This is a genomic window from Tsukamurella hominis (genome assembly GCF_965137015.1).
Taxonomy (GTDB): Bacteria; Actinomycetota; Actinomycetes; order Mycobacteriales; family Mycobacteriaceae; genus Tsukamurella; species Tsukamurella hominis.
Genome location: NZ_CBCRZG010000001.1, coordinates 55627 through 111374, shown reverse-complemented (window position 1 = coordinate 111374; position 55748 = coordinate 55627). Strand labels below are relative to the sequence as shown.

The window sequence follows — 55748 nt, the reverse complement described above, 5'->3', positions numbered from 1 at the left end:
CGGGGACGTGGGTCTCCTCGTTGCGCCCCATACCGACGAAGCCCACCTGGGACTCCGGCAGCATCGCGTGCGCCTGGTCGACCATGCCGAGCCCGGCGCGCAGGACGGGCACCAGCAGCGGAGGCTTCGCGAGCGCGGCGCCGTCGGTGTCCTCGAGCGGGGTGGTCACGGTCACGGGGGCGACGGCGGCATCGCGCATGGCCTCGTAGACCAGCATCTGGGTGAGCTCCTTGAGCGCTGCGCGGAAGGAGGCGTTGTCGGTGGCCTCCGCGCGGAGCGCGGTGAGGCGGACGGCGGCCAGGGGGTGGTCGACCACGGTGATCTGCATGCGGTCAGCGTATCGGGAACCTCGCGGGGGCCTGAGGCGTCCAATCAATGAGGGGGTATTGCGATGGAACCGTTTCTGATGACGACGAGCGCGGTGACGGCGGCGGGGAGCGAGCTGGGGTCGCTGGCCGCGTCGGTGGCGGGGGCCGCGGGAGCGGGCGCCGTCTCGGCCGCGGCGCTCACACCGGTCTTCGGGCTGGTCGGCGGCGACTATCTGGCCGAGCTGTTGGGCGCCGTCACCGCCGCCGATGCCGAGGTGACACGTCTGGCGGCGTTCTACACCTCGGCCTCCGCCGGGGCGGCGCGGACGGTGGCCTCCGCCGTCGCCACGGACGCGGGCGGCGCGGGGGCGCTGCTCGGGCTGCTGGGCGCGCCGTGAGCGGCATCGTCGCGGCGCTGGCGGCGCCGCTGCGGGCCCTGCTCGACACGTTCGGCACCGGCGACCTCTCCGTCGCGGGGGTCGACGCGGCGATCCGGGCGGTGGAGGCCGAGCTGGCCCGGGTCAGCGCGCAGACGGATTCGGCGACGGTCAGCGTCGGCAGCGCGTGGACGGGCGTCGATGCGACGACCGCGCAGCGCACGATCGGCACCGGCGGCACCGCCGCGGCGGCCCTGTCGCAGCACAGCGGATCGATCCGCGAGTCGGTCACGACCGCCGCCGGGGTGGTGAGCAGGGGCCGCGCGCGGCTGCAGGCCGTCCTCGACTCTTTCGTGAGCAAGGCCGAGGCCGCGAACCCGACGCTGCTCAACCCCACCGGGCTGATCGCGGTGCTCACGCTGGCCGCCGACCACCTGCAGCAGGCGCTCGACGTGCTGCGGTCCGTCCGCGACGAGCTCGACGGCGAGACCGGCACGGTGTCCGGGCTGGCGGAGAGCACCCCGACCGCGCCCGCCACCGTCGACGGCGGTGCGGCGACGACGCCCGCCTCGACGACGGCGACCGCGACCCCGTCGACCTCCTCCCCGACCGGCACCGGCTCGGGATCCGGAGGCGGCTCGGGCGGCGGAGCCTCCCCCGTCAGCGGGCTCACCTCCGCGCTCACGTCCGCGAACCGGAGCGGCTCGGGCTCGGGCCGTGGCTCCGGGGCGAAGACGGTGTCCGCCTCGCGCCGGTCCGGGGCGACGGTGACCGCCGACGGCAAGGGCGGCTACGACGTGCGGCTGCCCGACGGCACGGTGGTGAAGGCCCCGAACGCGAAGGCCGCCGCCGCGGTGCAGGCCGCGCTCACGCAGTTGGGCGTGCCCTACTCGTGGGGCGGGACGACGCCCGGAGTCGGGCTGGACTGCAGCGGATTCACGCAGTGGGCGTACCGGCAGGCCGGCATCGAACTGCCGCGCCTCGCCAACGAGCAGGGCGTGGGAGCGGCGGTGAGCGCCGGGCAGGTGCAGCCGGGCGATCTGGCCGTGTGGGAGGGGCACGTCGCGATGGTCATCGGCGACGGCCGCATGGTGGAGGCGGGCGATCCGGTGCAGATCTCCGCGATCCGCACGGACAACATCGGCCAGCAGTTCTACGGGTTCTTCCGCCCGACGGGCTGAGCCCCGTGCGGTCGGATCCTCCAGCCGACGCGCAGGCGGCCCGGTGCACTACGCTGGGCGCCATGGCGTCTGACATCGTCCCGATCGAACTCGGCCTCACCGACGGCCCGGTGTACACCCTGTGGGCACCGCGGTGGCGTGACGGGGAGGACGAATGGGAGGCCTTCCTGGGCCTCGACGAGGACCTGTACGGCTTCTCGTCGGTCGCCGAGCTGGTCGCCTTCGCCCGCAGCGGCAAGCCGAACGACCTGGACGACCACCCCGCCTGGGAGGCCCTGACCACCCTGCCCGCGGAGGCCTTCGTGCCCCGCGACGACCGCAGCTTCGACCTGATCTCGGTGCCGGAGCTCGCCGCCGAGGAGCCCACCCCCGAGGTGATCGCGGAGCTCGAGGACACCCTCGAGATCGTCGGCCTCATCGGCGAGGTGTGCGAACTGATCGACGTCACCAAGTTCTTCAACGGCAACCCGGTCCTCGGCACCGTGCGGATCGGTACCCGCAACTTCGAGGGCCGCGAGGGCGCGGAGATGTGGCACAAGGTCGGCCAGATCATCAGCCGCAAGTGGGACGACGTGATCGACGCGATCGAGGGCGTCGTCAGCACCCCGAAGGTGTCCGCCACGCTCACCGAGGCGGCCGAGCAGGAGCTCGCGGAGGCCGAGGAGAAGGCCGCCGCCCTGGCCGCCGATGCCGCGGACCTGGACGACGACCTCGACGACGACCTGGACGACGTGCCCGGTCTCGACACCGACGACCTCGATGAGGACGACGACGAGTACGAGGGCGACGAGGACGCCGACGACGGCGCGGCGCTCGCGAAGAGCGCCGAGGAGGACTTCGAGGACGAGGAGGAGGAGGACGACTCCTTCTGGGGTCAGGTCGGCATCGACCCGATCAAGATCATCACCTCCACCGGCGAGTACTACACGCTGCGCTGCTACCTCGACGACAACCCGGTCTTCCTGGGCCGTAAGGGCAAGATCTACGTCTTCGACTCCGAGGGCGCGCTGGCGCGGTACCTCGCGGACGACGACGACACCGACCTCTCGTCGGTCTCCACCTTCGACGAGGTGCGCGTGGCCGCGACCGACGGATCGCTGGAGATCGAGGTCTACGACGACAACGTCTACGTGCTCCCCGGAATCGGCGAGGACATCGCCGACGGTCCGCGGCGCATCGACCGCGATCAGCTGGACCTCGCGGTGGAACTGCTGCTGGACTCGGCCGACTTCGCGGACGACGCCTCGGTGCGCGATGCGCTGCGCCCCACCACTCCGCTGGGCTTCTTCGTCTCCTACGCGCTCGACCCGCAGCCGCGGAGGCTCGCACCGTCGGGCCCGTTCGACAACGAGGCCGAGGCGTGGCGAGCCCTCGAGCACGACTTCGAGGACCGGCTCACCTCCAAGTGACCGGACCCCGCGGCGTCGCCGCCGCGGGGCATGCCTGCGTCAACCGATCAGCACCGCGAAGCCGGGCTTGATCACGTCGTCGATGATCGCGAGTCGCTCGTCGAAGGGCAGGAACGCCGACTTCATCGCGTTGATCGTGAAGCGCTGCAGATCGGCCCAGCCGTAGCCGAAGGTCTCGACCAGCTTGAGCATCTCCGCGCTCATCGTGGTGTCACTCATGAGCCGGTTATCGGTGTTCACCGTGACCCGGAAGCGCAACTGCGCCAACAGGTTGAAGGGATGCTCCTCCATCGAGGCGACCGCGCCGGTCTGCACGTTGGAGCTGGGGCACAGCTCCAACGGGATGCGCGCGTCCCGCACCCGTGCCGCGACCCGGCCGAGGACCGCGTCGGAGAAGTCGGTGGATCCCGGCTCGACGCCCGCGATGTCGTCGACGATGCGCACCCCGTGGCCCAGGCGATCGCAACCGCAGAAGGCCAGCGCCTCATGGATCGACGGCAGCCCGAACGCCTCTCCGGCGTGAATGGTGAAGGGCGCGGAGTGATCCCGCATGTACTCGAACGCGTCGAGGTGGCGGCTGGGCGGGAAGCCCGCCTCCGCGCCGGCGATGTCGAATCCGACGGCGCCGCGGTCGCGCCAGCGCACCGTCAGCTCGGCGATCTCGCGCGAGCGGGCCGCGTGCCGCATCGCGGTCACGAGGCAGCGCACCACGATCGGGCGGCCCGCGGTGCGCGCCGCGGACTCGCCCGAGGCGAAGCCCGCGAGCACGGCCTCCATGACCTCGTCGAGCGACAGGCCGCCCTCGAGGTGCTGCTCGGGCGCGAACCGCACCTCGGCGTAGACCACGCCGTCGGCCGCCAGGTCCTCCGCGCACTCGCGCGCCACGCGGGCGAGCGCCTCGGGCGTCTGCATCACGCCGACGGTGTGCTCGAACGTCTCCAGGTACTTCACCAGCGAGCCGGAGTCGGCGGCGTCCCGGAACCACGCGGCCAGCTCGGGCTCGGTGGTGGCGGGGAGGTTCGCGTAGCCGGTCTCGGCGGCGAGCTCGAGGACGGTGGCGGGCCGCAGCCCGCCGTCGAGATGGTCGTGGAGCAGCACCTTGGGCGCGCGGCGCAGTGCCTGCAGGTCGATAGGAGTGGGGCCAACGGGATTCGCCATAGGGTCAAGGTACCGGCTACCGGCGCGTAACACGGTCGGCGCGGCTATCGCTCCGTGAGATAGGTGAGGATGGCACGGACGCGGCGGTTCCCCTCCTCCGGGGGCAGGTCCAGCTTCGCGAAGATGTTCGCCACGTGCTTGGCGACCGCCGCGTCCGAGACCACCAGCGCTGCAGCGATATCGGCGTTGCTGCGGCCCTCCGCCATGAGGGCGAGCACCTCGCCCTCGCGGGGCGTGAGCCGGTCGAGCACCGTCGGGGTGAACATCTTCGAGATCACCTCGGGGTCCACCACCACTCCCCCGTTCGCCACGGTGTCGAGGGCGCGGAGGAAATCGTCCACGCGCCCGACCCGCTCCTTGAGCAGGTAGCCCACGCCGCCGCCGGAGTCCAGCAGCCGCCGCGCGTACGCGGCGGCGACGTACTGGGAGAGCACCAGCACCGGCAGGCCGGCGCGGCCGGCCCGCAGGTCCAGCGCCGCCCGGAGTCCGTCGTCACCGTGGCCGGGCGGCATCCGGACGTCGGTCAGCACCAGGTCGACGGTGCCTGGATCGATCGCCCGGAGCGCGTCGGCATCGCCGAGCAGGCCGGCCACCTCGTGGCCGGCCCGTTCGACGATCCGCTGCAGCCCCTCGGCCAACAGCACGGAATCCTCGGCTATTGCAATGCGCATCGCGCGCAGCCTACGACATCGCCTTCGCCCAGTAGAGCGTCGTGGGCCCTCCGGGCGGGCTCAGCACCGTCAGGGTCGCGCCGATCGACTCGGCCCGCTCGATCAGCCCGGCGAGGCCCGTGCCGCCGGCCGGGTCCGCCCCGCCCGTACCGTCGTCCATCACCGTCATCGACACCCCGAGCGCGCCCGCGGCGAACGTGATCCGCACCGTGCTCGCGCCGCCGTGCTTGATCGCGTTGGTGACGGCCTCGCTGGCGGTGTAGTACATGGCCTGCTCGATCTCGGCGGGCAGGCGGCCGCCGGGCGTCCAGCCCTCTCCCGCGCTCACGTCGACCCGGATCGCGCCGCCGAGCTCGGCGCACGCGGCCTCGACGCCGGCGTCGTCGAGCACCTGCGGGTGCACGCCGCGGACGGTGTCCCGCAGGCCCGCCATCGCGCGCTCGAGGCGGGCCTGCGCCTCGGACACCTGACCGCGCAGGGCCTCGTCGGCAGTGTCCGGCAGGCTCTGCTGCAGCTCGCCGAGCTGCAGCGACAGGCTCGCGAGGTCCTGCTGCGGGCCGTCGTGCAGGTTGCGCTCGATGCGGCGGCGCTCCCCCTCGAAGGAGTGCACCAGCACGCCGCGGGAGGCCTCGAGCGTCGTGACGCGCCGCTGCAACTCCTCCTCGGTGGGGCCGAGCAGCAGGCGCGCGGTGGCGGCCTGCGCCACGGACACGGCGTAGGTGATGTACAGCCCCACGGCGCAGATCACGGCGCCGATCGCGCCCCAGACCGCGCGGCCGACGACACCGTCGACCGCCGTGCCCATGACGTTGACCTCGTCGGAGAGGAGCGGGCCGACCAGGAGCCCGCCGCCGACGGTCCAGCCGATCACCGCGCCCAGGAACACGATCGGGGTGAGCACGGCGAGCAGCAACGAGTAGGCGACCTCACGCCAGGTGGCCCGCTCACCGAGCCGCGCGCCCGCGCGGGCGGACAGGTTCCCGGCGACGGGCGGGTGCGGATCGCCGATCGCCGTCTCCCCCAGCCACGTGACCCGCAGGCGCTCCAGCTTCGCCAGGCCGAACGACCACGCCGGCGCGAAGGGCAGCAGCACCACGACGACGTACAGGAAGAAGAGCACCCACCCGACGATCATCGATCCGGCGAAGTAGGCCAGGCCGCGCCAGGGCGCGGAGGTGGTGAGGAAGCGCATCGGCTCACGCAGCGGCGCGGCGAGCGCGCCGCGGACGGGCTCGCGCTGCACCGGGGGCGGGGTCATGGAGAAGATCATGCCGTAGACGCTAGGTCCGCCGCGGCCGAGAGTCCCTGGCCCCAGCGGGAGAATCCGGGGTGGTGCCAGCACTACCCCGGGCGGCTAGCGTGGCGGTATGCGCATCGCGATCCTCGACGACTACCAGGACGTCTCCCGCGAGTACGGCGATTTCTCCGGGCTCGACGTCACCGTCTTCACCGAGCCACTCACCGACGTCCCCGCCCAGCTGGCCGGGTTCGACGGGGTGGTCGCCATGCGGGAGCGCACCCGGTTCCCCGCCGAGGTGCTGCGGTCCCTCCCCGACCTGCGGCTCCTCGTATCGACGGGCCGCCGCAACGCCGCGATCGACCTCGCCGCGGCCTCGGAACTCGGGATCACCGTGTGCCACACCGGGTACCGCCCCGCCGCGGCCGCCGAGCACACCTGGGCGCTGATCCTCGCGGCCCTGCGCCACGTGCCGACCGAGGACGCGAACGTCCGGGCCGGACGGTGGCAGAGCACCGTCGGGAAGGAAGTGCACGAGAGCACGTTCGGCATCGTCGGCCTCGGCGGGCTCGGGCGCCGCGTCGCGCGGGTGGCGAACGCCTTCGGGGCGGACGTGATCGCCTGGTCGACGAACATCGACGGCGAGAAGGCCGCCGAGGTCGGGGCGGCGGCCGTGAGCAAGGAGGAGCTGTTCGAGCGCGCCGACGTGGTCACGATCCACTACGTGCTCTCCGAGCGCTCGCGCGGCATCGTCGGCGCCACCGACATCGCCCGGATGAAACCGGGCGCACTGCTGGTCAACACCTCTCGGGCGGGCGTGCTCGACACCCCGGCCGCCGCGGCCGCGGCGCGACGCGGCGACATCCGCCTCGCCCTCGACGTCTTCGACGCGGAGCCGCTGCCCGCCGACGACCCGATCCGCGACCTGCCGAACTCCGTCCTCACCGGGCACGTCGGCTACGTCACCGAGCAGCAGTACAGGACCTTCTACGCCGACGCGGCCGAGGACGTCCGCGCCTTTCTGGCGGGCGCCCCCGTCCGCGTCATGAATCCCTAGACGGTCACCCGGTCCAGCACGAGCGAGCCGCGCGGCGCGGCGGCGTCGCCGATGACGGCCGCGCCGTCCAGGGCGGCGACGGCACCGTCGAACTTCTCCGGGGTGTCGGTGTGCAGGGTGAACAGCGGCTCGCCCTCGACGACCCGGTCTCCGACGGTCGCGTGCCAGGTGACGCCGGCCCCGGCCTGCACGGGCTCGCCCTGCCGCTCGCGGCCCGCGCCGAGGCGCCAGGCGGCGATGCCGACGCCCATCGCGTCGAGCTCGGTGAGGACGCCCGAGGCGGGCGCGGCGACGGTGCGCGTGTGCTGGGCGACCGGCAGCGGCGCGTCGGGGTCGCCCCCCTGCGCCGCGATCATCGCCTTCCAGCTGTCCATCGCCCGCCCGTTGGCGAGGTGATCGGCGGGATCGGCGTCGACGCCGGCGAGCGCGAGCATCTCCCGGGCGAGGGCGAGGGTCAGTTCCACCACGTCCGACGGTCCGCCGCCGGCCAGGACCTCGAGCGACTCCGCGACCTCGAGGCCGTTGCCGGCGGTGCGGCCGAGCGGGGTGGACATGTCGGTGAGCAGAGCGACGGTGTTCACGCCCGAGTCGTGGCCGAGCGCGACCATGGTCTCGGCGAGCTCGCGCGCCTGCTCCGCGGTCTTCATGAAGGCGCCCTTGCCGACCTTGACGTCGAGCACGAGCGACGCGGTGCCCTCGGCGATCTTCTTGCTCATGATCGAACTGGCGATGAGCGGGATGGCCTCGACGGTGCTGGTGACGTCGCGCAGGGCGTAGAGCTTCTTGTCGGCCGGCGCGAGGCCGGAGCCGGCGGCGCAGATCACGCCGCCGACCTTCTCGAGCTGGTCGAACATCTGCTCGTTGGTCAGGTCGGCGCGCCAGCCGGGGATCGCCTCCAGCTTGTCGAGGGTGCCGCCGGTGTGGCCGAGGCCGCGGCCCGAGAGCTGCGGCACGGCGACGCCGTAGGACGCGACGAGCGGAGTGAGCGGCAGGGTGATCTTGTCGCCGACGCCGCCGGTGGAGTGCTTGTCCGTGGTCGCCAGCGGGCGGCCGTCGCGGCGCAGCCCGGAGAAGTCCATGCGCTCGCCGCTGGCGATCATGGCCGCGGTCCAGCGGGCGATCTCGCGGCGGTCCATGCCGTTGAGGAAGATCGCCATCGCCAGCGCCGACATCTGGTAGTCGGCGACCTCGCCGGTGGTGAACCTGTCGATCACCCAGTCGATCTGGCCATCGGTCAGGGCCTTGCCGTCGCGCTTGGCGGCGATGACGGAGACGGCGTCGAACACTTCGGTCATCGGATTACCTCATCCATGTCGTCGGGCCCGAAGGCGTCGGGCAGCAGCCGGTTCAGGGGCACCGGGCCGGCGCGGTGGTCGATCAGGAGCTCACCGCCGCCGTGTTCGTACAGGAGCTGGCGGCACCGCCCGCAGGGCAGCAGGACGTCGCCGTTGGCGTTGGTGCACGTGAAGGCGAGCAGTCGCCCGCCGCCCGTGGAATGGAGCGCGCCCACGAGCCCGCACTCCGCGCAGAGGGTCAGTCCGTATGAGACATTCTCCACATTGCATCCGGACACCACGCGACCGTCGTCCGTCAGCGCGGCGGCCCCGACGGGGTACTTCGAATAGGGCGCGTAGGCGCGCCCCATGGCGTCGACGGCGGTGCGCCGCAATGCCTCCCAGTCGATGTCGGGCACAGCCGATCACTCCCTTCCGGAGGCTTGTTGATTCCGGGTCAATTTCGGTCAGGCATACCTAACTAAATCTGTTCGGCCCCAACACATCGGGACCGTGGTTTCGATTCCACATTCCGGTGGGTTTAAGGTCAAGGCGTGGGTTCAGGTATACGTCGCGAACGGCGCCGGCGCGAGGGCTCAGTCCTTCCGTCGACCGAGGTCCGGCCGTATCCAAGAAACGATGTCGAAGGCAGGACTCGATGAGCAGTAGTACCGAGGTGGCGGCCGCCGAGGAGCCGCGCCGCGTCTCCCTCTACAAGGGCGATCCGGGGATGTTGAACTGGGTGCTGCACCGCATCAGCGGCGTCACCATCTTCTTCTTCCTGTTCGTTCACGTCCTCGACACCGCGGTCATCCGCATCGATCCCGAGGCGTACGACGCGATCATCAAGACGTACAAGACGCCGATCATCGGTCTGCTCGAGATCGGCCTCGTCATGGCCATCCTGTTCCACGCCCTCAACGGCGTCCGCGTGATCCTCGTGGACTTCTGGAGCAAGGGCGTGCAGTACCAGAAGGCGATGTCCATCGCCGTCTGGACGGTCTTCCTCATCACCGGCGCCGGAATGGCCGCGCGTCTCCTCTACATCATGATCTCGCACGCCTAGGGGGACGCAGAGATATGACTACCGCGAACGAACCCAAGCTCGCCAAGACGCTGCTCAAGCAGTACGACCGCCCCGCGTCGCTCGACAACCCGCGCTCGCCGCACCGTCCGGCGTCCGGCAACTTCGAGAAGTACGCGTGGCTGTTCATGCGCTTCTCGGGCATCGCGCTGCTCGTGCTCGTCTTCGGGCACGTCTTCATCATGCTCGCGCTGGACAGCCAGGGCGTGCACCGGATCAGCGCCGCCTTCGTCGCGCAGCGCTGGGCCAGCCCCTTCTGGCAGATCTGGGACATCACGATGCTGTGGCTCGCCCAGCTGCACGGCGGCAACGGCCTGCGCGTGATCATCGACGACTACGCCCGCAAGGACCGCACGCGGTTCTGGCTCAAGACCCTGCTCGTGCTGTCGATGATCCTGGTGGTCGGCCTCGGCTCGTACGCGCTCCTCTCGTTCGAACCGGCCTCCGTGCCCACCGCCCAGTAACGGCCAGGAAGGACTGACCCGCATCATGCAGGAACATCGTTACGACGTGGTGATCATCGGTGCCGGCGGCGCCGGTATGCGCGCGGCCATCGAGGCCGGGCCGCGCGCCCGCACCGCGGTGCTCACCAAGCTCTACCCCACCCGCTCCCACACCGGCGCGGCGCAGGGCGGCATGTGCGCCTCCCTCGCCAACGTCGAGGAGGACAACTGGGAGTGGCACACCTTCGACACGGTCAAGGGCGGCGACTACATCGTCGACCAGGACGCCGCGGAGATCATGGCCAAGGAGGCCATCGACGCGGTGCTCGACCTGGAGAAGATGGGCCTGCCCTTCAACCGCACCCCCGAGGGCAAGATCGACCAGCGCCGCTTCGGCGGCCACACCCGCGACCACGGCAAGGCCCCCGTCCGCCGCGCCTGTTACGCCGCGGACCGCACCGGCCACATGATCCTGCAGACGCTGTACCAGAACTGCGTCAAGCACGACGTGGAGTTCTTCAACGAGTTCTACGTCCTCGACATCGCGCTCACGGAGACCGAGGACGGGCCCGTCGCCACCGGCGCCGTCGCCTACGAGCTCGCGACCGGCGAGATCCACGTCTTCCACGCCAAGGCGATCATCTTCGCCACCGGCGGCTCGGGCCGCATGTACAAGACCACCTCCAACGCCCACACCCTCACCGGTGACGGCATGGGCATCGTCTTCCGCAAGGGCCTGCCCCTGGAGGACATGGAGTTCCACCAGTTCCACCCGACGGGCCTCGCGGGCCTGGGCATCCTCATCACCGAGGGCGTCCGCGGCGAGGGCGGCATCCTCCGCAACGTCGACGGCGAGCGCTTCATGGAGCGCTACGCCCCCACCATCAAGGACCTCGCGCCGCGCGACATCGTCGCCCGCTCGATGGTGCTCGAGGTGCTCGAGGGCCGCGGCGCCGGCCCGAACAAGGACTACGTGCTCCTGGATGTCACGCACATCCCGGAGGAGACCCTGATGGCCAAGCTGCCGGACATCATGGAGTTCTCGCGCACCTACCTCGGCGTCGACCCGGTCACCGAGCTCGTGCCCGTGTACCCCACCTGCCACTACGTCATGGGCGGCATCCCCACCAACATCCACGGTGAGGTGCTGCGCGACAACACGAACGTCGTCCCCGGCCTGTACGCCGCCGGCGAGTGCGCCTGCGTCTCCGTGCACGGCGCCAACCGCCTCGGCACCAACTCGCTGCTCGACATCAACGTCTTCGGCCGCCGCTCCGGCATCGCCGCCGCGGAGTACGCCAAGACGCACGACTTCGTGCCGCTGCCCGAGAACCCGGCCGAGATGGTCGAGAACTGGGTCGCCGCGATGCTCAGCGATCACGGCAACGAGAACGTCATGGCGATCCGCACCGAGCTGCAGCAGACGATGGACAACAACGCCGCCGTCTTCCGCACCGAGAAGACCCTGACGCAGGCCCTCGAGGACGTCCGAGCGCTGAAGAAGCGGTACGAGCACGTCACCGTCACCGATAAGGGCACGCGGTTCAACAGCGACCTGCTCGAGGCCATCGAACTGGGCTTCCTGCTCGAGCTGGCCGAGGTCACCGTCGTCGGCGCCCTCAACCGCAAGGAGACCCGCGGCGGCCACGCCCGCGAGGACTACCCGAACCGCGACGACGAGAACTTCATGGTGCACACCATGGCGTACAAGGAGGGCGAGGGCCTGGAGTCCGGGATCCGTCTCGACACCAAGCCCGTCGTGCAGACCCGCTACGAGCCGATGGAGCGTAAGTACTGATGACCGCCGCAGTTGACACCCCCGCGTCCGTGCAGCCTCCCGTTCCGCCCGGCTCCACGATGGTCACGATCAAGGTCTACCGGTTCAACCCGGAGGACCCCGACGCGGCCGGCTGGCAGAGCTACCGGGTCCCCGCGCTCCCCTCGGACCGCTTCCTGAACCTGCTCCTGTACATCAAGGGCTACCTCGACGGCACCCTGACGTTCCGCCGCTCCTGCGCCCACGGCGTGTGCGGCTCGGACGCCATGCGGATCAACGGCGTCAACCGCCTCGCCTGCAAGATGCTGATGAAGGACTTCCTCCAGGAGGGCAAGGACATCACCATCACGGTGGAGCCGATCCGCGGCCTGCCGGTGGAGAAGGACCTCGTCGTCGACATGGAGCCCTTCTTCGACGCCTTCCGCGCCGTGAAGCCCTTCCTGATGACTTCGGGCAACGAGCCGACGCGCGAGCGCATCCAGTCCCCCACGGACCGCGAGCGTTTCGACGACACCACCAAGTGCATCCTCTGCGCCTGCTGCACCACCAGTTGCCCGGTGTACTGGATGGACGGCTCGTACTTCGGTCCCGCGGCCATCGTGAACGCGCACCGCTTCATCTTCGACAGCCGCGACGAGGGCGCCGCCGAGCGCCTGGAGATCCTCAACGGCGTCGACGGTGTATGGCGCTGCCGCACCACCTTCAACTGCACCGACGCGTGCCCCCGTGGCATCCAGGTGACGAAGGCCATCCAGGAGGTCAAGCGCGCCCTCCTGTTCAGCCGCTAGAACCTTTACTGCAGCCCGGAAACGCCCCGGACCTCACTCGAGGTCCGGGGCGTTTCTCACTCCCGACGACAGGACCGCCCGTGGCCCCCAGCCTGATCCGCACCCCGATCGACGAGACCCTGCTGCGCGGGCACCTCGACCTCGAGCGGACGGCCCGCGGCCTCCTTCCGCACCGCCTCCCCGCCGAGGCCCGCCGCCGGATCCCCGACGCGCGGCTCGCCTCCGCGGAGGCGCAGCCCTCGGGCGTGCGCCTCGTCCTCCGGACCGCCGCCACCGTCATCGAGCTCGAGGCCCTGCCCACCAAGCGCGCGTACGCCGGCCTCCCGCCGCTGCCCGACGGTGTCTACGACCTCGTCGTGGACGGCCGCCTGGCCGCCCGGACGACGGTGCCGGGCGGGAACGTCGACACCGTCATCGACATGGTGACGCAGGAGGCCGAGTTCACCGAGGGCCCTTCCGGCACCGTGCGCTTCGCGGACCTGCCCGCGTGCGAGAAGGACGTCGAGATCTGGTTGCCCCATAACGAGATCACCGAGCTGATCGCGCTGCGCACGGACGCCGCGGTACTACCGCAGCCGCCCCTCGAACGCCTCTGGCTGCACCACGGCAGTTCGATCAGCCACGGCTCAGGCGCCACTCACCCGACCGGGACCTGGCCCGCGATCGCCGCGGCGGCCGCCGGCGTCGACCTGATCAACCTCGGCTTCGGCGGCAGCGCGCTCCTCGATCCGTTCGTCGCCCGCGCGATCCGCGACACCCCGGCCGACCTGATCAGCCTCAAGCTCGGCATCAACCTCGCCAACGCCGACGTGATGCGGCTGCGCGCCTTCACCCCCGCCGTGCACGGCTTCCTCGACACGATCCGCGACGGCCACCCGACAACGCCGCTGCTCGTGATCTCCCCCATCCTCTGCCCGATCCAGGAGCACACACCCGGCCCGGTGATGCCCGTGCCGTCGGCCGACGGCCTGCGCTTCGAGGCCACCGGCGATCCCGCCGAGGTCCGCGCAGGGAAGCTGACCCTGGCGGTCATCCGCGACGAGCTCGCCCGGATCGTCGCTGACCGCTCTGCGGAGGATCCGAACCTGCACCTCCTCGACGGCCGCGCCCTGTACGGCACAGAGGACTACGCCCGCCTGCCGCTCCCCGACGAACTGCACCCCGACGAGCCCACCCACTCCCTGATCGGCACCCGGTTCGGCGAGCTCGCCTTCGGCCCGGGCGGCGCCTTCACGCCATAGGACACCATCATGACACCATGATCCACCTGCTGATTCTCATGATTCTCGCCCATCACTGTTGACGTGACACCATGATGGTGTCATAGTTGACGCCATGGACATCACCCCCTTCGTCAGCGACCTCCAGCGTCAGCTCATCGCCGCCGCCGAACGCGACTTCACGGACGCCGGGGACAACGGCGTCGACGACGCCCGCGCCTCCGCGGAGCGCCTCGCCTCCGGCCTCGACGCCGCCACCCGGCTCGTCCTGCTGGACGCGCTGTCCGCCGCGGCCGGCGAGATCACCCGTGACCTGGTCCCCGGCTCCGTCGACCTGCGCCTGCGCGGCCGCGACGTCGAGTTCGTCGTCGCCGCCGCACGCCCGGAGCAGGACGAGGACACCACCACCGCGGCCGGCGTCGACTTCGACGACGCCAGCACCTCGCGCACCACCCTGCGTCTTCCCGACGCCCTCAAGTCGCAGGTCGACGAGGCGGCCGCGGCCGAGGGCGTCTCCGTGAACACCTGGCTGGTGCGGGCCGTCGCGGCCGCGCTCGCCCCGCGCAAGCGACGAACCGCGCAGCGCGCGCTCCGCACCGGCGACGACTTCGCCGGCTGGGCGCGCTGACGCCTCCCCCGCCCACCCCTCCTCCGAACACACCACAACCGCACAGCCCGACGAGAACTCCGCGCCCCCCGGGGTCGGCCGAGCGCACCCTTCGAAAGGTCCCACCATGCCCGTCTTCCCCACCCCCGAGCCCATCGACCTCGCTGTCAACCTGCAGGTCGGCGACATCGACGTGATCGCGAGCGACCGCACGGAAACCGTCGTGACCGTCTCCCCCAGCTCTCCCGACAAGGCGGCGGACCGGCGCGCCGCCGAGGTGACGCGCGTCGAGTTCGACGGTGCCCGGCTCACCGTGGTCGGCCCCAAGCCGAAGTTCAGCCTGTTCGGTCCGAGCGAGTCGGTGGACGTCACCGTCGAGCTTCCGGCCGGCTCCCGGTTCACCGCCGAGAGCGCCGTCGGCAGCGTCCGCACCGAGGGCCGTCTCGGCGCCACCCGGATCAAGGCGACCACCGGCATGGTCGAACTGGATGCGACGGGCGACCTGTGGCTGCGCGCCGGGCACGGGAACGCCACGGCCCGCGCGGTCGACGGCTCAGCGGAGATCACCGCCGACCACGGCCAGATCCGCATCGATTCCGTCGCCGCCGACGCCGTGCTCAAGGCCTCCCACGGCAGCATCCGCATCGGCGAGGCGCTGGGCGGCGTCGACGCCAACCTCTCCTACGGCGACCTCGACATCGACCGCTCCACCGGGTCCGTCACGGCGAAGACCGCCTACGGCGCCATCACCCTGCACGAGGTCTCCGACGGCGTCGTCGACGTGGAGAGCAGCTACGGCAAGCTCACCGTCGCTGTGGCAGAAGGCGTCCCCGCCTGGCTCGACCTGTCCTCCAAGGAGGGTCGCGTCCGCAATCACCTGGAGGAGAGCCTCCCCGATTCCACCACCGGCGACCACGTCGCGGTGCGCGCACGGGCCAAGTTCGGCGACATCGACATCCGGCGCGCCCGCTGAGCGCGCCTCCGAAGACCAGGAGAACATCATGACCATGACCACCACCGCGGCCATCGAGGTCCGCGGCATCGAGAAGTCCTACGGCGACCTGCCGGTGCTCCGCGGCGTCGACTTCGCCGTCGTCCCCGGCAGCATCTTCGCCCTCCTCGGCGCGAACGGCGCGGGCAAGACGACGCTGGTCCGCATCCTGTCGACGTTGCTGCGCCCCGATGCCGGCAGCGCCGTCGTGCACGGCTACGACGTGACCTCGGAGGCGCAGCAGGTACGCGAATCCATCAGCCTCACCGGCCAGTTCGCCGCGGTCGACGAGATCCTCACCGGACGCGAGAACCTCGTGCTCGTGGCGCGGCTGCGGCACCAGAGCGATCCCGGCGCCGTCGCCGACGAGTTGCTGAGCCGCTTCCGCCTCACCGACGCCGGAGGCCGGAAGGTCGGCACCTACTCGGGCGGCATGCGCCGGCGCCTCGACATCGCCATGAGCCTGATCGGCGATCCCGCGGTGATCTTCCTCGACGAGCCCACGACCGGCCTCGACCCGGAGGCCCGGATCGACGTGTGGGACATCGTGAAGGAGCTCGCCGACCGCGGGACGACGGTGCTGCTGACCACGCAGTACCTGGAGGAAGCCGAGCAGTTGGCCGACCGGATCGCCATCCTGCGCGACGGGAGGATCATCGCCGACGGCACCCTCGCCGAGCTCAAGCGGATGCTGCCGGCGGCGAAGGTCGAGTACGTCGAGAAGCAGCCCACGCTCGAGGAGATCTTCCTCGCCCTCACCGGAACCCGCACCGACACCCCCACCACGACCGAGGACCGATCATGACCAGCTACGCCGTCTCCGATACCAGTGCACTGCTGGGCCGTTCGCTCAAGCACATCACCCGCAGCGTCGACACCATCGTCACCACCGCGATCACGCCGATCGCGATGATGCTCCTGTTCGTCTACGTCTTCGGCGGGGCGATCAAGGGCAGCACCGGTGACGAGAACTACGTGAACTACCTGCTGCCCGGAATCCTGTTGATGGCCATCGCCTCCGGCATCGCCTACACCGCGCTGCGGCTGTTCAACGACATGCAGGGCGGGATTTTCGAGCGCTTCCAGTCGATGCCGATCGCTCGCTCGTCGGTGCTGTGGGCGCACGTGCTCACGTCGATGGTGGCCAACGCGATCACCGTGCTGATCATCATCGGGGTGGGGCTGATCATGGGCTTCCGCTCCTCGGCGGGCCCGCTCGCCTGGCTCGGCGTCGCCGGCATCCTGGCACTGTTCACCCTGGCGCTCACCTGGATCGCGGTGGCCGTCGGTCTCACGGCGAAGTCCGTCGACGGCGCGACCGGGTTCTCCTACCCGCTGATCTTCCTGCCGTTCATCAGCTCCGCGTTCGTGCCCACCGACACCATGCCCGGGCCGGTGCGCGCCTTCGCCGAGAACCAACCGGTGACCTCGATCGTGAACACCGTCTCGGCCCTGCTGGCCGAACGTCCCGTCGACACCGCCGACCTGGTCTCGGCCCTCGCCTGGTGCACCGGAATCCTGGTGGTCGCCTACGCCGCCGCGATGCTCGCCTACCGCCGCCGGATCAGCTGAGCCGCTCCATCAGCGCCACCGCCGGCCCCTCCCCAGGGGCCGGCGGTGAGCGTCGTCAGGCGTCGACGGACGCAGGAACCTTCTGATGCGTGGGCGTCGCGAAGAACTGCACCACGACGAAGGCGACGACGAGCGCCGCGGCGGGCAGGAGGATCGTCGAGCCCATGGCGTCGGCGAAGGGCCCCGCAGGAACTGCGGCAGCGCACCGGTGGCCATCGCGCCACCACCCTGCGCGTGCCCGGTCGCCGCGGCGATCTTGTCCTCGATCTCGTGCTGCATGAGCACTCCGACCGCCGCGCTACCGAGCACCGCGCCCACCTGCCGGGTCATGTTGTAGACACCCGAACCGGCGCCGGCGAGCGGCAGCGGCAGGTTCCGGTTGGCCGTGGCGGCGAGCGGTCCCCAGATGAAGGCGTTGCCCACACCCATGAGCGCGATCGGGGCCAGGATGCCGATCACCGGGGTGGTGTCGTGCGCGACGAAGGCCAGCCAGAACAGGGCCGCCGCGTTGGCCGCGAAGCCGAAACCGGTGAGGTACTTCGGGTGCACCTTGTCGGCGAGCTTGCCCGACGGGGCGGCCAGGGCCCCGGAGATCACGGCGAGCGGGATCAGCAGCAGCGCCGAGCGGGTGGGCGTGAGCCCCATGGACTTCTGCGCGAACAGCATGAGCGGAATCGACATGCCGGTGACGGAGAAGCCCATGCAGGCGATCGCCGCGTTGGCGAGCGAGAAGTTCCGGTCCTTGAACAGGGTCAGCGACATGAGCGGCTCGGCCGCCTTGGACTGCCACCACACGAAGACGACGAGCAGCGCGAGGCCGCCGGCGATCATCGTCCAGATCGTCGCGGACCAGTCCTCCTTCTGTCCCTCCTGCAGCCCGAAGGTCAGCAGGAACAGGCCGAGCGCGCTGAGCACGATGCCCGGGATGTCGAGCTTGTGCTTGTGCGTGGGCAGGTTCGGCACCAGGATCACGGCGGCGATGAAGGCCGCGATGCCCACGGGCACGTTGACGAAGAAGACCCACTCCCAGCCGAGGCGATCCACCAGCACGCCGCCGGCGAGCGGGCCGACGAGGATCGCGACGCCGGCGACGGAGCCCCACAGCGCCATGGCGGTGCCGCGCTTGGCGGCCGGGAAGGTGCGGGTGATGACCGCCATCGTCTGCGGCGTCATCAGCGCGGCGCCCAGGCCCTGCACGACGCGCGCGGCGATGAGCATCCCGATCGAGCCGGAAAGGCCGCACCACGCCGACGCCAGCGTGAAGACCACCAGGCCCGCCAGGTAGAGCCGCTTGGGCCCGTACATGTCGCCGAGGCGCCCGGCGAGCAGCAGCGGCACGACGTACGCCAGCAGGTAGCCGCTGGTCACCCAGATGACGCCGTTGAGGTCGGTGCCGTTGGTGAGGTCGATCCAGATCGCGTCCGTCGCGACCGAGACGATCGTCGAGTCCACGAGGATCATGAAGAAGCCCACGACCAGCGCCCACAGTGCGGGCCAGGGACGGTAGCCGGACGGCAGGCCGGGCAGCGCGCCGGGGTCGTACTGCTTCGCAGCGGTGGCGTCATTCGTCATGACAGGTCGCCTTCCATTCCAGGGTCTCGTCATCGAGTCGTGCGATGGTGCGCCGCAGCCAGTCGGCCTCGGCGGTGCGCATCGCGATCAGGTAGTCCAGGTCGAGCAGGTGCATCTCCGCGGCGTGCCCGAGCGCGCGCGCGTGGCCCGCCCGCATCGCCGCCACGTCGGCGTCGAGGCGCGAGAGCCTGGCCGTGAACAGCGCGCGCACCCGGTCGCGGTCCAGGTTGTGCGCCTCGGAGACCGCGAGCGGGAAGCTCGGGTACTCCTCGGCGGGCTCGGCGATCAGGTCCGCGACCGTGTCCTGCAGCCGCTCCCGGCCCGCCGCGGTGATCGCGTACGTGGTCCGCTCGGGTCGGTTGCCGTCGCGATCGGTGCCGATCTCGGTCACCAGCCCGTCGTCCGCCAGCCGGTTCACGGAGTGGTACAGGGATCCGGCGCGGAGCTTGACCACGAGGTCCTCGCGGCGCTCGGTCATCGTGGTGAACATCTCGTAGGGGTGCATGTCCCGCTCGGTGAGCAGGGCCAGCGCCGCGATCGCCAGCGGGGTCAGTGCCCGTTCCCGTGCCATGCCCCACCTCCGATCGTCGCGCTCGGCGGTCACGCTACCCGCCGATTACTCCACATGGAATATTCGGATCGGAGGAATACGCCCGAAACGGGACGAAACCCTCGCGTGACTCCGCTCACATCAGTGCAGCGTGAGCGTCACCAGCGGGATCGGACGGTCGACGGTCGCCTGGAAGGCCGCGAGGTCGGGGTTGTCCGCGAGCGCCCAGGCGGCGAACTCCGCGTACTCCTCCCCCTCGAGGACGCGGGCCGTCGCGGCGACGGTCCGCGCGCCGATCTCGACGGTGACCTCGGGGTTCTTCCGGGCGTTGTGCCACCACGCGGGGTAGGACTTCTCGATGAAGGAGCTGACGTACAGCTGCTCGCCGCGGTGCAGCGGGCCGAGCGGCACGGTGTGCGGCCGCCCCGATTTCGCGCCGGTCGTGGTGAGTAGGAGGAGCGCCCCGCCCTCGTAGGCGCCGCCGACGACGCCGTCGTTCGCCCGGAACTCGGTGATCACGTTCCGGTTCCAGTCGCCGATGGTCTCCTCGGTCAGCGTGTTCCACGGCATTTCGGGGTCGTCGTAGGAGCCCGGTTCCGGTGTCTTCTCAGTCATACCCACGAGTCTTGCGGGTATTGGTGTCAGTTTCCGTCCGCTATGAGCGCGGAAACGCGCCAGGCCCGCGCGGGCGAGGGCTTCTTCCCGCACGACATCATCCGCGGCGGCAGGTCCTCCGGGGTCACCGTCATCGTCCACGCGCGTCCGTCCGCGTGCCGGACGGTGACGGCGGCACCGTCGACCTCGGTGCGGAGGACGTCGGGCCCGACGGCACCGAGGAGCTCGCGGACCGCGACCTCGGCGGCCTGCTCGGCGGGCGGGATCGACGAGCGGCCGCGGAGCCCGGCGGTGGCGACGACGCCGGCGCGCGCGGCGTCGAGCGCCTCCTTCGCCTCCGCGCCGGTGACCCGGCCGTAGGTGTGGCCGGCGGGCAGCACGATGAGGACGGGCGCGAAGCGGTGCCCGCCGGTGTGCGAGCACTCCCACACCACGGGGTCGGCGTAGCAGCCCGCGAGCGACGCCGCGATCGGCCGCCCGAGCACCGCGCAGCAGACGTCGCGCTTGCCGTTGGTGCAGACGAGGGCGATCGGCCCCGCGGGCTCGCCCGCGCGCGGGTCGTCGAGGGGCAGCGCGGGGATCTCCGCGTAGTCGGCGACGGTGAACATCCGCAGCGCGGTCTCCCCGACCACCGAATTCGCCACGAAGACCCGCATCCGCCCGCGGAAGCCCCCGGCGCGCCCGGGGCGGCGGATCAGCAGCACCCGCAGGCCCCGGGACTCCGCGAACCGCTCGACGGCCTCGCCCACCTCCGGCGCGAAGGTCTCGCCCGAGAACGGATCACGGCCCCACCCGGACTCGTTCTCGATGCACAGCCAGCCGGTCTCGGTGGTCGCGGTACCCGGGAGCGGCTCGTCGGTGAAACTCGAACAACGCTCCGTCATTCCGCCACCGTAGCGGACTACGATGAGCGCGATGATCGCGCGCACTCTGACCACCGTGGGCCGTGTCCTCGCGACCGCGGGCCTGCTCGGCGCACTCGCCGCCCCGGCCGCCGCGACGCCCGGACCCGCACCGTCGCCCACGCCCGGCCCCGCGGCGAAGACGCTGGTGACCGATGCCTGCCCGCACAAGCAGGTCCCGCCGCCCGCCGTCGACGAGTCCGAGGTGCCCGAGCCCGGGCAGCCGAGCCCCACGCCGCTCGCCGTGCCGGACCCGCCCGTCGGAGGCGGGAAGCTCGGCGGGTGCGGCGTCGTCGTGCCCGACGGTGCGCCGCCGGTCCCGCCCGGCATCGATTCCGCCGGCTGGCTCATTGCGGACGTCAGCGACGGCACCGTCATCGCGGCGAAGGATCCGCACGGCCGGTACCGGCCGGCGAGCACGATCAAGGTGCTGCTCGCGCAGGTCGCGCTGCGCGATCTCGACCTCACGACGGTGGTCGAGGGCACCGCCGAGGACGCGGCGCAGGAGGGCAACGGCGCGGGCGTGAACGTCGGCGGCCGCTACACGGTCGAGCAGCTCCTCGAGGGCCTCCTCCTCGCCTCGGGCAACGACGCCGCGCACGCGCTCGCCCGGCAGCTGGGCGGCGTGGACGCGACGCTGCGGAAGATGAACGCGCTGGCGGCGTCGCTCGGCGCGCGCGATACGCGGACCGCGTCCCCGTCGGGGCTCGACGGCCCCGGCATGAGCTCGAGCCCGTACGACATGGCGCTCATCCTGCGTGCGGCCCTGCGGGACGACCGGTTCGTGCGCATCGCGTCGACGAAACAGGTCACCTTCCCCGGGCACCCACCCGTGCCGACCACCGCGCCGTCGACGCCGCCTCCTCCCGGGCAGAGCCCGCCGCCGGCGCCGACGTCCGTGGCGCCGTACCCGATCGTCAACGAGAACCGCCTGCTCACCGACTTCCCCGGCGCGGTGGCCGGCAAGAACGGCTACACCGACGACGCGAAGAAGACCTTCGTCGGCGCGGTCGACCGCGACGGCCACCGCTACGTCGTCGTGCAGATGTTCGGTCTCTCACAGACCGGCAACACGTACTGGGACCAGTACCGGCGGCTCCTCGACTACGGCGTCGCCCTGCGGGGGAAGTCCGTGGGCACGCTGGTCTCCCCCGACGGTGCCGCGAGCCGACCCGAGCGCGCCCACGAGGACCTGGTGGTGGAGAGCGGACCGTCGGGCATGGGCAACGGGACCCGGCTGCTGATCGGCCTCGGCGGGCTCGGCCTCATCGCCGTCCTGGTGGGCGCCGCGATGCGCACCAACCGGGGCAGCTGAGGTGGTGGCCGCGCCCGTCGGCGCCGCCTCGGTCCCGGACAAAGGGCTGCGCTCGAATTCGCTGGGCCTGCTGAGCAACATGGCCATCGGCCTCTCGTCGACGGCCCCGGCGTACAGCCTGGCGGCGACGCTCGGCGGGGTCGTCGGTCACGTGCAGGGCAAGGCGCCCGCGATGTTCGTGGTGGCCTTCCTGCCCATGCTCATGGTGGCCGTCGCGTACAAGGAGCTGGCCGCCGACACCCCCGACGCGGGGACCACGTTCACCTGGGGCAGTAGGGCGTTCGGGCCGTGGATCGGCTGGCTGGGCGGCTGGGGCCTCGCCGTCTCGGCGATCATCTGCCTGGCGAACGTCGCGGAGATCGCCGCCACCTACCTGCTGCGCTTCGTCGGACTGACCTCCCTCGCCGACGACCGCGTCGCGGTGGTGGGGTTCGGGTGCGCACTGATCGTCGCGATGACGTGGGTGTCCTACCGCGGGATCGTCGTCTCCGAGCGGATGCAGAACGTGCTCATGACGATCCAGTTCGCGGTGCTCGGCGTGGCCGCGGTCGCCGCGCTGTGGGCGGTGTACCGCGGCAGTGCGGGACCGCAGGCCGTGCGGCCGAGCTGGGACTGGTTGGACCCGACGGGGCTGAGCGCCTCGCAGATCGCGGCCGCCGTGATCCTGTGCATCTTCCTCTACTGGGGCTGGGACGCCTGCCTCGCCGTGGGCGAGGAGACGAAGGACTCCTCGTCGACGCCCGGCCGGGCAGCGGTGCTCGCGACGGTCGTGCTCATGGGCACGTACGTCCTGGTCGCCGTTGCCGTGCAGGCGTACTCGGGCTTCGGTGAGACGGGCCTCGGGCTGGGCAACTCCGACAACCACGACGACGTGCTCACAGTGCTCGGCCGGCCCGTCGGCGGCGCGGTGCTCGCGGGCCTGCTGGTCCTCACGGTCGCGCTGTCGGCGCTGTCGTCGACCCAGTCGACGGTGCTGCCCACGGCGCGCGGGACCCTTGCAATGGCGATCTACCGGGCGGTGCCGGAGCGCTTCGCGCGGGTGCAGCCGAAGTACCTCACCCCGTCGTTCGGCACCGTCGTGATGGGCGCATCCGCGCTGGCCTTCTACCTCACGCTCGCGCTGCTCAGCCGCAACACCCTGGAGGATTCGATCAGCTCGCTGGGGCTGGCGGTGGCCTTCTACTACGCGATCACGGCGTTCGCGTGCGCCTGGTACTTCCGGCGGACGCTGCGCCGGTCGATGCGGAACCTGGTGCTGCGCCTGATCTTCCCCGTGCTCGGCGGGATCGCCATGATCTGGGCCTTCGTGCAGAGCGCGGTCGACATGATCGCGCCCGACTACGGGCAGACGGTGATCGGCGGGATCGGCGGCGTCTTCGTGATCGGCATCGGCATGCTGGTCCTCGGCGTGCCGCTGATGATCGCGTGCGCCGTGACGCGCCCCGCCTTCTTCCGGGGCCGGACGCTCCCGCGGGCGACCGCGCCCGAGGACGCCTGAGCGGCGCGTCAGCGCTTACGACGCAGCAGCGAACCGAGGCCGAGCCCCGCGACCAGTCCCGCCGCGCCCGCGAGCGCGGTCCTGCCCGCGTCGGCCTCCGAGCGGATGACGGGCGAGATCACCACGGGTTCCGGCGCGGCCGGGATCACGTAGCGCTGGTTCCGCGGGTCCGTGGCCGCCCAGGCGGTGGCGAACAGCACGATCCGCGCGGTGAAGTAGATGAACAGCATGATGCCGAGGATCGGCCCGAACGTGGCGCCGGCGGGGCCCTTCATCGCGTTGCCGATGAGCAGGGTCGCGAGTTGCGTGAGGATCATGAAGGCCACCGCCGCCATGATGCCCGCGCGGGTGGCGTTGCGCCACGGGAACTGCACCCGGGGCAGGCGCGCGATGACGAACGTCCACAGGACCCACAGCGCGAGGAGCGTGACCAGGAGGGTCGCCCCGGAGATGACGAAGTGGAGGCCGGGGACGTCGCCCAGTCCGGCCTTGTCGAGGAGCTTGGCCGTGAGCGGGCTGCTCCCCGCGGCCATCAGCGCGATGCAGGCGACGATCGCGACGAACAGGCCCGCGAGCGCGCCGAGATCCGCCAGCTTGGTCTTGACGAAGTTCTCCTTCGGCACCTCGCTGTCCCACATCTCGGTGAGGCCGGCGCGGACGTTCGCCATCCAGCCGAGACCGGCCCAGAGGCCGCCCGCGAGACCCACGATGCCGACGGTGCTGCGGGACGCGATGGCCTGGTCCACCAGGTCACTGACGGACTTGCGCAGGCTCTCGTCGCTGATGACGGAGTTGATCTGGGTCTTGATCTCCGCGAGCAGCTCCGCGTCGTTGATGAGGATGTAGCCGCCGATGGCGAAGGCCACCATGATCAGTGGGAACAGGGCGAAGACGCTGAAATACGTGATGCCCGCGCCGAAGTAGTCGCCCTTCTTGTCCTGGTACCGCATGGCCGCCGCCATGATGTGGTCGAACCACGGCCATTTGTCGCGGTACTTCTGGAGCATGTCGAGACGTCCTCCTGCAGTTCGCTACTGCACACGGGCTAGGGCGCCAGGAACCCTACCCTGTCGTAGACGTCCGCGAGGGTCCGGGACGCGATCTCGCGCGCCCGCTCGCGGCCGGCGGCCAGCACCTTGTCCAGCTCGGCGCGGTCGTCGAGGTAGCCCTGCACCCGGCCCCGCAGGGGCGTGGCGAAGTCGACGAGGATGTCGGCCACCTGCGTCTTCAGGTCGCCGTAGCCCTTGTCCTCGTAGGCGCGCTCCAGCTCCGGGACCGGAGTGCCGGTGAGCGCCGACTCGATGGTCAGCAGGTTGGAGACGCCGGGCTTGTTCTCGCGGTCGAAGCGGATCTCCCGCTCGGCGTCGGTGACCGCGGACTTGACCCGCTTCGCGATGACCTTGGGATCGTCGAGGATGCTGATCAGTCCGGCGTCGGACTCCGCCGATTTGCTCATCTTGGCGGTGGGGTTCTGCAGGTCGTAGATCTTGGCGGTGTCGGAGACGATGTACGCCTCGGGCACCACGAAGGTCTTCTTGAACCGGGTGTTGAAGCGCTGCGCCAGGTTCCGGGTGAGCTCGAGGTGCTGGCGCTGGTCCTCGCCCACCGGCACGAGTTGCGGCCGGTAGAGCAGGATGTCGGCGGCCATGAGGATCGGGTACGTGAACAGGCCGACCGACGAGCTGTCGGTGCCGTTCTTCGCCGACTTGTCCTTGAACTGTGTCATCCTGCTGGCCTCGCCGAAGCCGGTGATGCAGCTGAGCACCCAGGTGAGTTCCGCGTGCTCGGGGATCTGCGACTGCACGAACATCGTCGAGCGGGCCGGGTCCACGCCGAGCGCCAGCAGCTGCGCCGCGGCGAAGACGGTGCGCTCGCGCAGCGCCTTCGGATCGTGCGGCGTGGTGATGCCGTGCATGTTGGGGATGAAGTAGAAGGTCTCGAACTCGTCCTGCAGCTGCACCCACTGCCGCACTGCGCCCAGGTAGTTGCCGAGGTGGAACGAGTCCGAGGTCGGCTGGATGCCCGACAGCGCGCGCTGCCGCTTCGCGGGGGTGGGGGCGGTTTCCGTCACGAGGAACGAGTCTATCGACCGCGGTTCCGCGGGTCTCCTCAGTATTCGGTCCGACGGTGCCGTCGGCCCGCGATCAGCCGTACTCGACCGTGACCGGGGCGTGGTCGGACCAGCGCAGGTTGTAGGCCTCGGCCCGCTCGACCCGGGCGGACACGGCCCGCTTCGCCAGCGCGTTGTTGGCGATCTGCAGGTCGATGCGCCAGCCGGAGTCGTTGTCGAAGGCCTTGCCCCGCCAGGACCACCAGGCGTACGGCCCGGGCTCGCCCGGGTGCAGCTCGCGCACGACGTCCTTGAAGGCGCGGCCCTCGCCGATGTACTCGCTCATCCAGGCCCGCTCCTCGGGCAGGAAGCCCGAGTTCTTGACGTTGCCCTTCCAGTTCTTGATGTCCAGCTCGGTGTGGCCGATGTTCCAGTCGCCGCACACCAGCACCTCGCGGCGCCGCCGGCCCAGCTTCGCCAGGTAGGCGCCGAACTCCGCGCGGAAGCGGTCCTTCTCGTCCTGCCGCTCGGTCCCCACGTCGCCCGACGGGAGGTACAGCGAGCCGACGGTCAGCCCGTCGAAGTCGGCCTCGAGGTACCGGCCGGTGTGGTCGAACTCCTCGCTGCCGAAGCCGACGCGCACCGCGTCCGCCTCGCGCCGCGACAGCACGGCGACGCCGTTGCGGCCCGCGGTCGAGGACTCCGCGGCCGCGAGGTGCCAGCCCTCCTCGAGGGCGGGCGCGAGCGCCGTGAGCGTCTGCTTGTGGGTGGCGCGCACCTCCTGCAGCGGCACCACCTCCGCCTTCGTCTCGCGGAGCCAGGGCAGCATGCCGAGGTTCTCCTCGGAGCGCTGCTTCACCGCGGCGCGGATGCCGTTGACGTTGATCGACGTGATGATCATGCGAGCGCCTCCACGGTCAGGCCGGCCGCGGCCCAGGCGGAGCGCACCCGCGGCACATCGGCACCGTCGGACACGGACAGCAGCACCTGCACCTCCCGGTCGGCGAGCACCGCGACGAACGTGGCCAGGGAGCCGGCCTCGTCGGCGAGCACCTGCTCGGCCTCGGCGACGCCGAGCACGACCGCCGCCGGACCGCCGAGCCAGTCGAGATCGCCCAAGCTGTCGGCGAGGGCATCCCAGTTGGCACCGAAGTCGAGCGGGAACTGCAGCGCGGCGGAGACCTCGTCGAGCAGCGCGGCCTTGGTGCGCATGCGGCTGCCGCGGGCGACCAGCACCCGTGGGCGCTCGCGGCGCTTGAGGGCGTCCAGGTCGGTGCCGGTCAGCGCGGCGCCGGCGCCGGAGGTGAGGAACTGCGGGAGGGTGCTCATCGGATCCTCGTGAAGGTCTCGTAGTGGTCCAGGGTGTACCAGGCGCCGCCGTCGGCCCCGGTGATGATGCGCTCGGCGTCGCGGCCGCGGCCGGACTTCTTCACGTTGACGTCCCACTCCGTGTACTTCGCGCGCTTGCCCTGCTTATCGGTCGCGGGGAGGCGCTTCTCGAAGTTGCCGAAGTTGCGGCCGCCCTGGGTGCCCGAGCCGTCCTTCGGCGGCCACGTGCCCGCGTCGATCCGGGCGAGCGTCGCGAGCACGCGCGCGGGCACCGCGGAGTTCGACGGTGCCGTGGCGCTCGCGGAGCCCTTCGTGGCGGCGGACGTGATCGCGGGTTTCGCCGTGGCGGACGGCTCGGCGGGCGACTTTCCGCACGCCGCGACCCCGAACACGGTGAGGAGCGCGATCGCGCACAGCGCGACAATCCTTCGCATAGCCCAAGACCCTACCGAGGGGCACCGACAGGTTCCGCGGTCCGCCGCGCGAGCAGCATCCCGATCCCGAAGACCACCAGCCCGGCCAGCGCCAGGGCGCTGCCCGCCAGCGCGGGCGCGGTGTACCCGCCGCCCGCCGCGATGACGGCGCCGCCGAGCAGGGCGCCGAGCGCGTTCGCGATGTTGAGGGCGGAGTGGTTGAGCGTCGCGGCCAGGGTCTGCGCCTCGCCCGCCACGTCCATCAGGCGGGTCTGCAGCGCGGGCACGAGTGCCGAGGCCGTGAGGCCGATGAGGAAGAAGAGCGTGACCGCGGCGAAGGGCTGCGGCGCGAAGACCGAGAAGAGCGCCTGCAGCACGGCGAGCGCGGCCAGTGCGACGGCGATCGACCGGGTCACCGAGCCGTCGGCGGCGCGCCCGCCCACGGCGTTGCCGATCACCATGCCGACGCCGTAGGCCGCCAGGACCGCCGGCACCGAGGCCGCGCTCAGGCCCGAGACAGAGGTCAAGGTGGTGGAGATGTAGGTGTACACGGCGAACATGCCGCCGAAGCCGACGACGCCGGTGAGCAGCGCGAACCACACCTGCGGACGCGCGAGCGCGCCCAGCTCGGTCAGCGGGTTGGTCACGGGGATCTGCACCGACGGCAGGAAGGCCAGTAGCGCCGCCACGGTGACGGCGCCGATCACCACCACGACGCCCATGGCGTACCGCCAGCTCAGGGCGGTGCCCAGCCAGGTCACCACCGGCACGCCGATCACGTTGGCGACCGAGAGCCCCATGAGTACCTGTCCGACGGCGCGACCGCGCTCCGCGGGGCCGGCGAGATGCGCCGCGACCAGCGCGGCCACGCCGAAGAACGCGCCGTGCGGGAGCCCGGCGACGAAGCGCGCCGCCATCAGCGTCCCGTAGGTCGGCGCGAAGACCGAGAGCGCGTTGCCCACGGCGAACGCGATCATCAGGCCGATGAGGAGCACCCGGCGCGGCACCCGCGCGAAGGCCGCCGCGATGAGGGGCGCGCCGACCACCACGCCCAGCGCGTACGCCGAGATCACGTGCCCTGCGACCGGCTCGGTGACCTCGAGATCGGCGGCGATGTCGGGCAGCAGCCCCATCGCGGCGAACTCGGTGGTGCCGATGCCGAAGCCGCCGAGCGCCATGGCGCCGACCGCCAGCCTGGTCCGGGTAGAAGATTCCACGGAACCCTGTAACGCCTCGCCGTCGTCCACGCTTCCCGGCCGCCGCTGTGACCTCGTTCACGGAAATCCGGTCCGTTATGCTGCGAAGAGGTCATGAGTGTCAGCGCGCAGCCCCGGCTTGCTGACCGGCAACCCTCCACCGCGGTGGGGTGCCCCGGGTGATGACCCGGTTTCCCGGCGGCCCCCGCCGGGTGGCAAGCGCGAGGAGAGGGTTCGGTGACCATCAGCACCCGCACAGGCCGGCCCACCGACAGCCTCCCGGGCGACTGGGCCCGGGTTCCCGACGGCGCGCTGCAGTCGGTCGCGCTCGGCCCCCTGGTCCTCGAGTCGGGTGAGGTCCTCGAGAACGTCACGATGACCTTCCAGCGCTGGGGCACCCCCAACGCGGCGCGCGACAACGTGCTCCTGACGCTCCACGCCCTGACGGGCGACTCCCACGTCACCGGCCCGGCGGACGACGACCACCGCTCGGCCGGCTGGTGGGACGGGCTGATCGGCCCCGGCGCCGCCGTCGACACGGACGAATGGTGCGTCGTCTCCGCGAACGTCCTGGGCGGATGCTCGGGTTCGACGGGGCCCGCGTCGATCGCGCCGGACGGTCGCCCGTACGGCTCCCGCTTCCCGGTGATCACGGTCCGCGACCAGGTGGAGGCCGAGGCGGCGCTGCTGCGCGCGTTGGACGTGCACGACATAGCGTCGGTCGTGGGCGGGTCGATGGGCGGCGCTCGGGCCCTCGAGTGGGCTCTGATGTACGGCGACTTCCTCCGCTCGGCGCTGGTCCTCGCCGTGGGCGCCCGCGCGACGGCCGACCAGATCGGCACGCAGACCACGCAGATCGCCGCGATCAAGGCGGATCCGGCCTGGCAGGGCGGCGACTACCACGCCAGCGGCAGGCATCCCGACGCCGGACTCGGCGTCGCGCGCCGGATCGCGCACCTGACCTATCGCACCGAGATCGAGCTGGACAGCCGGTTCGAGAACCTGCCACAGGGCGCCGAGGATCCCCGCGCGGGCGGGCGGTACGCCGTGACGTCCTACCTCGAGCATCAGGCCGAGAAGCTGGTGAACCGATTCGATGCGGGCAGCTACGCGGTGCTGACCGACGTGCTCAACCACCACGACGTGGGCCGCGGTCGCGGCGGCGTCGAGGCCGCCCTGCGCGGCTGCCGCGTCCCGATCGTGGTGGGTGGCATCGATTCCGACCGCCTCTATCCCCTGCGGCTGCAGCGCGAGCTCGCGGAACTGCTGCCCGGCAGCGGTGACCTGGTGGTCGTGCATTCCCGCGACGGGCACGACGGCTTCCTCACCGAGATGGACGCCGTGGCGGCGCTGCTCCGCCGCACTCTGGAGTTCGCCCGCCGCTGACCCTCCGAGCGGGGGTTCCCGTCAGGGAGCCGGCTCGGTGACCGTCGGCGGTGCGACGTCCGTCGACGGCACCGGCGCCACCTCCGCCGAGGACGGATCCGACTGCGCCGCTCCGGTGTTCACCGTATTCGAGCTGGATCCTCCCGCGCCCTGGGCGCCGCCGGCGCCGGTGGCGACGAGGCCGTTGCCCGGCGTGGGCAGCGAAGCGTCCGGGCTGGGCGGGTTCGTGCCCGCGCCCTCGGTCGGCTTTCCGGGCCCCGTGGTCCCGGAGGGGGTGCCGGTCGGGGTGTCGGTCGGGATGGTCGGCAGGATCGTGGTCGGCAGGGTGCCGGTCGGCGAGGTCGGGGGGACCGTCGGCGTCGTCGGGATCGGCGGCCGCGTCGTCGTGGGCACCACGGGCGGCGGCGCGAAGGTGGTCATCGTCGGGGTGACCGCATCGCCGGGGCCCGGCTCGGGCGGCACCGTCGTGGGGACGACCGGCCGCTCCGGCGGCAGTGACGACGTGACGCTGGTGATCCGCGCCTCGGTCGTGGACTCCTCCTCCCCGGAGGTCACCGAGTCCGAGGACGTGGGCACGACCTGCTCGGTGCTGCGAGCGGCCGGGCCGATGATCCCGGTCGCGTACCCCGTGGCCAGCACAGCACCCGTGAGCGCGGCGACCACGAGCAGCGGCAGGATCGCCGCGGTGAGGCGGACGCTGTGCCCGCCCAGGACGCCGATGCCGCTCTCGACCAGCGACGACGGCGCGGCGCCCGCAGCCCGGCGGTCGGCCGCGATCAGCGCGGCACCGGACGCCGTGATGGTCTCGGGCTCGTCGATGAGGAGCGGTTCAAGTCCGGATTCCCGAGCCATTCCGGCGATCGCTTCCCGCACAACGACGTTCATCGCGCCGGAGCCGACGAGCGCCAGGGCCTCGGGAACGGCGGAAGCGGCGGCCACTGCGGTACGCACGAGCGCGGCAACGTCGTCGGTCAGCGCTGCGCCGGCACCGTCGAGCACGACCGCGCGGGTCCGGCGCTCGGCGACGACGGCGCCGTCGCGCACGGTGTACAGGCGGGTCCCGTCGGAGCTGAGATCGACGACGAGCGCCGACTCGTAGCGGGCGATGGAGCCCCGTTCGCCGAGCCCCCGCAGGACGGCGTCGGCGTCGCGGACGATGCCGGCCGCGCGGACGCCGCCGCGCGCGCCCAGGCGAACGGAGAGCAGATCGCGCCGCGAACGGACGGTGACCGCGGACGCATCGACACCGCGCTCCGCGTGGCCGGCGAGGAGGTCGAAGCCCGAGGACAGCAGGTTGCCGCGGCGCCCGAGGCGGTACGGGCCGGGATCGATGGTGCGCGCCTCGCGGCCGACCACGTGGCCGTCCTCGATGTCGAGGAGCACGCAGTGCACGGGTCCGGAGCCGACGGAGGCACCGAAGGACGAGATCCGCATGGCACCTCCGATCGGATCGCTCGACGAACCGTTACCTGCGCACATCGTACCCGATGCCTAAACGTTACATACAAGAATGTAAATTCAGACTTTCGAGTATGTGGGTTGACTACGTACCGAGCGCCTTGATCCCGTACGAGGTGAACAGGATCGCCGCCGCCGCCAGCGCGAGCACCGTCACGTCGAACCACCTGCTCCGCACCCGGAGGAGGCCCTGCCTCCGCTCGGGCAGAGTGGCCCGGAGGATCGCGGCGAGACCCGTGCCCGCCCCGAAGAGGTACAGGCCGCGGCGCCAGTACTCCAGCCCGACCAGGACCATTCCCGCGGTCAGGACTCCGACCACGGCGACGTACCCCGCGTTCGCGATCACCGCGCGCACCACGCGGGCGCGCCGGTACTGCTCGACCGCGGGTTCGGCCACTAGGCCTCGTCCGAACGCGCGAGGTCACGCTCCGCGGCGTCGATCACGTTCCCCAGCAGGAAGGCCCGGGTGAGCGGGCCGACGCCACCGGGGTTCGGCGAGAGGTGACCGGCGACCTCGGCGACGTCGGGGGCGACGTCGCCGCGCAGGCCGTCCTCGGTGCGGCTGACGCCCACGTCGAGCACGGCGGCGCCGGGCTTGACCATGTCGGCGGTGATGAGGCCGGGCACGCCGGCGGCGGCGATCACGATGTCGGCGCGGCGCACCTCCGCGGCCAGATCCCGAGTGCCGGTGTGGCACAGCGTGACCGTGGCGTTCTCGGAGCGCCGGGTGAGCAGGAGGCCGATCGGCCGCCCGACCGTGACGCCGCGCCCGATGACCACGACGTTCGCGCCGTCGAGCGGGACGTCGTAGCGGCGCAGCAGGTGCACGATGCCGTGCGGCGTGCAGGGCAGCGGGCCGTCGGCGCCGAGCACGAGGCGGCCCAGGTTGGTCGGGTGCAGGCCGTCGGCGTCCTTCGCGGGGTCGATCCGCTCGAGGATCGAGTTCTCGTCGATGTGCTTCGGGAGCGGGAGCTGCACGATGTAGCCGGTGCACGCGGGATCCGCGTTGAGCTCGTCGATGACGGCCTCGAGCTCGGCCTGCGAGATCTCCGCCGGCAGATCGCGGCGGATCGACTCGATGCCGACCTTCGCGCAGTCGGCGTGCTTGCCCTTGACGTACGAGTGAGAGCCGGGATCGTCGCCGACCAGCACGGTCCCGAGCCCGGGGACCACCCCGCGGGCCCGCAGCGCGGTCACGCGCTCACGGAAGCTCTCGAAGAGTTCGTCGCGGGTCTTCTTACCGTCCAGTACAAGCGCCGTCACGGCCCACATCCTATCGCCCTGGGATCAGCGCGACGATTTCCACCGGTTCGAGTCGCTTTCGTTCGCGATCCAACAGATACTGAGGCCATGACTCATCAGAATCCCCTCCAGCAGGGCATCCAGCAGAGCGTCAAGTCGACGTGGCAGGCCATCCTCGCGCTGGGCGTGCTGTCCATCGTCCTGGGCGTCATCATCGCGGTGTGGCCCGGACCCACCACCCTGGTCGTGGGCATCCTGTTCGGTGTCTTCCTCCTCCTGACCGGCGCGTTCCAGGTGATCGCCGGCCTGCTCGGCGAGACGCAGCACCGCGTGCTGACCGTGATCAGCGGTGCGCTCGCGCTCGTCCTCGGCGTCTCCTGCTTCCGCGACGACGTCGTCAACTCGGTGGCGATCCTCGGCATCTGGATCGGCGTGAGCTGGATCTTCTCGGGCGTCACCTCGATCGTCATCGGCATCTCCGACAAGCAGCTCCCCAACCGCGTGTGGGTCGTGATCCTCGGCATCATCAGCCTCGCCGGCGGCGCCGTGCTGATCGCGTACCCGTTCTCCGTCGAGGTGCTCGTGCTGGTCGCCGGCATCTGGGCCGTCGCCATCGGCATCGTGCAGGTCATCTCGGCCTTCCAGCTGCGCAGCACCGCCAAGCAGGTGCAGCAGCGCGTCTCCGACCTGGTCGGCTGACGAACCCTCCTCCTCCGAGTGCGGAACACGGGTGACAGGATCGTCACCCGTGTTCCGCATTCTGTTCTTCGAGCCCCGGATCGCCCCCAACACGGGCAACGCGATCCGCATCGCCGCCGTCACCGGATGCGAGCTGCACCTGGTCGAGCCGCTCGGCTTCGATCTCTCCGAGCCCAAGCTGCGGCGCGCCGGGCTGGACTACCACGATCTGGCGCACGTGAGCGTGCACGCCGACCTGGACGCCGCCTGGGCGGCGCTGGAGCCCCGCACCGTCTACGCCTACACGGCGCACGCGACGCGGCACCACCACGAGGTCGCCTACGCCCCCGGCGACGTCCTCCTCTTCGGCCCCGAGCCGACGGGGCTCCCGCCCGAGGTGCTCGCCGACCCGCGCATCACCGAGGCGCTCCGCATCCCCATGCTGGCCGGCCGCCGCTCCCTCAACCTCGCCAACAGCGCCGCGATCGTCGCGTACGAGGCGTGGCGGCAGAACGGCTTCGACGGGGCGCTCTGACGGCGCCGGAACGCCGGCGCCGCACCGCGACTACCCGGTCGGTTCGTTGTAGCCGTTCTGGCTGTTGAGGATCGGGCGCAGCTTCGCGGTCTTCTCCGGCGTCCAGCCGGGCGGCTCCAGGATCGCGGCCCAGGAATCCGCGGCGGCCTTGACGTAACTGTGCCCGTGGCCGTCCGGGACGTTCACGGCCACGGCCATGTCGGCCGAGACCTGCAGGAAGGTCACGATCGGCACCCACGACACCGAGGACAGCACGTCGATCCCGCGCTTCTCGCGCAGCCAGTCCGGCTTGCTGAAGGCGAGGTCGGGCGTCCACCGGCCGATCGGGTCCGAGGCGTGCTGGAGGTAGACCACGCGCGGGCCGTTCCACGGGCCGGACGGCTTCGCGAGATCCTCGGCGCGGGCGGCGAACCGGACGTTGGCGCCCTCCTGGTAGACGGGCAGCCATTCCGGCGAACCCGCGTCGCGCTGCTCGGTCAGCCGCACCCACATCTCGTTGTTGAAGGTGGGCCCGGAGAAGAGGGCACCGTCGGTCCGGGCGAGCAGGTTGTTGAGCGAGAGGAACGGGGCCTCGCCGCCGAAGGAGCCGAGGCTCTCGCCGAAGACGACGAGCTTGGGCCGCTGCCCCTCGGGGAGCGCCTTGACCCGCTTGTCGACGGCCTCGAAGAGCGCCTGCCCGGCGTCGAGGGCGTTCTGCTTGTCGACGAGGAAGGACAGCCAGCTGGGCAGGTACGAGTACTGCATGCTGACGATCGCCGTGTCGCCGTTGTACATGTACTCGAGCGCGCCGGCCTCCGCCTCGTTCACCCAGCCGGTGCCGGTGGTCATCGCGACGGCGACGACCTTGCGCCGCAGGCCGCCGGTCCGCTCCAGCTCCTGCGCGGTCTTCTCCGCGATCGCCTGGTAGCGGTTGGGGTCGTCGGAGTCCACGGACCCGAGGCCAGCGTAGGTGCGGATCGGTTCGATGGCGGGGGCGCCGTTGAAGGCCGTCAGGTGCTCGACCGTCTGCGCGTTCGAGACGAAGACGCGTCCCTGCTTGCCGAGCGACGACCACTCGACGAGGGAGCCCGGGCCGCCCGAACGGAAGGCGCTCGTGGGCGCCGCGCGGTCGGTCCCGCCCTCGCGGTTGACCTTCGAGAAGGTGTTGTTCATCGCGTCCATCGCGCCGCGCACCACGACGCCGTTGATGACGCCGACCGACAGCAGCAGAACGAGGCCGACGGCGACGACCGCGGCGACGCGGGGCGGGCAGTAGCCGCCGAGCTTGCCGGCGATCCACCGCACCAGCGTGCGCACGCCCTTGCCGACCTCGACGAAGACGTAGAGCAGCACGATCGACAGCACGCCGATCTCCAGGTAGTCGACGAAGCGCAGGTACTCGACGTCCATCAGGTCGCGCAGGCGGGTCTGCCAGGAGTCGAAGAACAGGACCATGCCGATCGTCCCGACGACGCCGATGCCGAGGAGCACCCACCACGCCCTGCGGGGGGCGGGCGGCGTGGAGTCCTGGGACCGCATGAACCGGACGAGCCACACACCGAAGACGCCGAACATGTAGCCGAGCGCGCCGGAACCGCCGCTGACAAGGCTCTGGAACAGCGGGCCGCGCGGCAGCAGCGACGGGGTCAGGGAGAGCCAGAGGAACACTAGACCGACCGCGGTACCGGTGAAGGTGTAGCGGTGCGACCACCACTCGCGGATCCGGTCGAGCACTGCGGGTGCGCCGGACTCGCCCTCGCCGGGCTTCGCGACCTCGACGTCGCTCTTGGCGGCGACCTCCGCGCCGGTATCAGCGGTCTCGGTATCGGCCTCGGCAGCCGCGGGCTCGACCTCGTCGTTCATCCGACCTCCCCTGGGGATGCGTGTGTTGGGCGTAATCATGCCCTTTCCGCGTCGGATGCGCGTGCAAAGGTGTACGGAATCGGCTCGGCCCGGTTCTCATCCACCTCGATCGGCCTGCCGAGGTGTGGAAAGGCCCGCTGCGCGCACCGTGGGCGGTCGCATACCTTGCAGCCCGCCCCGATCGGGACGAAGGACTCCGGGTCGTCGAGGGCGAGGCCGCGCGAGTACACCAGCTTGTGGGCGTGCGCGAGGTCGCATCCGAGACCGACCGCGAAATCCCTCCCCTGCCCGAGGTATCCGGCGGCACCGCGGTCGGAGGTCGTGCGCGCCACCCACAGGTACGCGCGACCGTCCGGCATCTGCGCGACCTGGGTGCGGATCCGGCCGGGGGAGGTGAAGGCGTCGTGCACCACCCAGAGCGGGCAGCCCCCGCCGACGCGGGAGAAGTGGAACGCGGTGGCGGACTGTCGCTTCGAGATGTTGCCCGCGCGATCGGTGCGCACCAGGAAGAACGGCACGCCGCGGCGGCCGGGCCGCTGCAGCGTGGAGAGCCGATGGCACACGGTCTCGAAGCCGACCTCGAACCGCGCCCCCAGGAGGTCGACGTCGTACCGCAGCTCCTCGGCCGCGCGCAGGAATCGCTCGTAGGGCAGGACGAGCGCGCCCGCGAAGTAGTTCGCGAGTCCCACCCGCGCCAACTCCCGCGACCGGGTCGGCAGCGTCGTCGCCTCCCCGACGATCCGATCCATCGCCTCGCCCCGGGTGAGGAAGGCGATCTGCGTGGCGATCTGGAAGGCGCGCTGCCCGTGGTCGAGCCGGCGCGCGAGCGTGAGCACGCGGGACTCGGGGTCGTAGTGCCGACGGGGCCCGGACCGGTCCGGCTCACCGTCCCGGATCCGGACGGTGACCCCGTGCTCGTCGCGGAGCAGCCGCGCGAGCTGCAGATCGAGCCCGCCGACGGTGAGGCCCCGGCTCTCGAAGAGACCTTCCGCGGCGTCGTCGAGTTCGGCGATGTGATTGCGGCGGTCGTAGAAGAAGTCGCGCACGTCCTCGTACGGCGTGGCCACCGCACCGCCCGCTCCCGCCGCGACCCCCGAGGACAGCCGCTCGACCTGCTCCGTCGCCCCTCGGAGCCTCCGGTGCATCGCGACCACGGCCCGGGCGACCGCCGGTGACCGCGCCACCAGGTCCTCGACCTCGCCCGCCGTCGCCGCGGCCCCGTCGCCGCCCTCGGCCAGCGCGTCCTGGAGGTCCGCGACGAGGCGGGCGTCGGACTCCGCCGCGAAGAAGCCGACGTCGAGGTCGAACGTGGAGTTCAGTTTGAGCAGCACCGGCACCGAGAGCGGCCGCTGGTCGTTCTCGAGCTGGTTCACGTAGCTGACGGACAGCTTCAGCGCCTTCGCGAGAGCGGTCTGGGTCAAGCCGCGGTCATCCCGCAGCCGCTTGATGCGCGCACCCACGAACAGCTTCTGCATGTCGCGAATGCTACCCCGCGCGATTTCCACAACTTTCGCAGAACGCCGGACTGACCTTGGCACGATTCCACACGTGCAACACATTTCGCGGACCGGCGGCCGTGCATAGCGTGTGAATCACCGATCCCGGCAAGAAGGAGTCCCGACGTGCAGACGCACCCCGTGCGCACCCACCGCTCAGCTGAGAATTTCCCGCGCGAGGAGCACCTCGCCTGGAAGATCGCCCAGGTCGCCACCGACCCCGTCGCCGTGCCGGACGACACCGCCGAGATGGTGATCAACCGGATCATCGACAACGCCGCGGTGGCGGCCGCATCCGTCACGCGCCGTCCCGTCGCCAACGCCCGCGCGCAGGCCGTCTCGCACCCGCACTCCCCCGGCGCGACCGTGTTCGGCGTTCCCGGTCGCTACTCCCCAGAGTGGGCGGCGTGGGCCAACGGCACCGCGGTCCGCGAGTTGGACTTCCACGACACCTTCCTCGCCGCGGAGTACAGCCACCCCGGCGACAACATCCCCCCGATCCTCGCGGCTGCGCAGCACCGCGGCTCGACGGGTGCCGACCTCATCCGCGGCCTCGCCACGGGTTACGAGATCCAGATCGACCTGGTGCGCGCCATCTGCCTGCACGAGCACAAGATCGACCACGTCGCGCACCTCGGCCCCTCCGCCGCCGCCGGCATCGGCACCCTGCTCGGCCTTCCCACCGAGACGATCTACCAGGCGATCGGCCAGGCGCTGCACACCACGACCGCGACCCGGCAGTCGCGCAAGGGCGAGATCTCGAGCTGGAAGGCGTACGCACCGTCGTTCGCCGGCAAGATGGCCGTCGAGGCCGTCGACCGCGCGATGCGCGGCGAGGGCGCACCGTCGCCCATCTGGGAGGGCGAGGACGGCGTGATCGCCCGGCTCCTCGGCGGTCCCGAGGCGGGCTACGCCGTGCCGCTCCCCGGCCCCGGCGAGGCCAAGCGCGCGATCCTCGACTCCTACACCAAGGAGCACTCGGCGGAGTACCAGAGCCAGGCGCCGATCGACCTCGCGCGCCGGATGCGCGAGCGGGTCGGCGATCTCGAGCGGATCGAGAAGATCGTGCTGCACACCAGCCATCACACCCACTACGTGATCGGCACGGGCTCGAACGACCCCCAGAAGTTCGATCCGTACGCCTCCCGCGAGACGCTGGATCACTCGGTGATGTACATCTTCGCCGTCGCGCTGCAGGACGGCGGCTGGCACCACGAGCGGTCGTACGCCCCCGAGCGGGCGCAGCGGCCCGACACCGTCGAACTGTGGAAGAAGATCTCGACGGAGGAGGACCCGGAGTGGACCCGCCGCTACCACTCGACGGACCCTTCCGAGAAGGCCTTCGGCGCCCGCGCCGAGATCACCCTCGCCTCGGGCGAGGTGATCGTCGACGAGCTCGCCCTGGCCGACGCGCACCCGCTCGGCGCCCGGCCCTTCGCGCGCGAGCAGTACATCGAGAAGTTCCGGACCCTCGCCGACGGCGTCGTCGAGAAGGCCGAGCAGGACCGCTTCCTCGAGGCCGCGCAGCGGGCCGGATCGCTCGAGGCCGGCGAGCTCGACCGGCTCACCTTCGCCGCGTCCGACGAGGCGCTCGCCCGCACCCCGGAGCTCGCCCCGGGACTGTTCCGATGAACGGCGAGGAATCCGCCGTGAGCGGCCTGCTCGCGGCGCGGGCCTCGGCGAGCGACAAGCGCAAGGCCTTCCGCGCCGGGCTCTCCTCGGACCGGATCGTCCGGCTTCCCGGCGCTTTCAATCCACTGACGGCGAAGCTGATCCAGGAGATCGGCTTCGAGGGCGTCTACGTCTCGGGCGCCGTGGTGGCCGCCGACCTGGCCCTGCCGGACATCGGTCTCACCACCCTGACCGAGGTCGCGACCCGGGCACAGCAGATCGCCAGGGTCACCGACCTTCCCACGCTCGTGGACGCCGACACCGGTTTCGGCGAGCCGATGAGCGCGGCGCGCACCGTGACGATCCTCGAGGACGCGGGCCTCGCGGGCCTGCACCTGGAGGACCAGGTCAACCCGAAGCGGTGCGGGCATCTCGACGGCAAGGCCGTGGTTCCGGTCGACGAGGCCGTGCGCCGCCTGCGGGCCGCGGTGGCGGCGCGACGTGATCCCGACTTCGTCATCTGCGCCCGGACCGATGCCGCGGGGATCGAGGGCATCGACGTCGCGATCGACCGCGCGAAGGCGTACGCCGACGCAGGCGCCGACCTCGTCTTCACGGAGGCGCTCCACACCGCCGCCGACTTCGAGCGGTTCCGGGCGGCGGTGGACACGCCCCTGCTCGCGAACATGACGGAGTTCGGCAAGTCCGACCTGATCGATGCGGGCACGCTCGAGTCGATCGGCTACGACGCGGTGATCTACCCGGTCACCACACTGCGCCTGGCGATGTTCGCCGCGGAGGAGGGCCTGCGCGAGATCGCCGCGGAGGGCACCCAGTCCGGGCTACTGGACCGAATGCAGCCCCGCAGCCGCCTGTACGAGCTGCTGCAGTACGCGCGGTACAACGATTTCGATTCCGGCATCTTCGATTTCACCCTGTCCAGGAGCCAGTGATGACCAGTCCGACCATCCACAAGGGCCTCGCCGGCGTCGTCGTCGACACGACCGCCGTGTCGAAGGTCGTGCCCGAGACGAACTCCCTCACCTACCGCGGCTACGCCGTCCAGGACCTGGCGGCCCACTGCACCTTCGAGCAGGTCGCGTATCTGCTGTGGAACGGCGAGCTCCCGTCCCCCGAGGAGCGGGTCCGTTTCGAGACGTCGGAACGCGCCGCGCGGGTCGCGGACCGGTCGCTGCTCGAGCTGATCGCTCGGCTCCCCGTCACCTGCCACCCGATGGACGTCGTGCGCACGGCGATCAGCTTCCTCGGCGCGGACGACCCGGACGAATGGGACTGCTCGCCGGAGGCCCTGCAGGCCAAGGGATTGCGCATTCTGGCCGTCCTCCCCACGATCGTCGCGGCGGATCACCGGCGCCGCCACGGCCTCGCTCCGATACCGCCGGAGCCCCACCTCGGGTACGCCGAGAACTTCCTGCACATGTGCTTCGGCGCGACCCCCGAGCCGGAGCTCGTCGCCGCCTTCGAGGTCTCCCTGATCCTCTATGCGGAACACAGCTTCAACGCTTCGACCTTCGCCGCGAGAGTGGTCGCATCCACTCTGTCGGACATGTACAGCGCCGTGACCGCCGCGATCGGCGCTCTCAAGGGGCCGCTCCACGGCGGCGCCAACGAGGCCGTGATGCACGACATGGAGGAGATCGGTGATCCCGCGAACGCCGAGGCATGGATGCGCGGCAAGCTCGACCGTCGGGAGAAGGTGATGGGCTTCGGGCACCGCGTGTACAAGAGCGGGGACTCCCGGGTTCCGACCATGAAGCGGGCCTTCCTCGACATCGCGGCGCGTACCGACGGGGCGAAGTGGGTGCGGATGTACGAGGTCCTCGAGCGGACCATGGACGACGCCACCGGCATCAAGCCCAATCTGGACTTCCCCACCGGCCCCGCGTACCACCTTCTTGGGTTCGACACGGAGGTGTTCACGCCGATCTTCGTGATGTCTCGCATCACGGGCTGGACCGCCCACATCATCGAGCAGGCGTCGGCCAACGCCTTGATTCGTCCGCTGTCCGCGTACGTCGGGGTGCCCCAGCGGAGGCTCAACGTATAAAATATGCCTGACACAAGCCTGGTGGCGTCGGATTCCGCGCGCCCCGCGCGGCCTATGCAGCCCCTTTCGGAAGGCAATAGATCGGATGTTTAAGCCCCCCAACAACACGTCTAGGCGAGATTTTGCACATCCACTCGGCACAACGAGTTCTTCCGGATAGAATTGATCGGGTCTCTCGCTCGAACAGCGTGGGGCTGACGCTCACAGCACGCTGTCCCACCGACGAACCACATGCAACGACGGGAGCACTCCAGTGACAGGCATCGCCGCAGACCGGCCGACGGTCAAGATGTTCGACAAGGTCCTGGTGGCCAACCGCGGGGAGATCGCGATCCGGGGCCTGCGCGCCGCCGTCGAGAGCGGCTCGCGGACCGTCGCCGTCTACCCCTACGAGGACCGCAACTCACCCCACCGCCAGAAGGCGGACGAGGCGTACCAGATCGGCGCCGAGGGCCATCCGGTCCGCGCGTACCTGACCGTCGGGGAGATCATCCGGATCGCGGTCCAGGCCGGGGCGGACGCGGTGTACCCCGGGTACGGCTTCCTGTCGGAGAACCCCGACCTGGCTGCGGCGTGCGCGGCGAACGGCATCACCTTCGTCGGGCCGTCGGCGGACGTGCTGGAGCTGACGGGCAACAAGGCGCGGGCGATCGCGGCGGCGCGGGCCGCGGGTCTGCCGGTGCTCGATTCGTCGGCTCCGTCGTCGGACATCGACGAGCTCCTCGCGGCCGCGCAGGACATGCACTTCCCCGCCTTCGTCAAGGCCGTCGCGGGCGGCGGCGGGCGCGGCATGCGTCGCGTCACGGCGATCGAGGACCTGCGGGACGCGATCGAGATCGCCTCGCGGGAGGCGGAATCGGCGTTCGGCGATCCGACGGTGTTCCTCGAGGAGGCCGTGATCGACCCACGTCACATCGAGGTGCAGATCCTGGCGGACAAGGCCGGCAACGTGATCCACCTGTACGAACGCGACTGCTCGCTGCAGCGGCGACACCAGAAGGTCATCGAGATGGCCCCGGCGCCGAACATCTCCGACGAGCTGCGGGAGCGGCTCTGCACGGACGCGGTGAACTTCGCGAGGGAGATCGGCTACAGCTGCGCGGGCACAGTCGAGTTCCTGGTCAATCCCGAGGGCCGGCACGTCTTCATCGAGATGAACCCGCGGATCCAGGTGGAGCACACGGTGACCGAGGAGGTCACCGATGTGGACCTGGTCGCCGCGCAGCTGAAGATCGCCGCGGGGGCCACGCTGCCGGAGCTGGGCCTGACGCAGGACGCGATCCGGCTCAACGGCGCCGCCCTGCAGTGCCGCATCACCACGGAGGACCCCACCGACGGCTTCCGGCCCGACACCGGCCGGATCACCGCGTACCGGTCACCGGGCGGCGCGGGCATCCGCCTCGACGGCGGCACGTCGGTGGGCGCGGAGATCAGCCCCCACTTCGATTCGATGCTGGTCAAGCTGACCGCTCGTGGCCGCGATCGGGCGACGGCCATCGTCCGCGCCCGCCGTGCACTCGCGGAGTTCCGCATCCGCGGCGTGGCGACGAACATCCCCTACCTGCAGGCGGTCCTGTCCGATCCGGCGTTCGTCGCCGGCGACGTGACGACGTCGTTCATCGAGCAGCGCCCGGAGCTGCTCACCGCCCGCGGTTCCTCGGACACGGCGTCGAAGATCCTGCGGTACCTCGCGGACGTCACCGTCAACAAGCCGCACGGCGGGCGCCCGACCAAGATCTACGCGGTCGACAAGCTTCCCGCGGTGGACCTTTCGGCGCCCGCGCCGGAGGGATCGAAGCAGCGACTGGATCGGCTCGGCCCGGCCGGCTTCGCTTCGGACCTGCGCGCGCAGACCGCGCTCGCGGTGACCGACACCACCTTCCGCGACGCGCACCAGTCGCTGCTCGCCACCCGGGTGCGGACCTCGGCGCTGGCGACGATCGCGCCGTACGAGGCCCGGCTCACGCCGCAGCTGCTCTCGGTGGAGGCGTGGGGCGGCGCCACCTACGACGTGGCCCTGCGGTTCCTGCACGAGGACCCGTGGGAGCGCCTCGCCACCCTCCGTGAGGGGCTACCCAACATCTGCCTGCAGATGCTGCTGCGCGGCCGCAACACCGTCGGCTACACCCCGTACCCGCAGCAGGTGACCGATGCGTTCGTCGCCGAGGCCGCGGCGACCGGCGTGGACATCTTCCGGGTCTTCGATGCGCTCAACGACGTCGAGCAGATGCGGCCCGCGATCGAGGCCGTGCTCGCCACGAACACCGCGATCGCCGAGGGCGCGCTGTCGTACACCGGCGACCTGTCGAACCCCGGCGAGACCCTGTACACGCTCGACTACTACCTCGGCGTCGCGGAGAAGATCGTGACGGCCGGCGCCCACGTCCTGGCGATCAAGGACATGGCCGGGCTGCTGCGCCCCGCCGCGGCGACGACGCTGGTCACGGCGCTGCGGAAGGAGTTCGACCTGCCCGTGCACGTGCACACGCACGACACCCCCGGCGGGCAGCTCGCCACCTACCTCGCCGCGTGGACCGCCGGAGCGGACGCCGTCGACGGCGCCGCCGCGCCGCTGTCGGGCACCACCAGCCAGCCCTCGCTGTCGTCGATCGTCGCCGCCACCGCGCACACCGAGCGCGACACCGGGATCGACCTCGACGCCGTCTGCGCGCTCGAGCCCTACTGGGAGGCCGTGCGCGGGGCCTACGCGCCGTTCGAGTCCGGCCTCAAGGCCCCGACGGGGCGGGTCTACCACCACGAGATCCCCGGCGGCCAGCTGTCGAACCTGCGGCAGCAGGCCGGCGCGCTCGGCCTGGCCGAGCGGTTCGAGGACATCGAGAACTCCTACGCCGCGGCCGATCGCATGCTCGGCCGCCTGGTCAAGGTCACGCCGTCGTCGAAGGTGGTCGGCGACCTCGCGCTCGCGCTCGTAGGCACCGGCGTCAGCCCGGACGAGTTCGCCGCCGACCCCGGCAAGTACGACATCCCCGACTCGGTGATCGGCTTCCTGCGCGGCGAGCTCGGCACCCCGCCGGGAGGCTGGCCCGAGCCGCTACGGACCCGCGCACTCGAGGGTCGCGCGGGAGCGACGCCCGTGACCGAGGTTCCCGCCGACGAGGCCGCCGAACTGGCCGGCACGAGCGAGCAGCGACGGGCCGCGTTGAGCCGCCTGCTGTTCCCCGGGCCGATGCGCGAGTTCACCGAGCACCGCGCGGAGTTCGGCGACGTATCGAAGCTCTCGACCAACCAGTTCCTCTACGGGCTGCGCCAGGGCGAGGAGCACCGCGTGCAGCTCGCCACCGGCGTCGAGCTGCTCATCAAGCTCGACGGCGTCGGCGAGCCCGACGAGCACGGCAACCGCACGCTGGTGTGCACCCTCAACGGCCAGCTCCGCACCGTCGCCGTCCGCGACAACTCGGTCAAGGCCGACGTCCCGGCCGCGGAACGGGCGGACAAGACGAACCCGGGCCACGTCGCCGCGCCGTTCGCCGGCATGGTCACCCCCACGGTCCACGCCGGTTCCACGGTCGAGGCCGGCGACCAGATCGCCACGATCGAGGCGATGAAGATGGAGGCGGCGATCACCGCGCCCGTCGCCGGCACCGTCACCCGCGTCGCCCTGGCCGGGGCCACCCAGGTCGACGGTGGCGACCTCGTGGCCGTCATCGAGGGCTGATCCGGGGACGAACGACCGGAAGGGGCCGAACGCGAACCGCGCTCGGCCCCTTCTTGTTCACTAGAGCGTGGCGCGCACGGCCTTCGCCGCTGCGACCAGGTTCCGCAGGGCGGCCACCGTCTCCTGCTGACCGCGGGTCTTCAGGCCGCAGTCCGGGTTCACCCACAGCCGCTGCGCGGGCACGGCGTCCAGGGCCGCACGCAGCGACGACTCGATCTCCTCCTGCGCCGGGACCCGGGGCGAGTGGATGTCGTAGACGCCGGGGCCCACCTGGTTGGCGAAGCCCGCCCGGTCGAGGTCGCCCAGGATCTCCATCCGCGAGCGCGCGGCCTCGATCGAGGTCACGTCCGCGTCGAGATCCGCGATGGCGCCGATGACGTCGCCGAACTCCGAATAGCAGAGGTGCGTGTGGATCTGGGTGCCGTCGGCCACGCCCGAGGTCGACAGCCGGAACGCTCCCGTGGCCCAGGCGAGGTAGGCGGAGCGGTCCGCCGCCCGCAGCGGCAGCAGCTCACGCAGCGCGGGCTCGTCGACCTGGATGATCTGCACACCCGCCCGCTCGAGGTCCACCGTCTCGTCGCGGATCGCGAGCGCCACCTGGTCGGCCGTCTCGGCGAGCGACTGGTCGTCGCGGACGAACGACCAGGCGAGGATCGTGACCGGCCCGGTGAGCATGCCCTTGACCGGCCGCTCCGTGAGCGTCTGCGCGTAGGTGATCCACGAGACGGTCATCGGATCGGCGCGGTGCACGTCGCCGTACAGGATCGGCGGCCGCACGCACCGCGTGCCGTAGGACTGCACCCACCCGTTCTCGGTGGCGAGGAAGCCGTCGAGGCGCTCCGCGAAGTACTGCACCATGTCGTTGCGCTCGGGCTCGCCGTGGACGAGGACGTCGATGCCGAGCTCCTCCTGCAGCGCGACCACGTCGGCGATCTCGGACTGCATGCGCCGCACGTACTCGGCCTCGTCGATCCTCCCTGCGCGCAGGTCCGCGCGGGCGATCCGGATCGCGCCGGTCTGCGGGTACGAGCCGATGGTCGTGGTCGGTAACAACGGGAGATCGAGCCGGTCCCGCTGGACCACGGCGCGATCAGCGGCCGCTGTTCGGCCGGTCCCGGTGGCACGCAGGGCGGTGAGGCGGTCGCGCACCGTCGCATCGTTCAGGCGAGGATCCGCGCTGCGGGCCGCACGGACCGCGGCGCTCCGCCCGAACTCCGCGGCGACCACGGGCCGCCCCTCGGTGAGGGCGCGCGCGAGGACGACGACCTCGTCGATCTTCTCCTCGGCGAAGGCCAGCCAAGCGCGAACCCCCTCGGCGCCTGCGGGTTCGGGCGCCGTCTCCGCGCCGACCGTGTACGGCACGTGCAGCAGCGAACAGGACGTGCTCACCGCCAGCGCGCCCGCCGAACCGGACAGCGTGCCCAGGGTCGCCGACGCCGATGCCAGGTCGGTGCGCCAGACGTTGCGCCCGTCGACGACGCCCGCGAGCAGCAGCTTGTCCTGCAGGGCCGGCACGGCGGCGACCGCGTCGACGGCAGCGAGGTCGGTCACCAGGTCGACGGCGACGGCCTCGATCGCGGTGCCGGCCAAGGCCTCCAGCGACGGTCCCGGCGAGCCGAAGTACGTCGCCACGAGGATCGACGGCCGGTCCGCCGCCGAGGAGAGCTCGCCGTACACCCGCGCCGCGTCGCCGGCGAGCGACAGGCCGGCCTCCGTCACCAGCACCGGCTCGTCGATCTGCACCCACTGCGCACCGCGGGCCGCCAGCCGCGCCAGGAGATCCCGGTACAGCGGCAGGATCTCGTCCAGGCGGGAGAGCGGCTCACCGGCACCGTCGACCGGCTTGGCGAGTGCGAGGAAGGTGAGCGGTCCGACGATGACCGGGCGCGCCGGGACTCCCTGCGTCGTCGCCTCCTCCAGATCGCCGAGCACCTTCTCGGGGTGCAGTGCGAAGGCGGTCTCCGGCCCGATCTCGGGCACCAGGTAGTGGTAGTTCGTGTCGAACCACTTGGTCATCTCGAGCGGAGCGACCTCGGCGGTACCGCGCGCCGCGGCGAAGTACCGGTCGAGCGGATCCTCGATCCCAGCGACGCGGGGCGGCAGGGCGCCGAGCAGTTCCGCGGTGTCGAGCATCTGGTCGTAGTAGCTGAAGGTGTTGGTGGGGACGGAATCCAACCCGGCGGAGACCAGCCGGTCCCACTCGTCGCGCCGGAGGCCGGCGGCGGTGGATGCGAGCTCGGCCCGGGTGATCGAGCCCTTCCAATAGCCCTCGATCGCGCGCTTGAGCTCACGACGGGGGCCGATGCGGGGGACACCGAGGACGGTGCGGGTGAAATTCGGTGCGGTCACGTGAAGGACCGTTCCTTTCGTGCGTAGCCAGGGCGGGCCACCCGTCCGGACGCACGTACGCACGACGCGCGGACCGTCGACGTGCGACGTCCGTTCGTCCTGTGCGGTCGCACGCCCGGTCCGCGAGGCGGCACACCACCGGACGCGGCGCGTCCGGTACAGCGGGCAGGTATTCGGACTCGCAGGCGCGCCCTGGGGCTCCTACCGGTCACTGCTTCCCAGGCTCTGCGGCCCAGTGCATTCGTCGCGACTTTCGTTCCTGCTCACCGCTGCGGGACAGTCCCGGATTCCCACCGGGTTCCCTCTCGGTCCGCGGTTCCCCACGGCACCGAGTTGTCGCGGCCCGAGGCTTCGGCGCGACATACCAGCTGCACCGACCAGCATGCCACGCCGCTCCGTGACGGCGGGCGTCACCTCAGTCCTCGACGGCGAACCGCTTGAGCCGGCTGGTCTGCCCCGCGATCAGCCGCACGCGGGACTTCGGCACACCGAGGTGGGAGGCGAGCAACTCGACGGCGGCCTTGTTCGCCTTGCCCTCGGTGGCCGGCTCGCGCACGAACAGGGTGAGCGCGCCGGCATCGTCGACCTCCACGACGGGGCCCTTGCGACTCCCCGGCTTGATCGTGCAGGTCACGGTGCGCGGGCTCATCGCTCCATGATCGCAGGTTCACCACTGAGTACAGTGGATTCATGGGGTTGAGGAAGGCCGGGCTCGTCGTCGCCGCGGTGGTCGCCGCGCTGGTAGTGCTCGCGGGCGGCGTCGTGTGGCTCTCCAGCGTGCATCGGACGCCGCTCACGAAGCACCTCCCCGCCGAACTGAAGCCGCGCGTCTACCCGGCCGTCTCGACCGCGGGACTGACTCCCGAGCGCGTGCGGATCCTGGAGAACGTGCGCCGCGAGTTCGATGCGAACCGGCCCGGCAGCTACTTCTCGGAGGGCGTCGACGAACCCTGGTGCGCCGACTTCGTCTCGACGGTGCTCCACGATTCCGGCCTGCCGCTGCACAACCCGAACTCCGGGACCTGGCGCATCCCCGGCGTGTACACGCTCACCGAGTACTTCCAGAAGGCCGGGAAGCTGGAGTCGGCCACCGCGTACCGGCCACAGCCGGGCGATGTGGTGCTGTACACGCCGGAGCACCCGGTGATGCGCCAGCACACCAACTTCGTCGTCGCGGTGTCGGGCGACAGCGTCACCACCGTCGGCGGCAACCAGGAGGGCGGTATCAGTGCCTGGACGTACCGCCTGACGGACACCTTCGGCCTCGCCGGGTACGGGGTGCCGGCCCGATGACGGTGCTCGAGGCGCTGCGAGCGCGGCTCGCCTCCGGAAGCCTTCCGGGAGAGCGCTCCGACGGGCTGCGGATCGCCGTGTGCATCGAGGGCGGCGGCTCGCGCTCCGCGTACTCCGCGGGCATGGCGATCGCGGTCGACGAGCTCGGCCTGCTGCCCGCCGTCGACGCGGTCTACGGCACCTCGGGCGGCGGCCTCAACGCGGCGTGGCTGGTCTCCGGCGAGGGGCGCCGGTGGCTGCCGTCGTGGGGCTGGGAGGAGGTGCTGGCCGAGCGGGTGGTGCACCCGCGGCGGGCGCTGCGCGGCGGCGTCGTGGTGGACACGCAACACCTGGTGGACCGGGTCTACTCCGACGTCACGCCGATGAACTTCGCCGCCATCCTCGCCAGCCCGATCACCCTGCACCCCTTGGCCGTCGACGCGCACACCCGCCGGGTCGCCGACCTCGCGCCCTACGTCACCGACGCCGCGACACTGCGCACCGCGCTGCGCGCGACGACCGCCCTGCCCCTGCTCGCCGGCCCGCCCGTGCGGCTCGCCGGGCGGGAGTTCCTCGACGGCGGCCTCGCGGAGAAGGTGCCGCTGGCCACCCCGATCGACCAGGGTGCCACGCACCTGCTGGTGCTGCGCACCACGTCGGAGGACGCGGCGCCCCGGTCCTCGCGCGCCGAGCAGTGGGTGCTGGACGCCTACTTCACCGCCCGGCGGGCCGCCCCCGCGCCGGCACCGGCCGCACCCGGAGCCGCCGAGGTGCTGCAGGTCTGGGTCCCGTCCGGGAGCCCGGCTGTCGGCAGACTCTCCGGCGACGGTCCGCTGATCTCCCGCGCCGTCCAGATCGGCCGGGACGCCGCTCTCACCGCGCTGTCGTCGTGAGAAATCGGCCGATCTTCGGTCGGCCCTGCGCAGAGCGATCGCGACTCAAAGATCCGCCGATTCTTCGACCGCGGTGCCCTGATGGAACATCACCGTCCACCGGTTCTCGCGGCGCCGCCAGACGGTGAGCCGCCGGGTGCTGCGCTCCCCCTGCACCAGCGTGTACGTGAGCAGGTAGACGGAGCCACCCAGCGCGCGCACCTGGAACTCGCTGGCCTCCCAGTCCGATTCGTCCTGCGGCACCGCCATCCGCTCGGCGAGCACCGCGCGGACGTGCTCGCGGCTGTACCGTCGCCCCGAGGCGCCGACCTCCCAGAAGTCCTGCGCGACCGCGTCGTCGAAGTCCTGCAATGATCGCCAGCAGGGGCCGTGGAAGACGGGTTCGCGGCGGCGGAGGTCCGCGAGCACCTCGCGCAACTCCGGCGCGGTCGTCCGGTCCGGTTCGCCTGCCTCCTCCATCACTTGCCTAAGGCTACCCTCACTGCCAATCGCGAGATCGGGAGGGCACCGACAGGTCCATGCGCTGCAGCCGATCGGCGACGACGGTCACCGCGCCCTCCGCGTTCTGCAGCTTCCCCCGTACCAGGAGCGCGGGCGCCGACTGCGCGAGCCGCCGGTACCGCGCCCACAACCCCTGGCTGCACACCACGTTCACCATGCCGGTCTCGTCCTCGAGGTTGATGAAGGTGACGCCGCCGGCGGTGGCGGGCCGCTGGCGGTGCGTGACGGCCCCGCCCACCAGGACGCGGTCACCGTCGGGCAGCGAGAGCAGGCGGTCGGCGCGGACGACGCCGAGCCGGTCGAGGGTGTGCCGCAGGAACTCCGTGGGGTACTTGCCGACGGTGACCGACGTGGCCCACACGTCGGCCGCCGCGAGCTCCGTCTCGCTCATCCCGGGCAGGGTGGGCGGGGCGCCCGCGGTGGCCGTGCCCGGCAGCCGGTCCGGGCGCTCGCGGGCGGCGGCGCCGGCCTCCCACAGCGCTTGCCGGCGGTCCCGGCCGAAGCAGTCCAGCGCGCCGGAGGTGGCGAGCGCCTCCGACTGCGCGACCGTGAGCTCGACGCGGGCGGTGAGATCGGTGAGGCCGGCGTAGGCGCCGTGCGCCTCCCGCTCGCCGACGATGCGCTCGGCGAGGTCGTCGCCGATGGTGCGGATCGCGGCCAGCCCGAGCCGGACCTCCGCGCCCGCGTTCTCCAGGTCCGCCCACGGCAGGCTGCGGTTCACGCACGGCCCGTGCACCGTGACGCCGTGCCGCCGCGCGTCGGCGACGAGTGACTGCGGCGAGTAGAAGCCCATCGGCTGGGCCCGCAGCAGCGCGGCGCAGAAGGCCGCGGGATGGTAGAGCTTGAACCACGAGGAGTAGAAGACCAGCGACGCGAACGACTGCGAATGACTCTCGGGGAAGCCGAAGTTGGCGAATGCGGCGAGCTTCTCGAAGATCCGGTCGGCCACCTCTCCCTCGATGCCGTGCCGGTGCCGGGCCCCGTCGTAGAAGCGCTGCCGCAGCTGCTCCATCTTCTCGGTGGAGCGCTTGGAGCCCATAGCGCGGCGCAGCTGGTCGGCCTCCGACGGACTGAAGCCGGCGACGTCGGTGGCGAGCTGCATGAGCTGCTCCTGGAAGAGCGGCACTCCCAGCGTGCGTTCGAGCGCCTTCCACATCGACGGGTGCTCGACCGCCGGCTTCTCGAGCCCGTTGCGGCGCCGGATGTACGGGTGTACCGAGCCGCCCTGGATGGGGCCGGGCCGGATGAGGGCGACCTCCACCACGAGGTCGTAGAAGGTCCGTGGTTTCAGGCGCGGCAGCGTGGCCATCTGTGCGCGGGACTCCACCTGGAAGACGCCCACGGAGTCGGCGCGGCAGAGCATCTCGTAGACGTTCTCGTCGGTGAGGTCGAGCTGCGCGAAGTCCACATCGATGCCCTTGTGCTCGGCGAGGAGGTCCTTCGCGTAGTGCAGCGCGCTGAGCATGCCGAGGCCCAGCAGGTCGAACTTCACCAGGCCCGCGGCGGCGCAGTCGTCCTTGTCCCACTGCAGCACGCTGCGGTTCTCCATGCGGGCCCACTCGGTGGGGCAGACGTCGGCGATCGGCCGGTCGCAGATCACCATGCCGCCGGAGTGGATGCCCAGGTGCCGCGGCAGGTCCGCGATCTGCGTGGCGAGCTCGACCACCCGCTCCGGGATCCCCTCGGGTACCGGATCCTTCCGCCACCCCCAGCTGGAGATCTGCTTGCTCCAGGCGTCCTGCTGCCCCTGCGAGTAGCCGAGCGCGCGGGCGGTGTCGCGCACCGCGGACCGTCCGCGGTAGGTGATGACGTTCGCGACCTGCGCGGCGTACTCGCGGCCGTACTTCCGGTAGACGAACTGGATCGCCTCCTCGCGGCGGTCGGACTCGATGTCCACGTCGATGTCGGGCGGGCCGTCGCGCTCGGGGGCGAGGAAGCGCTCGAAGAGCAGCTGGTTGCGCACCGGGTCCACCGCGGTGATGCCGAGCGCGAAGCAGACGGCCGAGTTGGCGGCGCTGCCGCGGCCCTGGCACAGGATGTCGCTGTCCCGGCAGAAGGTCACGATGCTGTGCACGATGAGGAAGTAGCCGGGGAAGGTGAGCGTCTCGATCACGTTGAGCTCGTGCTCGATCTGCCGGTACGCCTGTGGATTCCGTTCCGGCGGGCCGTACCGCTCCAGCGCCCCGCGCCGGGTCAGCTCGCGCAGCCAGGTGGCCTCCGTGTGGCCCGACGGGACGTCGAAGGGCGGCAGGTTCGGCGCGATCAGCTTCAAGCTGAAGGCGCATTCGGCGCCGAGCTCGGCGGCGGCCGCGATGGCGCCGGGATGCTCGGGCAGCAGCAGCGCCATCTCATCACCCGAGCGCAGGTGCGCGCCGCCCGCGGCGGGGAGCCAGCCGTCCAGCTCGTCGAGGCTGCGGCGGGCGCGGATCGCCGCCAGCGTCGACGCCAGGTGGCGCTGGCCGGGCCGGGCGAAGTGCGCCCCCGTGGTGGCGACGGTACCCACTCCCATTCGCGCCGCGACGCCGGCGAGGAGGTGGTTGCGCTCGTCGTCCTCGGGGACGCCGTGGACGGTGAGCTCCATGCTCACCCGCCCCTCGCCGAACCGGTCGACGAGCTGTGCGAGGGCGGCGGCGGCACCGTCGGGCCCCCGGGCGGCGAGGCCGCGCCGGACCGTGCCCTTGCGGCACCCGGTGAGGATGTGCCAGTGGCCGCCGGACCACTCGGCCAGGCGGTCCGGGTGGAAGCGCAACAGCCCCTTCTCCCCCGCCTCCATGTGCGCCTCCGCCATGGCGCGGGAGAGGCGGCGGTACCCCTCCTGCCCGCGGGCGAGGACGAGCAGGTGCTCGCCCGACGGGTCCTCGGCGCCGGTGCGTTCGGTGTCGTGCTCCAGGGAGAGCTCCGCCCCGAAGACCGTGGGGACGCCGAGCTCCAGGGCGGCCTCGGCGAACCGGACCACCCCGTAGAAGCCGTTGTGGTCGGTGACCGCGAGGGCCTTCAGGCCGAGCGCGTGAGCCTGCTCGACCATCTCCTCCGGTTGCGCGGCACCGTCGAGGAAGCTGAACGCGGTGTGCGCGTGCAACTCCGCGTAGGGCACGCGGGAGACCCCGGGGCCGTCGCCGAGCGGAACGTAGGGCTCCCGCTTGCGGGACCAGGCCGGGGAGTCGCCACCGTCGCCCGGCGGCTCCTCCGCCCGGCGCACCGGGGCCCGGCCGGAGAGCACCCGCTCCATCTCCGACCAGCTCGGCCCGTTACTCCATCCCACTCTTCCACCATACGCTCACACATTCGATACTACTGTCACCATCGAACAGGCGCACTTGTCTACTACTTTTGTAGTTGACGCTTGGATCGTCGATTGCTAGCGTCTCCCCACGTGACCTCAGCCCGCCTGCGCGACCGCCAAAACACCGGTCGCGCAACATGTCTTGCCGCCACCCCCGCCTGCATCCTCGCCGTCGCAGCGGGAACGTTCGCCGCCGCACCCCAGGCCGTGGCCGCTCCGACCCCGATGAAGGACACTCAGATCTCGCGGACGACCAAGGACGGCTGGAAGGTCCGCATCCAGCTGCAGGGCGTCGAGGTCAACCCCGTCTCCAACCTGGCCGGCACGCCCACGAGTCGCGAGGCGTTCTTCAAGGCGACCGCCGTCGGGAGCGTCGACGGAGCCGGCTCGAGCCCGATCGAGGGCGCCTCGATGGCCCTCATCGTCCAGATCGGCTGCGCCGTCGACGTGGCCTCCGGGGTCGCCGTCGGCGGCGGCGTCTCCGCCACCGTGGGCCCCAGCGTCTCCGTCAGCCCGGCGCTGTCGATCGCCGGCGGCTCCCTCAACGTCGGCGCCGGCGTCGGCGCGGGGGTCGGGGCCGCGGCGAACGTCGCCACCGTGATCAAGCCCGGCGGCATCGCCACCTCGGTCGTGCGGAAGAAGACCATCGCGAAGAACCGCGCGGGCGTCTCCGTCGAGGGCGTCCACGTCAAGGTGGACGGCTGCGCCGGCAACGTCGGCGTCCGCATCGGAGCGGGGATCACGATGTCCTCCAGCGAGTTCGACAACGAGGTCTTCACCTACTCCGCCTCCCTGCCGATCTGACTCCAGATGGGAACGAACCCGATGCACACGCCATCAACGCGCCCCTCGCGTGCGCCCTGGTACGCGACGGCCGGCCTCGCAGTGCTCGCCCTGGGCACCTCCCTGCTGTTCCCCACGACATCCCCGCCCGCGTCCGCCGACCCGAGCGGGCTACCGGCCACGACGCGCGTGCCGTATCCGACGGACGGCAGCCTTCCGCCCTGGACCCTTCCGGGCGGCTACACCTGGTGCAGCGCCATGGGCGGCCCGGGCTACGAGCAGGCGGTCTACGTACAGCCCGGCTACGCCTGCCCGCCGACCGGGGTGCCGACGACCACGCCCACCACGTCCACGCCGCCGACCTCCCAGATCGGCGGCGGACAGGCCCCGAACCTGCCGCAGGCGCCCAACCCGCCCTTCGCGGGCGTCGGCGCCCCGAACGGCAAGTCATGGGACCACGGGGTCGACACCCTCGGCCCGCCGGCGAGCCGAGGCGCGGTCGTCGCAGAGGCGCCCAGCTAGTAGGAGCCCCTCAGCCCAGGCGCGTGAGAATCATCGTCAGCGCGGGCAGCGGATCGAAATCCGCCGTCGGCATGGCCAGCTGGCGGTTGACCAGCGCATCGGTGAGATCCATGACCAAGGTGGCCTCAGCGACGTCGAGGCCTGCTGCCGCGCCGATCGCCTCACCCATCAGTTCGACGGCGCGGCGGCCCCGCCGCAGCGGTTCCTGCAGGTCGGGCTCCACCGATGCCGCGGCGAACAGGTTGAGTCGTGCGACGCCCCGCACCCGCCCCGCACCGACCGACCAGCGCACGAATTCGGCGAGGCGCTCGGCCACCTCCTCCGGCGTGGCCTTCTCGACCCCGTCGAACGCCGCCCAGAAGGCGAGATCGTCCTCGACCATGCGGTCGACGACGCCGCGCACGAGCGTGGCACGCGAACGGAAGTAGTTGGACGCGGTTCCGGCGGGCACGCCGGCCGCCGCGTCGACGGCGCGGTGTGTCAGCCCCTTGAGGCCGAGAGTTCCGAGCACCTCGATCGCGGCGTCCAAGACCTCGTCGCGCCTACCCATGAGCGAGAACTTTACCCAACCCCGGGTTACTGATGTGATCGGCGCTACACGTCCGCGGCGGCGGCCGGCCGATCAGGCCTCGTCGGCGAGGCCCGGGGTGACCTTGGAGAGCGCGGCCCGCAGCGCAGCGACGTCGCGCGCCGTGAGGTGGTCGAAGACCAGCCTTCGCACCTCCTCGACGTGGCCGCGGGCGGCACCGTCGAGCGCGGAGAAGCCCTCGTCGGTGAGCTCGGCGTACGCCGAGCGCCCCTCCGCGCGCCGCACCAGCCAGCCCCGCTCGCTGAGCTTGCGGAGCACGTGCGAGAGCCGCGAGGGCGAGGAGTTGGCGGCCTCGGCGAGCGCCGACAAGCCGAGGGTGCGCTCCGGCGCCTGCGAGAGCTGCGCGAGCACCATGAACTCGTAGTGGGTGATGCCGGAGTCGGTCCGCAGCTGCGTGTCCAGCTTGGCCGGCAGCCGCATCGCCACGTGGATGAGGGGCAGCCACGCCGCCATCTCCTCGTCGGACAACCACCGGGTGCTTCCCGCGTCCACCATCACACACCCCCGAACATCACGTCGGGACTCGACTTTACCGCCTCCTCATTTCGGTGAACGACGCCTCACCGAGGTGGGTACATTGACCGGTATGAGCAGTCCGAGCACGACGACGGGACCGACCTCCGACGACGAGATCGCCGGCTACCTGGAGGCCCTCGGCATCCCCGGCCTCGCCGACATCCACGTGCACTTCCTGCCCGAGCCGATGCTGCTCAAGGTGTGGGACTTCTTCGACCGCGCGAGCTCCGAGTACGGCCGCGAGTGGCCCATCCGGTACCGGTTCGACGAGGACACGCGGCTGGAGCTGATCCGCGGCATGGGCGTGACGGCGATCCCCGCGCTCACCTACCCGCACAAGCCCGGGATGGCGGTGTGGCTCAACGACTGGTGCGCCGAGTTCGCGCGCCGCGTGCCCGACGGGATCCACTGCGCCACGCTCTACCCCGAGCCCGGCGTGGGCGAGTACGTCGCG

53 protein-coding genes, 1 pseudogene and 2 riboswitches (2 of these 56 only partly in view) are annotated in these 55748 nt (G+C 71.3%); of the genes and pseudogenes, 27 read left to right on the top strand and 27 right to left on the bottom strand.

Translation table 11 applies throughout. The features are described from left to right. Positions 1-328: the 5' portion of a uracil phosphoribosyltransferase gene (gene upp, locus ACM9LD_RS00535; protein ID WP_415674864.1), read on the bottom strand. It extends 302 nt beyond the left edge of the window; the window shows 328 of its 630 coding nt (coding positions 1-328); it begins with the start codon at positions 326-328; its stop codon lies off the left edge, out of view. Between the two features lie 63 nt (positions 329-391). Between upp and ACM9LD_RS00530 the strand changes: the two genes are divergently transcribed. From ACM9LD_RS00530 to ACM9LD_RS00520, 3 genes are all read left to right on the top strand, one after another. Next, positions 392-706, top strand: a complete 315-nt coding sequence (locus tag ACM9LD_RS00530) for a hypothetical protein (RefSeq protein ID WP_415674863.1) — start codon at positions 392-394, stop codon at positions 704-706. Further along, positions 703-1866 carry a C40 family peptidase gene (locus ACM9LD_RS00525; RefSeq protein WP_415674862.1) on the top strand — a complete coding sequence of 388 codons (1164 nt, stop codon included), beginning with the start codon at positions 703-705 and terminating at the stop codon, positions 1864-1866. Before ACM9LD_RS00530 ends, ACM9LD_RS00525 begins: the two co-directional genes overlap by 4 nt. Before the next feature lie 62 nt (positions 1867-1928). Further along, positions 1929-3275, top strand: coding sequence for a primosomal protein (locus ACM9LD_RS00520; protein ID WP_415674861.1), 1347 nt, complete (start codon positions 1929-1931; stop codon positions 3273-3275). Between the two features lie 39 nt (positions 3276-3314). Here the strand turns inward: ACM9LD_RS00520 and ACM9LD_RS00515 are convergent, their stop codons facing one another. From ACM9LD_RS00515 to ACM9LD_RS00505, 3 genes are read right to left on the bottom strand one after another with little or no spacing between them, the layout of a single operon-like run. After that, positions 3315-4433, bottom strand: a complete 1119-nt coding sequence (locus ACM9LD_RS00515; protein WP_415674860.1) for an adenosine deaminase — start codon at positions 4431-4433, stop codon at positions 3315-3317. Positions 4434-4477: 44 nt separating this feature from the next. Continuing rightward, a complete protein-coding gene (locus tag ACM9LD_RS00510) occupies positions 4478-5104 on the bottom strand; it encodes a response regulator (protein ID WP_415674859.1) in 627 nt (208 codons plus the stop codon). Between the two features lie 10 nt (positions 5105-5114). Then, the gene (locus ACM9LD_RS00505; protein WP_415674858.1) at positions 5115-6374 is read right to left on the bottom strand and encodes a sensor histidine kinase; all 1260 of its coding nucleotides are present in this window, start codon (positions 6372-6374) and stop codon (positions 5115-5117) included. Positions 6375-6471: 97 nt separating this feature from the next. Here ACM9LD_RS00505 and ACM9LD_RS00500 point away from each other — a divergent pair, with 97 nt between their 5' ends. After that, complete coding sequence (locus ACM9LD_RS00500) at positions 6472-7398, top strand: D-2-hydroxyacid dehydrogenase family protein (RefSeq protein WP_415674857.1); 927 nt, start codon at positions 6472-6474, stop codon at positions 7396-7398. Here ACM9LD_RS00500 and ACM9LD_RS00495 read toward each other — a convergent pair. Next, on the bottom strand, positions 7395-8693 hold the full coding sequence (locus tag ACM9LD_RS00495; protein ID WP_415674856.1) for a thymidine phosphorylase: 1299 nt from the start codon (positions 8691-8693) through the stop codon (positions 7395-7397). The genes ACM9LD_RS00500 and ACM9LD_RS00495 overlap by 4 nt on opposite strands. Next, positions 8690-9091 carry a cytidine deaminase gene (locus ACM9LD_RS00490; RefSeq protein WP_415674855.1) on the bottom strand — a complete coding sequence of 134 codons (402 nt, stop codon included), beginning with the start codon at positions 9089-9091 and terminating at the stop codon, positions 8690-8692. The genes ACM9LD_RS00495 and ACM9LD_RS00490 overlap by 4 nt, the downstream gene beginning before the upstream one ends. Before the next feature lie 239 nt (positions 9092-9330). Between ACM9LD_RS00490 and sdhC the strand changes: the two genes are divergently transcribed. The 9 genes from sdhC (at position 9331) to ACM9LD_RS00445 (ending at position 17154) form a co-directional block, all read left to right on the top strand. Further along, the gene (gene sdhC / locus ACM9LD_RS00485; protein WP_068741624.1) at positions 9331-9738 is read left to right on the top strand and encodes a succinate dehydrogenase, cytochrome b556 subunit; all 408 of its coding nucleotides are present in this window, start codon (positions 9331-9333) and stop codon (positions 9736-9738) included. Between the two features lie 14 nt (positions 9739-9752). Continuing rightward, positions 9753-10220 (top strand): succinate dehydrogenase hydrophobic membrane anchor subunit, encoded by a 468-nt coding sequence (locus tag ACM9LD_RS00480; RefSeq protein WP_068522412.1) that lies wholly within the window; start codon positions 9753-9755, stop codon positions 10218-10220. 25 nt (positions 10221-10245) lie between these two features. Then, positions 10246-11997, top strand: coding sequence for a succinate dehydrogenase flavoprotein subunit (sdhA, locus tag ACM9LD_RS00475; RefSeq protein ID WP_415674854.1), 1752 nt, complete (start codon positions 10246-10248; stop codon positions 11995-11997). Then, complete coding sequence (locus ACM9LD_RS00470) at positions 11997-12764, top strand: succinate dehydrogenase iron-sulfur subunit (RefSeq protein ID WP_068528814.1); 768 nt, start codon at positions 11997-11999, stop codon at positions 12762-12764. The genes sdhA and ACM9LD_RS00470 overlap by 1 nt, the downstream gene beginning before the upstream one ends. A gap of 80 nt (positions 12765-12844) precedes the next feature. Further along, positions 12845-14005, top strand: a complete 1161-nt coding sequence (locus ACM9LD_RS00465; protein ID WP_415674853.1) for an SGNH/GDSL hydrolase family protein — start codon at positions 12845-12847, stop codon at positions 14003-14005. A 94-nt stretch (positions 14006-14099) separates the two neighbouring features. Then, complete coding sequence (locus ACM9LD_RS00460) at positions 14100-14612, top strand: toxin-antitoxin system HicB family antitoxin (protein WP_415674852.1); 513 nt, start codon at positions 14100-14102, stop codon at positions 14610-14612. A 106-nt stretch (positions 14613-14718) separates the two neighbouring features. After that, positions 14719-15564: a DUF4097 family beta strand repeat-containing protein gene (locus ACM9LD_RS00455; protein ID WP_415674851.1), complete on the top strand. Its 846-nt coding sequence runs from the start codon at positions 14719-14721 to the stop codon at positions 15562-15564. Positions 15565-15598: 34 nt separating this feature from the next. After that, positions 15599-16387 (top strand): ABC transporter ATP-binding protein, encoded by a 789-nt coding sequence (locus ACM9LD_RS00450; RefSeq protein ID WP_415675221.1) that lies wholly within the window; start codon positions 15599-15601, stop codon positions 16385-16387. Continuing rightward, positions 16384-17154, top strand: coding sequence for an ABC transporter permease (locus ACM9LD_RS00445; protein WP_415674850.1), 771 nt, complete (start codon positions 16384-16386; stop codon positions 17152-17154). The genes ACM9LD_RS00450 and ACM9LD_RS00445 overlap by 4 nt, the downstream gene beginning before the upstream one ends. Positions 17155-17209: 55 nt before the next feature. Here ACM9LD_RS00445 and ACM9LD_RS00440 read toward each other — a convergent pair. The 4 genes and pseudogenes from ACM9LD_RS00440 to ACM9LD_RS00425 form a co-directional block, all read right to left on the bottom strand. Beyond that, a pseudogene (locus ACM9LD_RS00440) lies at positions 17210-18615 on the bottom strand (DHA2 family efflux MFS transporter permease subunit). A 100-nt stretch (positions 18616-18715) separates the two neighbouring features. Further along, positions 18716-19297 (bottom strand): PadR family transcriptional regulator, encoded by a 582-nt coding sequence (locus tag ACM9LD_RS00435; protein ID WP_415674849.1) that lies wholly within the window; start codon positions 19295-19297, stop codon positions 18716-18718. 120 nt (positions 19298-19417) lie between these two features. After that, positions 19418-19891: a nitroreductase/quinone reductase family protein gene (locus ACM9LD_RS00430; RefSeq protein WP_415674848.1), complete on the bottom strand. Its 474-nt coding sequence runs from the start codon at positions 19889-19891 to the stop codon at positions 19418-19420. Positions 19892-19917: 26 nt separating this feature from the next. Next, positions 19918-20775, bottom strand: coding sequence for a sucrase ferredoxin (locus tag ACM9LD_RS00425; RefSeq protein ID WP_415674847.1), 858 nt, complete (start codon positions 20773-20775; stop codon positions 19918-19920). A gap of 31 nt (positions 20776-20806) precedes the next feature. Between ACM9LD_RS00425 and ACM9LD_RS00420 the strand changes: the two genes are divergently transcribed. Further along, positions 20807-22108 (top strand): D-alanyl-D-alanine carboxypeptidase family protein, encoded by a 1302-nt coding sequence (locus ACM9LD_RS00420; protein ID WP_415674846.1) that lies wholly within the window; start codon positions 20807-20809, stop codon positions 22106-22108. A gap of 1 nt (position 22109) precedes the next feature. Then, on the top strand, positions 22110-23606 hold the full coding sequence (locus ACM9LD_RS00415; RefSeq protein WP_415674845.1) for an APC family permease: 1497 nt from the start codon (positions 22110-22112) through the stop codon (positions 23604-23606). A gap of 8 nt (positions 23607-23614) precedes the next feature. On the opposite strand, the gene ACM9LD_RS00410 is transcribed toward ACM9LD_RS00415, so the two are convergent. The 6 genes from ACM9LD_RS00410 to ACM9LD_RS00385 form a co-directional block, all read right to left on the bottom strand. After that, positions 23615-24613, bottom strand: coding sequence for a YhjD/YihY/BrkB family envelope integrity protein (locus ACM9LD_RS00410; RefSeq protein WP_415674844.1), 999 nt, complete (start codon positions 24611-24613; stop codon positions 23615-23617). A 38-nt stretch (positions 24614-24651) separates the two neighbouring features. Continuing rightward, on the bottom strand, positions 24652-25677 hold the full coding sequence (trpS, locus tag ACM9LD_RS00405; RefSeq protein WP_415674843.1) for a tryptophan--tRNA ligase: 1026 nt from the start codon (positions 25675-25677) through the stop codon (positions 24652-24654). Between the two features lie 73 nt (positions 25678-25750). Then, on the bottom strand, positions 25751-26557 hold the full coding sequence (locus tag ACM9LD_RS00400) for an exodeoxyribonuclease III (RefSeq protein WP_415674842.1): 807 nt from the start codon (positions 26555-26557) through the stop codon (positions 25751-25753). Next, a complete protein-coding gene (locus ACM9LD_RS00395; protein ID WP_415674841.1) occupies positions 26554-26985 on the bottom strand; it encodes a barstar family protein in 432 nt (143 codons plus the stop codon). Before ACM9LD_RS00395 ends, ACM9LD_RS00400 begins: the two co-directional genes overlap by 4 nt. Next, positions 26982-27419, bottom strand: coding sequence for a guanyl-specific ribonuclease (locus tag ACM9LD_RS00390; protein ID WP_415674840.1), 438 nt, complete (start codon positions 27417-27419; stop codon positions 26982-26984). Before ACM9LD_RS00390 ends, ACM9LD_RS00395 begins: the two co-directional genes overlap by 4 nt. A gap of 11 nt (positions 27420-27430) precedes the next feature. Continuing rightward, on the bottom strand, positions 27431-28576 hold the full coding sequence (locus ACM9LD_RS00385) for an MFS transporter (RefSeq protein WP_415675220.1): 1146 nt from the start codon (positions 28574-28576) through the stop codon (positions 27431-27433). A gap of 128 nt (positions 28577-28704) precedes the next feature. After that, positions 28705-28822, top strand: a riboswitch (SAM riboswitch). A gap of 9 nt (positions 28823-28831) precedes the next feature. On the opposite strand from ACM9LD_RS00385, the gene metX reads away from it, so the two are divergent. Further along, on the top strand, positions 28832-29980 hold the full coding sequence (gene metX / locus ACM9LD_RS00380) for a homoserine O-acetyltransferase MetX (protein ID WP_415674839.1): 1149 nt from the start codon (positions 28832-28834) through the stop codon (positions 29978-29980). A 21-nt stretch (positions 29981-30001) separates the two neighbouring features. Here the strand turns inward: metX and ACM9LD_RS00375 are convergent, their stop codons facing one another. The 3 genes from ACM9LD_RS00375 to ACM9LD_RS00365 form a co-directional block, all read right to left on the bottom strand. Then, positions 30002-31414 carry a hypothetical protein gene (locus ACM9LD_RS00375; RefSeq protein WP_415674838.1) on the bottom strand — a complete coding sequence of 471 codons (1413 nt, stop codon included), beginning with the start codon at positions 31412-31414 and terminating at the stop codon, positions 30002-30004. A gap of 109 nt (positions 31415-31523) precedes the next feature. Beyond that, positions 31524-31835: a DUF3017 domain-containing protein gene (locus ACM9LD_RS00370; RefSeq protein ID WP_415674837.1), complete on the bottom strand. Its 312-nt coding sequence runs from the start codon at positions 31833-31835 to the stop codon at positions 31524-31526. Further along, positions 31835-32701 carry a bifunctional methylenetetrahydrofolate dehydrogenase/methenyltetrahydrofolate cyclohydrolase gene (locus ACM9LD_RS00365; RefSeq protein ID WP_415674836.1) on the bottom strand — a complete coding sequence of 289 codons (867 nt, stop codon included), beginning with the start codon at positions 32699-32701 and terminating at the stop codon, positions 31835-31837. The genes ACM9LD_RS00370 and ACM9LD_RS00365 overlap by 1 nt, the downstream gene beginning before the upstream one ends. Before the next feature lie 87 nt (positions 32702-32788). Here ACM9LD_RS00365 and ACM9LD_RS00360 point away from each other — a divergent pair, with 87 nt between their 5' ends. Then, a complete protein-coding gene (locus ACM9LD_RS00360) occupies positions 32789-33379 on the top strand; it encodes an HdeD family acid-resistance protein (protein WP_068522455.1) in 591 nt (196 codons plus the stop codon). 49 nt (positions 33380-33428) lie between these two features. Continuing rightward, positions 33429-33893: a tRNA (cytidine(34)-2'-O)-methyltransferase gene (locus ACM9LD_RS00355; protein WP_068741610.1), complete on the top strand. Its 465-nt coding sequence runs from the start codon at positions 33429-33431 to the stop codon at positions 33891-33893. A gap of 30 nt (positions 33894-33923) precedes the next feature. Here the strand turns inward: ACM9LD_RS00355 and ACM9LD_RS00350 are convergent, their stop codons facing one another. Further along, positions 33924-35735 (bottom strand): alpha/beta hydrolase, encoded by a 1812-nt coding sequence (locus ACM9LD_RS00350; RefSeq protein WP_211132110.1) that lies wholly within the window; start codon positions 35733-35735, stop codon positions 33924-33926. Between the two features lie 35 nt (positions 35736-35770). Beyond that, positions 35771-37210: a short-chain fatty acyl-CoA regulator family protein gene (locus ACM9LD_RS00345; RefSeq protein ID WP_211132111.1), complete on the bottom strand. Its 1440-nt coding sequence runs from the start codon at positions 37208-37210 to the stop codon at positions 35771-35773. Positions 37211-37357: 147 nt separating this feature from the next. Between ACM9LD_RS00345 and prpD the strand changes: the two genes are divergently transcribed. The 4 genes from prpD (at position 37358) to ACM9LD_RS00325 (ending at position 44586) form a co-directional block, all read left to right on the top strand. Then, positions 37358-38863 (top strand): 2-methylcitrate dehydratase PrpD, encoded by a 1506-nt coding sequence (gene prpD, locus ACM9LD_RS00340; RefSeq protein WP_415674835.1) that lies wholly within the window; start codon positions 37358-37360, stop codon positions 38861-38863. A 17-nt stretch (positions 38864-38880) separates the two neighbouring features. Next, positions 38881-39795, top strand: coding sequence for a methylisocitrate lyase (gene prpB, locus ACM9LD_RS00335; protein WP_415674834.1), 915 nt, complete (start codon positions 38881-38883; stop codon positions 39793-39795). Further along, on the top strand, positions 39795-40910 hold the full coding sequence (locus ACM9LD_RS00330) for a bifunctional 2-methylcitrate synthase/citrate synthase (protein WP_415674833.1): 1116 nt from the start codon (positions 39795-39797) through the stop codon (positions 40908-40910). Before prpB ends, ACM9LD_RS00330 begins: the two co-directional genes overlap by 1 nt. Before the next feature lie 289 nt (positions 40911-41199). Next, the gene (locus ACM9LD_RS00325) at positions 41200-44586 is read left to right on the top strand and encodes a pyruvate carboxylase (protein ID WP_415675219.1); all 3387 of its coding nucleotides are present in this window, start codon (positions 41200-41202) and stop codon (positions 44584-44586) included. Between the two features lie 60 nt (positions 44587-44646). Here the strand turns inward: ACM9LD_RS00325 and metE are convergent, their stop codons facing one another. Together metE and ACM9LD_RS00315 are read right to left on the bottom strand one after the other, a co-directional pair. Continuing rightward, complete coding sequence (gene metE, locus ACM9LD_RS00320; protein ID WP_415674832.1) at positions 44647-46935, bottom strand: 5-methyltetrahydropteroyltriglutamate--homocysteine S-methyltransferase; 2289 nt, start codon at positions 46933-46935, stop codon at positions 44647-44649. A 164-nt stretch (positions 46936-47099) separates the two neighbouring features. Continuing rightward, positions 47100-47265: riboswitch (cobalamin riboswitch) on the bottom strand. An 85-nt stretch (positions 47266-47350) separates the two neighbouring features. Then, on the bottom strand, positions 47351-47584 hold the full coding sequence (locus tag ACM9LD_RS00315) for a DUF167 domain-containing protein (RefSeq protein WP_415674831.1): 234 nt from the start codon (positions 47582-47584) through the stop codon (positions 47351-47353). A gap of 41 nt (positions 47585-47625) precedes the next feature. Between ACM9LD_RS00315 and ACM9LD_RS00310 the strand changes: the two genes are divergently transcribed. Both ACM9LD_RS00310 and ACM9LD_RS00305 read left to right on the top strand, forming a co-directional pair. Beyond that, complete coding sequence (locus ACM9LD_RS00310; RefSeq protein WP_415674830.1) at positions 47626-48228, top strand: CHAP domain-containing protein; 603 nt, start codon at positions 47626-47628, stop codon at positions 48226-48228. After that, the gene (locus ACM9LD_RS00305) at positions 48225-49100 is read left to right on the top strand and encodes a patatin-like phospholipase family protein (protein ID WP_415674829.1); all 876 of its coding nucleotides are present in this window, start codon (positions 48225-48227) and stop codon (positions 49098-49100) included. Before ACM9LD_RS00310 ends, ACM9LD_RS00305 begins: the two co-directional genes overlap by 4 nt. A 45-nt stretch (positions 49101-49145) precedes the next feature. On the opposite strand, the gene ACM9LD_RS00300 is transcribed toward ACM9LD_RS00305, so the two are convergent. Further along, the gene (locus ACM9LD_RS00300) at positions 49146-49559 is read right to left on the bottom strand and encodes a nuclear transport factor 2 family protein (protein WP_415675218.1); all 414 of its coding nucleotides are present in this window, start codon (positions 49557-49559) and stop codon (positions 49146-49148) included. A 19-nt stretch (positions 49560-49578) separates the two neighbouring features. Next, entirely contained in the window at positions 49579-52863 is a 3285-nt protein-coding gene (locus tag ACM9LD_RS00295) for an error-prone DNA polymerase (protein WP_415674828.1), read from the bottom strand. 111 nt (positions 52864-52974) lie between these two features. Between ACM9LD_RS00295 and ACM9LD_RS00290 the strand changes: the two genes are divergently transcribed. Together ACM9LD_RS00290 and ACM9LD_RS00285 are read left to right on the top strand one after the other, a co-directional pair. After that, on the top strand, positions 52975-53688 hold the full coding sequence (locus ACM9LD_RS00290; protein WP_415674827.1) for an MspA family porin: 714 nt from the start codon (positions 52975-52977) through the stop codon (positions 53686-53688). Positions 53689-53709: 21 nt separating this feature from the next. After that, positions 53710-54189: a hypothetical protein gene (locus ACM9LD_RS00285; RefSeq protein ID WP_415674826.1), complete on the top strand. Its 480-nt coding sequence runs from the start codon at positions 53710-53712 to the stop codon at positions 54187-54189. A 10-nt stretch (positions 54190-54199) separates the two neighbouring features. On the opposite strand, the gene ACM9LD_RS00280 is transcribed toward ACM9LD_RS00285, so the two are convergent. Further along, positions 54200-54739: a TetR/AcrR family transcriptional regulator gene (locus ACM9LD_RS00280; protein WP_415674825.1), complete on the bottom strand. Its 540-nt coding sequence runs from the start codon at positions 54737-54739 to the stop codon at positions 54200-54202. A gap of 72 nt (positions 54740-54811) precedes the next feature. Continuing rightward, on the bottom strand, positions 54812-55273 hold the full coding sequence (locus tag ACM9LD_RS00275; RefSeq protein WP_415674824.1) for a MarR family winged helix-turn-helix transcriptional regulator: 462 nt from the start codon (positions 55271-55273) through the stop codon (positions 54812-54814). A gap of 91 nt (positions 55274-55364) precedes the next feature. Here ACM9LD_RS00275 and ACM9LD_RS00270 point away from each other — a divergent pair, with 91 nt between their 5' ends. Next, on the top strand, positions 55365-55748 hold the 5' end (the start) of the coding sequence (locus ACM9LD_RS00270; RefSeq protein WP_415674823.1) for an amidohydrolase family protein. The gene runs 525 nt beyond the window's last position; 384 of the gene's 909 nt are visible here — the first part of the coding sequence; its start codon is at positions 55365-55367; the stop codon falls past the right edge of the window.

Excerpts from the sequence above, each read along its gene's own strand:
- ACM9LD_RS00530 (WP_415674863.1), top strand. The coding sequence starts at position 392 with ATGGAACCGTTTCTGATGACGACGAGCGCGGTGACGGCGGCGGGGAGC.
- ACM9LD_RS00520 (WP_415674861.1), top strand. The coding sequence starts at position 1,929 with ATGGCGTCTGACATCGTCCCGATCGAACTCGGCCTCACCGACGGCCCG.
- ACM9LD_RS00515 (WP_415674860.1), bottom strand. The coding sequence starts at position 4,433 with ATGGCGAATCCCGTTGGCCCCACTCCTATCGACCTGCAGGCACTGCGC.
- ACM9LD_RS00510 (WP_415674859.1), bottom strand. The coding sequence starts at position 5,104 with ATGCGCATTGCAATAGCCGAGGATTCCGTGCTGTTGGCCGAGGGGCTG.
- ACM9LD_RS00505 (WP_415674858.1), bottom strand. The coding sequence starts at position 6,374 with ATGATCTTCTCCATGACCCCGCCCCCGGTGCAGCGCGAGCCCGTCCGC.
- ACM9LD_RS00500 (WP_415674857.1), top strand. The coding sequence starts at position 6,472 with ATGCGCATCGCGATCCTCGACGACTACCAGGACGTCTCCCGCGAGTAC.
- ACM9LD_RS00495 (WP_415674856.1), bottom strand. The coding sequence starts at position 8,693 with ATGACCGAAGTGTTCGACGCCGTCTCCGTCATCGCCGCCAAGCGCGAC.
- sdhC (WP_068741624.1), top strand. The coding sequence starts at position 9,331 with ATGAGCAGTAGTACCGAGGTGGCGGCCGCCGAGGAGCCGCGCCGCGTC.
- ACM9LD_RS00480 (WP_068522412.1), top strand. The coding sequence starts at position 9,753 with ATGACTACCGCGAACGAACCCAAGCTCGCCAAGACGCTGCTCAAGCAG.
- sdhA (WP_415674854.1), top strand. The coding sequence starts at position 10,246 with ATGCAGGAACATCGTTACGACGTGGTGATCATCGGTGCCGGCGGCGCC.
- ACM9LD_RS00470 (WP_068528814.1), top strand. The coding sequence starts at position 11,997 with ATGACCGCCGCAGTTGACACCCCCGCGTCCGTGCAGCCTCCCGTTCCG.
- ACM9LD_RS00460 (WP_415674852.1), top strand. The coding sequence starts at position 14,100 with ATGGACATCACCCCCTTCGTCAGCGACCTCCAGCGTCAGCTCATCGCC.
- ACM9LD_RS00455 (WP_415674851.1), top strand. The coding sequence starts at position 14,719 with ATGCCCGTCTTCCCCACCCCCGAGCCCATCGACCTCGCTGTCAACCTG.
- ACM9LD_RS00450 (WP_415675221.1), top strand. The coding sequence starts at position 15,599 with ATGACCACCACCGCGGCCATCGAGGTCCGCGGCATCGAGAAGTCCTAC.
- ACM9LD_RS00445 (WP_415674850.1), top strand. The coding sequence starts at position 16,384 with ATGACCAGCTACGCCGTCTCCGATACCAGTGCACTGCTGGGCCGTTCG.
- ACM9LD_RS00435 (WP_415674849.1), bottom strand. The coding sequence starts at position 19,297 with ATGGCACGGGAACGGGCACTGACCCCGCTGGCGATCGCGGCGCTGGCC.
- ACM9LD_RS00430 (WP_415674848.1), bottom strand. The coding sequence starts at position 19,891 with ATGACTGAGAAGACACCGGAACCGGGCTCCTACGACGACCCCGAAATG.
- ACM9LD_RS00425 (WP_415674847.1), bottom strand. The coding sequence starts at position 20,775 with ATGACGGAGCGTTGTTCGAGTTTCACCGACGAGCCGCTCCCGGGTACC.
- ACM9LD_RS00420 (WP_415674846.1), top strand. The coding sequence starts at position 20,807 with ATGATCGCGCGCACTCTGACCACCGTGGGCCGTGTCCTCGCGACCGCG.
- ACM9LD_RS00410 (WP_415674844.1), bottom strand. The coding sequence starts at position 24,613 with ATGCTCCAGAAGTACCGCGACAAATGGCCGTGGTTCGACCACATCATG.
- ACM9LD_RS00400 (WP_415674842.1), bottom strand. The coding sequence starts at position 26,557 with ATGATCATCACGTCGATCAACGTCAACGGCATCCGCGCCGCGGTGAAG.
- ACM9LD_RS00395 (WP_415674841.1), bottom strand. The coding sequence starts at position 26,985 with ATGAGCACCCTCCCGCAGTTCCTCACCTCCGGCGCCGGCGCCGCGCTG.
- ACM9LD_RS00390 (WP_415674840.1), bottom strand. The coding sequence starts at position 27,419 with ATGCGAAGGATTGTCGCGCTGTGCGCGATCGCGCTCCTCACCGTGTTC.
- ACM9LD_RS00385 (WP_415675220.1), bottom strand. The coding sequence starts at position 28,576 with ATGGCGCTCGGCGGCTTCGGCATCGGCACCACCGAGTTCGCCGCGATG.
- ACM9LD_RS00375 (WP_415674838.1), bottom strand. The coding sequence starts at position 31,414 with ATGCGGATCTCGTCCTTCGGTGCCTCCGTCGGCTCCGGACCCGTGCAC.
- ACM9LD_RS00360 (WP_068522455.1), top strand. The coding sequence starts at position 32,789 with ATGACTCATCAGAATCCCCTCCAGCAGGGCATCCAGCAGAGCGTCAAG.
- ACM9LD_RS00350 (WP_211132110.1), bottom strand. The coding sequence starts at position 35,735 with ATGAACGACGAGGTCGAGCCCGCGGCTGCCGAGGCCGATACCGAGACC.
- ACM9LD_RS00345 (WP_211132111.1), bottom strand. The coding sequence starts at position 37,210 with ATGCAGAAGCTGTTCGTGGGTGCGCGCATCAAGCGGCTGCGGGATGAC.
- ACM9LD_RS00330 (WP_415674833.1), top strand. The coding sequence starts at position 39,795 with ATGACCAGTCCGACCATCCACAAGGGCCTCGCCGGCGTCGTCGTCGAC.
- ACM9LD_RS00325 (WP_415675219.1), top strand. The coding sequence starts at position 41,200 with ATGTTCGACAAGGTCCTGGTGGCCAACCGCGGGGAGATCGCGATCCGG.
- ACM9LD_RS00315 (WP_415674831.1), bottom strand. The coding sequence starts at position 47,584 with ATGAGCCCGCGCACCGTGACCTGCACGATCAAGCCGGGGAGTCGCAAG.
- ACM9LD_RS00310 (WP_415674830.1), top strand. The coding sequence starts at position 47,626 with ATGGGGTTGAGGAAGGCCGGGCTCGTCGTCGCCGCGGTGGTCGCCGCG.
- ACM9LD_RS00305 (WP_415674829.1), top strand. The coding sequence starts at position 48,225 with ATGACGGTGCTCGAGGCGCTGCGAGCGCGGCTCGCCTCCGGAAGCCTT.
- ACM9LD_RS00300 (WP_415675218.1), bottom strand. The coding sequence starts at position 49,559 with ATGGAGGAGGCAGGCGAACCGGACCGGACGACCGCGCCGGAGTTGCGC.
- ACM9LD_RS00285 (WP_415674826.1), top strand. The coding sequence starts at position 53,710 with ATGCACACGCCATCAACGCGCCCCTCGCGTGCGCCCTGGTACGCGACG.
- ACM9LD_RS00280 (WP_415674825.1), bottom strand. The coding sequence starts at position 54,739 with ATGGGTAGGCGCGACGAGGTCTTGGACGCCGCGATCGAGGTGCTCGGA.
- ACM9LD_RS00275 (WP_415674824.1), bottom strand. The coding sequence starts at position 55,273 with ATGGTGGACGCGGGAAGCACCCGGTGGTTGTCCGACGAGGAGATGGCG.